At 60.2% G+C, this 42322-nt stretch carries 35 protein-coding genes, 1 tRNA gene, 10 pseudogenes and 1 riboswitch; of the genes and pseudogenes, 17 read left to right on the top strand and 29 right to left on the bottom strand.

Features of this window, described 5'->3' with window-relative positions; translation table 11 throughout:
* The 9 genes and pseudogenes from JCM25414_RS20810 to secA form a co-directional block, all read right to left on the bottom strand.
* Positions 1-192: pseudogene (locus tag JCM25414_RS20810) on the bottom strand (energy transducer TonB); the annotation flags it as partial.
* A 17-nt stretch (positions 193-209) separates the two neighbouring features.
* A complete protein-coding gene (tolR, locus tag JCM25414_RS14465; RefSeq protein ID WP_025842099.1) occupies positions 210-644 on the bottom strand; it encodes a protein TolR in 435 nt (144 codons plus the stop codon).
* Positions 645-649: 5 nt separating this feature from the next.
* Complete coding sequence (gene tolQ / locus JCM25414_RS14470) at positions 650-1318, bottom strand: protein TolQ (RefSeq protein WP_408734895.1); 669 nt, start codon at positions 1316-1318, stop codon at positions 650-652.
* Positions 1319-1464: 146 nt separating this feature from the next.
* Positions 1465-1878: a tol-pal system-associated acyl-CoA thioesterase gene (gene ybgC, locus JCM25414_RS14475; protein WP_025842101.1), complete on the bottom strand. Its 414-nt coding sequence runs from the start codon at positions 1876-1878 to the stop codon at positions 1465-1467.
* Positions 1865-2923, bottom strand: a complete 1059-nt coding sequence (gene ruvB, locus JCM25414_RS14480; RefSeq protein ID WP_025842102.1) for a Holliday junction branch migration DNA helicase RuvB — start codon at positions 2921-2923, stop codon at positions 1865-1867. Before ruvB ends, ybgC begins: the two co-directional genes overlap by 14 nt.
* Positions 2924-2987: 64 nt before the next feature.
* Complete coding sequence (gene ruvA / locus JCM25414_RS14485; protein WP_025842103.1) at positions 2988-3593, bottom strand: Holliday junction branch migration protein RuvA; 606 nt, start codon at positions 3591-3593, stop codon at positions 2988-2990.
* Positions 3590-4096: a crossover junction endodeoxyribonuclease RuvC gene (gene ruvC, locus JCM25414_RS14490; RefSeq protein ID WP_025823960.1), complete on the bottom strand. Its 507-nt coding sequence runs from the start codon at positions 4094-4096 to the stop codon at positions 3590-3592. Before ruvC ends, ruvA begins: the two co-directional genes overlap by 4 nt.
* A pseudogene (locus JCM25414_RS20815) lies at positions 4093-4841 on the bottom strand (YebC/PmpR family DNA-binding transcriptional regulator). The gene ruvC and the pseudogene JCM25414_RS20815 overlap by 4 nt, the downstream one beginning before the upstream one ends.
* A 26-nt stretch (positions 4842-4867) precedes the next feature.
* Positions 4868-7593: pseudogene (gene secA, locus JCM25414_RS20820) on the bottom strand (preprotein translocase subunit SecA).
* A 361-nt stretch (positions 7594-7954) separates the two neighbouring features.
* Between secA and JCM25414_RS14505 the strand changes: the two are divergent.
* From JCM25414_RS14505 to JCM25414_RS20830, 5 genes and pseudogenes are all read left to right on the top strand, one after another.
* The gene (locus JCM25414_RS14505) at positions 7955-8881 is read left to right on the top strand and encodes a peptidylprolyl isomerase (protein ID WP_025842104.1); all 927 of its coding nucleotides are present in this window, start codon (positions 7955-7957) and stop codon (positions 8879-8881) included.
* Between the two features lie 121 nt (positions 8882-9002).
* The gene (argJ, locus tag JCM25414_RS14510) at positions 9003-10238 is read left to right on the top strand and encodes a bifunctional glutamate N-acetyltransferase/amino-acid acetyltransferase ArgJ (RefSeq protein WP_025842105.1); all 1236 of its coding nucleotides are present in this window, start codon (positions 9003-9005) and stop codon (positions 10236-10238) included.
* Between the two features lie 278 nt (positions 10239-10516).
* The gene (locus JCM25414_RS14520) at positions 10517-11752 is read left to right on the top strand and encodes an NAD(P)/FAD-dependent oxidoreductase (RefSeq protein WP_025842106.1); all 1236 of its coding nucleotides are present in this window, start codon (positions 10517-10519) and stop codon (positions 11750-11752) included.
* An 83-nt stretch (positions 11753-11835) separates the two neighbouring features.
* Positions 11836-12536, top strand: a pseudogene (locus JCM25414_RS20825) (2OG-Fe dioxygenase family protein).
* Positions 12537-12608: 72 nt separating this feature from the next.
* Positions 12609-13022, top strand: a complete 414-nt coding sequence (locus tag JCM25414_RS20830; RefSeq protein ID WP_242403625.1) for a hypothetical protein — start codon at positions 12609-12611, stop codon at positions 13020-13022.
* A gap of 173 nt (positions 13023-13195) precedes the next feature.
* On the opposite strand, the gene JCM25414_RS14535 is transcribed toward JCM25414_RS20830, so the two are convergent.
* A tRNA-Gly gene (locus tag JCM25414_RS14535) sits at positions 13196-13269 on the bottom strand.
* Between the two features lie 102 nt (positions 13270-13371).
* Positions 13372-13451: riboswitch (SAM riboswitch) on the top strand.
* 61 nt (positions 13452-13512) lie between these two features.
* Here JCM25414_RS14535 and metZ point away from each other — a divergent pair.
* Together metZ and apaG are read left to right on the top strand one after the other, a co-directional pair.
* Positions 13513-14699 (top strand): annotated as a pseudogene (metZ, locus tag JCM25414_RS20835) (O-succinylhomoserine sulfhydrylase).
* Between the two features lie 36 nt (positions 14700-14735).
* Entirely contained in the window at positions 14736-15209 is a 474-nt protein-coding gene (apaG, locus tag JCM25414_RS14545) for a Co2+/Mg2+ efflux protein ApaG (protein ID WP_025842107.1), read from the top strand.
* On the opposite strand, the gene JCM25414_RS14550 is transcribed toward apaG, so the two are convergent.
* The 3 genes from JCM25414_RS14550 to JCM25414_RS14560 all read right to left on the bottom strand — a co-directional run bounded on the left by JCM25414_RS14550 (position 15169) and on the right by JCM25414_RS14560 (position 18428).
* A complete protein-coding gene (locus tag JCM25414_RS14550) occupies positions 15169-16467 on the bottom strand; it encodes a ligand-binding sensor domain-containing diguanylate cyclase (protein ID WP_159101786.1) in 1299 nt (432 codons plus the stop codon). The two genes, apaG and JCM25414_RS14550, sit on opposite strands and share 41 nt — an antisense overlap.
* A 191-nt stretch (positions 16468-16658) precedes the next feature.
* Positions 16659-17963 (bottom strand): hypothetical protein, encoded by a 1305-nt coding sequence (locus tag JCM25414_RS14555; protein ID WP_025842109.1) that lies wholly within the window; start codon positions 17961-17963, stop codon positions 16659-16661.
* Positions 17964-18212: 249 nt separating this feature from the next.
* Positions 18213-18428, bottom strand: a complete 216-nt coding sequence (locus JCM25414_RS14560) for a hypothetical protein (protein ID WP_025842110.1) — start codon at positions 18426-18428, stop codon at positions 18213-18215.
* A 487-nt stretch (positions 18429-18915) separates the two neighbouring features.
* Here JCM25414_RS14560 and JCM25414_RS14565 point away from each other — a divergent pair, with 487 nt between their 5' ends.
* Together JCM25414_RS14565 and ispF are read left to right on the top strand one after the other, a co-directional pair.
* A complete protein-coding gene (locus JCM25414_RS14565) occupies positions 18916-20319 on the top strand; it encodes a sugar porter family MFS transporter (RefSeq protein WP_025842111.1) in 1404 nt (467 codons plus the stop codon).
* A gap of 103 nt (positions 20320-20422) precedes the next feature.
* Positions 20423-21585: pseudogene (gene ispF, locus JCM25414_RS25485) on the top strand (2-C-methyl-D-erythritol 2,4-cyclodiphosphate synthase).
* A gap of 145 nt (positions 21586-21730) precedes the next feature.
* On the opposite strand, the gene JCM25414_RS23465 reads toward ispF, so the two are convergent.
* From JCM25414_RS23465 to aat, 13 genes and pseudogenes are all read right to left on the bottom strand, one after another.
* Complete coding sequence (locus JCM25414_RS23465; protein ID WP_159101788.1) at positions 21731-21904, bottom strand: hypothetical protein; 174 nt, start codon at positions 21902-21904, stop codon at positions 21731-21733.
* 133 nt (positions 21905-22037) lie between these two features.
* The gene (locus tag JCM25414_RS14580) at positions 22038-22769 is read right to left on the bottom strand and encodes an ATP12 family protein (protein WP_025842112.1); all 732 of its coding nucleotides are present in this window, start codon (positions 22767-22769) and stop codon (positions 22038-22040) included.
* The gene (locus tag JCM25414_RS14585) at positions 22766-23047 is read right to left on the bottom strand and encodes a hypothetical protein (RefSeq protein WP_025842113.1); all 282 of its coding nucleotides are present in this window, start codon (positions 23045-23047) and stop codon (positions 22766-22768) included. The genes JCM25414_RS14580 and JCM25414_RS14585 overlap by 4 nt, the downstream gene beginning before the upstream one ends.
* Positions 23048-23076: 29 nt before the next feature.
* Positions 23077-25269 carry an AsmA family protein gene (locus JCM25414_RS14590; RefSeq protein WP_025842114.1) on the bottom strand — a complete coding sequence of 731 codons (2193 nt, stop codon included), beginning with the start codon at positions 25267-25269 and terminating at the stop codon, positions 23077-23079.
* Positions 25266-26259, bottom strand: a pseudogene (locus tag JCM25414_RS20845) (RluA family pseudouridine synthase). The gene JCM25414_RS14590 and the pseudogene JCM25414_RS20845 overlap by 4 nt, the downstream one beginning before the upstream one ends.
* A pseudogene (locus JCM25414_RS20850) lies at positions 26256-27645 on the bottom strand (replication-associated recombination protein A). Before JCM25414_RS20850 ends, JCM25414_RS20845 begins: the two co-directional pseudogenes overlap by 4 nt.
* Positions 27646-27730: 85 nt before the next feature.
* Complete coding sequence (locus JCM25414_RS14605; protein WP_148301123.1) at positions 27731-29428, bottom strand: AsmA-like C-terminal region-containing protein; 1698 nt, start codon at positions 29426-29428, stop codon at positions 27731-27733.
* A 62-nt stretch (positions 29429-29490) separates the two neighbouring features.
* Positions 29491-30927: a hypothetical protein gene (locus JCM25414_RS14610; protein WP_025842116.1), complete on the bottom strand. Its 1437-nt coding sequence runs from the start codon at positions 30925-30927 to the stop codon at positions 29491-29493.
* Positions 30928-30942: 15 nt separating this feature from the next.
* Positions 30943-31403: pseudogene (bcp, locus tag JCM25414_RS20855) on the bottom strand (thioredoxin-dependent thiol peroxidase).
* 21 nt (positions 31404-31424) lie between these two features.
* Positions 31425-31793, bottom strand: coding sequence for a hypothetical protein (locus JCM25414_RS14620; RefSeq protein WP_025842117.1), 369 nt, complete (start codon positions 31791-31793; stop codon positions 31425-31427).
* Between the two features lie 168 nt (positions 31794-31961).
* On the bottom strand, positions 31962-32558 hold the full coding sequence (locus tag JCM25414_RS14625; protein ID WP_035443629.1) for a hypothetical protein: 597 nt from the start codon (positions 32556-32558) through the stop codon (positions 31962-31964).
* A gap of 2 nt (positions 32559-32560) precedes the next feature.
* Positions 32561-33193 (bottom strand): DUF4412 domain-containing protein, encoded by a 633-nt coding sequence (locus JCM25414_RS14630; RefSeq protein WP_025842119.1) that lies wholly within the window; start codon positions 33191-33193, stop codon positions 32561-32563.
* A 5-nt stretch (positions 33194-33198) separates the two neighbouring features.
* The gene (gene aat, locus JCM25414_RS14635) at positions 33199-33879 is read right to left on the bottom strand and encodes a leucyl/phenylalanyl-tRNA--protein transferase (protein ID WP_025842120.1); all 681 of its coding nucleotides are present in this window, start codon (positions 33877-33879) and stop codon (positions 33199-33201) included.
* Here aat and JCM25414_RS20860 point away from each other — a divergent pair.
* On the top strand, positions 33878-34150 hold the full coding sequence (locus JCM25414_RS20860) for a hypothetical protein (protein WP_148301124.1): 273 nt from the start codon (positions 33878-33880) through the stop codon (positions 34148-34150). The genes aat and JCM25414_RS20860 overlap by 2 nt on opposite strands.
* Before the next feature lie 146 nt (positions 34151-34296).
* On the opposite strand, the gene JCM25414_RS14645 is transcribed toward JCM25414_RS20860, so the two are convergent.
* Positions 34297-35133 (bottom strand): EcsC family protein, encoded by an 837-nt coding sequence (locus JCM25414_RS14645; protein WP_025842121.1) that lies wholly within the window; start codon positions 35131-35133, stop codon positions 34297-34299.
* Positions 35134-35349: 216 nt separating this feature from the next.
* Here JCM25414_RS14645 and JCM25414_RS20865 point away from each other — a divergent pair, with 216 nt between their 5' ends.
* From JCM25414_RS20865 to JCM25414_RS14665, 5 genes and pseudogenes are all read left to right on the top strand, one after another.
* The gene (locus tag JCM25414_RS20865; RefSeq protein WP_025842122.1) at positions 35350-35832 is read left to right on the top strand and encodes a hypothetical protein; all 483 of its coding nucleotides are present in this window, start codon (positions 35350-35352) and stop codon (positions 35830-35832) included.
* 5 nt (positions 35833-35837) lie between these two features.
* Positions 35838-36110: a hypothetical protein gene (locus JCM25414_RS25490; protein WP_242403628.1), complete on the top strand. Its 273-nt coding sequence runs from the start codon at positions 35838-35840 to the stop codon at positions 36108-36110.
* A pseudogene (locus JCM25414_RS20870) lies at positions 36008-37218 on the top strand (aldehyde dehydrogenase family protein). The gene JCM25414_RS25490 and the pseudogene JCM25414_RS20870 overlap by 103 nt, the downstream one beginning before the upstream one ends.
* A 165-nt stretch (positions 37219-37383) precedes the next feature.
* Positions 37384-37995, top strand: coding sequence for a PadR family transcriptional regulator (locus JCM25414_RS14660; protein ID WP_035443623.1), 612 nt, complete (start codon positions 37384-37386; stop codon positions 37993-37995).
* The gene (locus JCM25414_RS14665; protein WP_025842124.1) at positions 37992-38789 is read left to right on the top strand and encodes a siderophore-interacting protein; all 798 of its coding nucleotides are present in this window, start codon (positions 37992-37994) and stop codon (positions 38787-38789) included. The genes JCM25414_RS14660 and JCM25414_RS14665 overlap by 4 nt, the downstream gene beginning before the upstream one ends.
* A gap of 61 nt (positions 38790-38850) precedes the next feature.
* Here JCM25414_RS14665 and JCM25414_RS14670 read toward each other — a convergent pair whose 3' ends face one another.
* Positions 38851-40047, bottom strand: coding sequence for a phytanoyl-CoA dioxygenase family protein (locus JCM25414_RS14670; RefSeq protein WP_025842125.1), 1197 nt, complete (start codon positions 40045-40047; stop codon positions 38851-38853).
* Positions 40048-40189: 142 nt separating this feature from the next.
* Between JCM25414_RS14670 and JCM25414_RS14675 the strand changes: the two genes are divergently transcribed.
* Positions 40190-41260, top strand: coding sequence for a LacI family DNA-binding transcriptional regulator (locus JCM25414_RS14675; RefSeq protein WP_025842126.1), 1071 nt, complete (start codon positions 40190-40192; stop codon positions 41258-41260).
* Between the two features lie 5 nt (positions 41261-41265).
* Here the strand turns inward: JCM25414_RS14675 and JCM25414_RS14680 are convergent, their stop codons facing one another.
* Complete coding sequence (locus JCM25414_RS14680) at positions 41266-41904, bottom strand: pyridoxamine 5'-phosphate oxidase family protein (RefSeq protein ID WP_025842127.1); 639 nt, start codon at positions 41902-41904, stop codon at positions 41266-41268.
* Positions 41905-42004: 100 nt separating this feature from the next.
* Between JCM25414_RS14680 and JCM25414_RS20875 the strand changes: the two genes are divergently transcribed.
* The coding region (locus tag JCM25414_RS20875; protein WP_035443624.1) for a GntR family transcriptional regulator at positions 42005-42322 on the top strand (318 nt) is incomplete at its 3' end.

Genomic DNA, 42322 nt, shown 5'->3' on the forward strand with positions numbered 1-42322 from the left:
CGCCTTGTGAGGTGTCGCTGGCGGACCAGAATCCTCGAAAGCCATCTCGATCGGCGGGGGTTCGGGGGGCTCGGGCGGCTTGCTCATCGGCAGCCGCACGAGAAGAAAGCCGATGAACAGCGCATGCGCTGCTACCGATGCTCCCAGAGCATAGCGGAAGCGCCGGACATCGGACCGACGGGGACGCAGCAAGGCTGCTTCTCCTCTGGTTACTGGCCCGCGGCGGGCTGCTGGGCAAGCAGCGCCACGTGCGTGAAGCCACCCGAGGTAATCTTCCCCATGATGTCCATCACCTGACCGTAATTGATATGAGCATCGGCACGAACGAAGATGCGATGCTCCTTGTCATTCTGTGCCGCCTGCTGAAGCTGCGCGACCAGTTGGTCGGCCGAGACAGGATCCTCGCCCAGAAAGATGCCGCCATCCGCCTTGATCGACACCGTGATCGGCTTCGTATCGGCGTTGAGCGGACTCGCATCGGTCTTGGGCAGATCCACATTGACGCCGCTCGTCATCATGGGGGCTGTCACCATGAAGATGATGAGCAGCACCAGCATGACGTCCACGAGCGGGGTCACATTGATTTCCGACGCGGGGCGTCGCCTGCGGCCGCGCGCGGGGCCGCCCCCTGCAGACATGCCCATCGGTCTTAGCTCCGCTCTTCCGACTGGCGCGACAGGATCGCGGCAAATTCAGTACCGAAGGCATCCATGCGCTCGGCAAAATGGTCGAGGGCACCGCTCGTCACGTTATAGGCGACATAGGCCGGGATAGCGGTGACGAGACCGATGGCCGTCGCGAAAAGTGCTTCGGAAATACCGGGGGCGACAACGGCCAGATTGGTGTTGTGCATGGCGGCAATCGACCCGAAGGCGTGCATGATACCCCAGACCGTGCCGAACAGCCCGACAAATGGGGCGACCGGGCCGATCGTGGCAAGCGCCACGACGCGGCGGCTGAGACGATCCATTTCGCGTGTCACGGTGATATTGATCGCGCGGTCCACGCGGTCACGCACGCCACCACGGGCCAGGTCGATGCCGGTGATGCGTGCCGAGCGGCGCCATTCGCCCATGGCAGCGCCGAAAACGGCGGCCATCGGATGCAGCGGCTTGGCCCCATCGGAGTCGTAGAGATCTTCCAGACTGCCACCGGACCAGAAACGGTCCTCGAATTCCGTTGCCTCGCGATTGACGCGGCGCATCAGAATAATCTTCTCGATGATCACGGCCCAGACAAAGGCGCTGCACAAGATCAGCCCCAGCATGACCAACTGCACCACAATGGACGCATGAAGGAACAAGTCCAACGGTGACAAACCAGAAGCGGCGGCCCCTAGGTCAGCCGCATTTACCGCTCGATCCAAAAAAACCTCCTGAGGCTTCGTTCTGCGTCACGCCTATACAGTGCAAGCGATACCGGCGCCTATACCGAATCGTTACGCGCAATCGTTCCCGCCGATCCTCAGCTCTGGTTCGATAACGTCATAAGGGAAGCACGCCATCGCGGCGGAATTCGGGCAGGCCGCCCGGAATTCTGCATGATGCACGCCAGCTCGACTGTCAGCGTGGCAGCCTGCATGTCGCCACACGTCACGACCTGACGCAACTGACAACGTGCTGCACCGACAGAATCAATTGTTGTTGTGATCTCGGCCCAGTCATCGAGCCGCAGGGGAGCGTGATACTCTATGCCCAGTTTCGTTACGACAAAGACCAGACCCGTTTCTTCCTGAAGCGCCGAAACGGGCGTTCCTGCCATGCGCAGAGCCTCGGTACGCGCCCGCTCGGCAAAGGCAAGGTAGCGCGCATGATAGACGATGCCGCCTGCATCAGTGTCTTCGTAATAGACGCGAAACCCGATCCTATGCGCCTTCATCGCTCTCTCTCAGCAAATCGAACTGGGCGGCGCTGGCCGAAGCTGGTGCCTTCATGCCCAGATGCGCCCAGCCGCGCTCGCCAAGCATACGCCCGCGCGACGTACGCAGCACCAGCCCCTCCTGAATCAGGTAGGGCTCGATCACGTCCTCAAGCGTGTCGCGCGCTTCGGCCAGCGCGGCAGCCAGGGTTTCCACGCCTACAGGGCCACCGTGATGATGCTCGGCAATACGCAGTAGATAGCGCCGATCCATCGCATCGAGTCCGACCGAATCGACCTCGAGACGTGAAAGCGCGGCGTCCGCCATGTGTCGGGTGATGGCCCGTCCCTCCGGGGCGCCCACAGCGGCAAAATCACGCACTCGTCTCAGCAGACGACCGGCAATACGCGGAGTGCCGCGTGAACGGCGGGCGATCTCCTCGGCCCCCTCTTCCGTCAGATTCATGCCAAGCTTGAGCGCGCCGCGAGAGACGATCGAGCGGAGCTCTTCTGGTGTGTAAAAGACGAGGCGAAGGGGAATACCAAAGCGATCACGCAGCGGCGTGGCAAGCAGCCCCGCGCGCGTCGTCGCGGCTACGAGGGTAAAAGGCGCAAGATCGATACGCACGGAGCGCGCTGCCGGTCCCTCACCGATGATTAAATCGAGCTGGAAATCCTCCATCGCGGGATAGAGCACCTCCTCAATGGCGGGCTGAAGGCGATGGATCTCATCGATGAACAGCACGTCGTTCGGCTGAAGATTGGTGAGAATCGCAGCCAGATCGCCTGCACGTTGAATGACCGGCCCCGAAGTCGCCCGAAACCCGACGCCAAGCTCGCGTGCCACGATCTGCGCGAGCGTGGTCTTGCCAAGTCCGGGCGGCCCATGAAGCAGCACATGGTCGAGCGCCTCGCCACGACTGCGTGCTGCCTGAATGAACACGGAAAGATTCTCACAACTTGCACGCTGGCCCGTGAAATCATCGAGCGTCTGCGGACGCAGGCCATGATCGCTGTCATCCATACGGCGCTCCGGATTGAGCGCGCCGCGATCTGTCTCGCTCATGAACCTGCTCCGTTCGCTTTCTGGCCCAGCGGTCCTCCAGCCCTTTCGAGACAGCGCACATGTCTCATCGCGCCAGATCCTTCAGAGCCAGGCGGATAATCTTGTCGAGTGTCGCGCCCTCATGCTCGACCAGAATCCGGCTCAGAACCGGCCATGCCTCAGCGCGGCGGAACCCGAGCCCTGCCAGAGCCTGAAGAGCATCCGCCTCGACGCTACCGACGGCGGAGCCGGCAATTTTGCCGAGCGGCGTCGCGCCACCGCCGGGCATCTTGCCCACCTTGTTCTTGAGTTCTGTCACGATGCGCTCGGCCAGACGCGCCCCAACGCCGGCCGCGCGGGTCAACATCGCCTTGTCACCGGCGCTGATCGACAGAACCAGATCACCCGGTGTCGAAACGGAGAGAATGGCCAGCGCGACCTTGGCACCCACACCTTGAACCGTCGTCAGCAGGCGGAACCACTCCTGCTCGTCAGAGGTCAGAAACCCGAAAAGCTGGATAGCATCTTCGCGCACCACTGTTTCGATCAGCAGGCGTGTTTTCTCCGGCGCTGCAGGCAGATTGGCCAGTGTCCGGCTTGAAGCGGAGACGAGATAACCCACACCATTCACATCCAGAATGCAGCGGTCTGTTTCCGTACTGACGATAATGCCGGTCAGGAGCCCGATCATGCCATGCGCTTTCCGGCCTGAACGAGGCGCGAGGTCTCACGATGATGCGCGTGACAGATCGCAACCGCGAGCGCGTCCGAGGCGTCAGCCTTGTGAATCACAGCGCCGGGCAGCAGGCGTTTGACCATCATCGTGACCTGCTCCTTTGTGGCAGCACCCGTGCCAACTACCGATTTCTTGACCATCATCGCCCCGTATTCCGCAACGGGAAGGCCCTCATAGGCCGGGGTCAGAAGGGCGACACCACGCGCATAACCCAGCTTGAGCGTCGAAGAGCCGTTTCGATTGACATAGGTTTCTTCAACAGCCGCTTCTGCGGGCTGGTAATCACGTATCAGCTTTTGCAGCGCGCCATGCAGCTCGCACAGACGCAAGGGCACCGATTCGGCCCCATCGGTCGCAATAACGCCCGAGGCCACATGCTGAAGGCGATTGCCTTCGACATCGATCAGACCCCAGCCCATAAATCGTAGGCCGGGGTCAATCCCGAGAAGTCGGATCAAGCAGCCAGTGCCTGGGCGACGTCGTCGGGGATATCGAAATTGGCATAGACGGCTTGGATGTCGTCATTGTCTTCGAGCACATCGATGAGCTTCAGCACCGAACGCGCCTTTTCCTCATCCAGCGTCACCGTATTTTCAGGGCGCCAGTCGAGCTTGGCCGAGCTGGGCTCACCGAAACGCGCCTCGAGCGCATCACGCACGGCGAACAGGCTCTCCATGGCGCAGGTGATTTCGTGCCCGTCTGCCGTCAGCTCGGCATTATCGGCACCCGCTTCGATAGCGGCTTCCAGCATGTCTTCCTCAGACGCTGCGGCGGTCGGGTAGGTCACGACACCGAGACGCTGAAACATGAATGACACCGAGTTGCTCTCGCCCATCGAACCGCCATGCTTGGAGAAGGCGGCGCGCACTTCGCTGGCGGTGCGGTTGCGGTTATCGGTCAGGCCCTCGACGATCACGGCAACGCCAGCCGGGCCATAGCCTCGTAGCGCACTTCGACGTAATCCTCGCCGCCGCCGGCGCCGCTGGCCTTTTTGATGGCACGTTCGACATTGTCTTTGGGCATATTGGCCTCGCGTGCGGCAATCATCGCCGCACGTAGACGAGGGTTCGAGGTGGGGTCAGGCAGGCCCGAGCGGGCCGCGACCGTGATTTCACGCAGGATCTTCGCAAACTGCTTGGCACGCTTGGCGTCCTGCGCACCTTTGCGGTGCATGATGTTCTTGAATTGCGAATGACCGGCCATCAGAGCCTCTCCTCAACCTTGCTTTCTCAGGCCAGACGGCCATGACAATGTTTGAACTTCTTGCCCGACCCGCAGGGGCAGAGCGCGTTGCGCGGCGTTTCCTGCGCATAGCCCTGAGCCTCGGGCACGTTCAGACCGTCGGCTGAAGGCGCCTGAAACAGGCCTGAGGCTGAATGCCGACCTGACGGGGTTCGAGCCCCGCTGCCGAAAACCCTTCGTCATTTGGCGCAAAGATCTGCTGCGCCTCGGTACCGGGGAAGGGGTCGGCTTGCTGCACCACCTCGATACGCGACATGGTGGTGGTCACACGCAGGCGCATGTCATCCAGCATGGCGGTGAAGAGCTGGAAAGCCTCGTGCTTGTATTCGTTCAGCGGGTCACGCTGGCCATAGGCGCGCAGGCCGATGCCCTGACGCAGCTGGTCGAGCGCATGAAGGTGCTCTTTCCACACGGCATCGAACGAGGTCAGCAGGACCTGCTTTTCGATATGACGCATGATGTTCGGGCCGATATTGGCTGAACGTGCCGCCTGTGCCTGACTTGCAGCTTCCTCAGCGCGCTGGATGACCAGAGCCGCATCCATGCCGTCTTCCTTCGACCAGTCACGGATCGGCAGGTTGAGGTTGAGAAGCGACAGCAGATCAGCTTCAAGCGCCTCGCTCTCCCACTGCTCTGCAAAAGCTTTCTCGGGGATGCGTGCATGAACTGCTTCCTCGATGCTCTGCTCACGCAGCTCATGAATGATATCTGACACATCTTCCATCGCCATGTATTCGCGGCGCTGGGCGTAAACTTCCTTACGCTGGTCATTCATCACGTCATCATATTTGAGGACGTTCTTGCGCATGTCGAAATTGCGCGCTTCGACCTTTTTCTGCGCGCGCTCAAGGGCCTTGTTCAGCCAGGGATGGACGATCGCCTCGCCTTCCTTCATACCAAGCTTGGTCCAGAAAGCGCCCATGCGTTCGCCGCCATAGATACGCATCAGATCGTCTTCAAGCGACAGGAAGAAGCGCGAGGCGCCCGGATCGCCCTGACGGCCCGAACGGCCACGCAGCTGGTTGTCGATGCGACGGCTCTCATGACGCTCGGTGCCGATCACGTAAAGGCCGCCGAGTTCCTTGACCTTGCCATGATTGACCGCAATTTCCTCACGCAGACGCAGAATCTCTGCCTCATGGGCCGATTCATCCTCGATTTTTTCGAGGCTCTGGCGGATCAGCATATCGAGATTGCCGCCCAGCTTGATGTCGGTACCGCGTCCGGCCATGTTGGTCGCAATCGTGATGGCGCCCGGCGCACCGGCCTGCGCGACGATCTGCGATTCCATCTCGTGGAAGCGCGCATTCAGCACGCTGTGCGGGACGTTCTTGGCCTTGAGCTGGTTCGAGAGATATTCGCTCTTCTCGATGGAGGTCGTGCCGACCAGAACCGGCTGGCCCGATTTCGAGACTTCCTGGATCAGGTTGGCGACGGCGTCGAATTTCTCGCGTGCCGTGATATAGACCTCGTCATCCGTATCCTTGCGCGCGACAGGGAGATTAGTCGGAATCTCGACCACATCGAGCTTGTAGATTTCGGCAAACTCGTCGGCTTCAGTCATGGCCGTGCCGGTCATGCCAGAGAGCTTGGGGTAAAGGCGGAAATAATTCTGGAAGGTGATCGAGGCCAAAGTCTGGTTTTCAGGCTGGATCTCGACATGTTCCTTTGCTTCGAGCGCCTGATGCAGACCGTCGGAATAGCGACGACCATCCATCATGCGCCCCGTGAACTCGTCGATGATGATGACCTTGCCGCCACGCACGATATATTCGACATCGCGGGCAAAAAGCGTATGGGCGCGCAACGATTGCTGCACATGATGCATGACGGCAATATTATGCACGTCATACAGGCCGCCTTCGTGCAGAACGCCCGCCTCGTGCAGCATCGCCTCGACCTGATCGGAGCCCTGCTCGGTCAGAATGACAGTGCGCAGCTTCTCGTCGCGCTCGAAGGCTTCTTTCGTCTTTACCAGCTCGATTACGACGTCATCGACGGCGCGATACAGATCGGAGCTGTCATCGGCGGGACCGGAAATGATGAGCGGCGTGCGCGCTTCATCGATCAGGATCGAATCCACCTCATCGACGATTGCATGATAGAACGGACGCTGGACCATTTCTTCCAGCGTGTATTTCATGTTGTCGCGCAGATAATCGAAGCCGAACTCGTTATTCGTGCCGTAGGTGATGTCAGAGCCATAGGCTGCACGACGTTCATCATCCGACAGATTGGGCACGATCACGCCGGTGGTCAGGCCGAGGAAGCTGTAAAGCCTGCTCATTTCCTCGGCGTCACGCTTCGCCAGATAGTCATTGACCGTGACGACATGCACGCCCTTGCCCGCCAGCGCACTCAGATAGACGGCCAGGGTCGCGACGAGAGTCTTGCCCTCACCCGTGCGCATTTCGGCGATACGACCGGAATGCAGCACCATGCCGCCCACGAGCTGCACATCGAAATGCCGCATGCCAAGCACGCGTCGCGACGCCTCGCGACAGACGGCAAAGGCCTCAGGCATGATCTTGTCGAGGCTCTCGCCCCCGGCAATACGCCCCTTGAATTCCCGTGTCTTTGCGCGCAGCGCCTCATCGTCGAGCGCCTTGGCGGCAGGCTCAAGCGCGTTGATTTCAGGCAGGCGCTTCTGATAGCCCTTCAGCGAGCGATCATTGGCGGTGCCGAACACGGCGCGGGCGATACGAGCGAACATGACTGTCCTTCTGGCGACCAGGTCCGAAACAGGCGGACCGCAAACTGAGAGGCGGATTATCCCGACCCGCACGTACCGGGTTGTTCCGAAGCCGAAAGCGTCGGAAGCCGGAATACGGCGAAAGCGCAGCGCACCCGCAAAAGCAGGATCAGGATCGTCCACGCGGGAAATGAGATAAGGCGCCCCCATGCCCCGGTCAACCGAGCCCTCTGCCTTCTCGGCAACTGAAGGGGCCGCAATGCGCAATTTCTTCATGAAGCGTGCCATCAAAACACGGCATCTGTCCCCAAGCGGCTTGCCGCGAGGTAAAGCCTGCGCCATGCTGGTGTAAGTTCCACGAGTTTTTCGAGGTTATTTCTCCATGCGGCTTATCCGCCCGGCTCTTTTCTGCGCTGCTCTCCTCTCCGGCACGACTTTGGTGGCCCCGTCCTTTGCGGCCCCTGCTCCTGCTGCTCCGGCGAATGCGGCCCCGGCCGCCGCTCCGGCTGCCCCTGCCGACGCCAACCCGCTGATCGCTTCGGTCAACGGCCAGAAGATCTATCTGGATGACGTCAAGAAGGCGGCAGCAGGCTTGCCGCCTCAGGCACGCCAGCTGCCGCCGAACACGCTGGTCAATATCCTGCTGAACCAGATTGTCAGCCAGAAGGCCATCCAGATCGACGCGCTGAAGGAAGGCCTCGACAAGAAGCCCGACGTAAAGGCCCAGATGCAGGAAGCTGCCGATAACGCGCTGCAGAATGCCTATCTGCAGGAGAAGGTCGCACCGCTGGTGACGGAAGACGCCATCAAGCAGGCCTATCAGGCAAACTACGCTTCCAAGAAAGGTGAGCAGGAAATTCATGCCCGCCACATCCTGGTTGCCGACGAAGCCACGGCCAAGGACGTCATCAAGCAGCTGAACCACGGCGCGAAGTTTGAAGACCTCGCCAAGAAGCTCTCGACCGACAAGGGCTCGGGCGCGAGCGGTGGTGATCTCGGCTGGTTCAAGAAAGACGACATGCTGCCGGAATTCTCCAAGGCCGCTTTCGCCATGAAGCCGAACACGATCAGCCAGACCCCGGTCAAGACCCAGTATGGCTGGCATGTCATTCAGGTTCTGGCTACGCGCGAGGCACCTGTGCCGCCGCTCGAGCAGGTTCATGACGAAATCCGTCAGCAGCTGATCCGCGACAACGTGCGCGATATCGTCAAGGCTGCTCAGGACAAGGTCAAGATCGTTCGTTACGACGCACAGGGCAAGCCGCTTCCCGACGCGCCCGCAGCCCCTGCTATTGCTCCCAAGAAGTAAGCGCTAACGCTCACTTTTTACTCAGAAATCCGGTCTTTTCGCCTCATTGCGGGGCGAGGGGCTGGACCTGAGCCCCGAGCCGTGCATCCTCCTTCCGACGTTCCCAGTTCGGAGGCAGATCATGGCCAAAGCCCTTCCCATCTCCCCCCTCGCCCAGCCTTTGCCGCGCCTCGAGCCGGTTGCAGGCGTGCGGCTTGGCGCTGTCGCCGCGCAGATCCGCTACAAGGATCGAACCGATCTCATGATGATGGAGTTCGAGCCCGGCACAACGGCAGCAGGCGTTTTCACACGCAGTAAATGCCCCGGTGCGCCAATCGACTGGAGCCGCGCCGCTCTGGCCCAGGGCACCGCTCGCGCCTTGGTCGTCAATTCCGGCAATGCCAATGTCTTCACAGGTCGCGCTGGCGTTCTGGCCACGCAGATCTCTGCTGCCGCTGCTGCACGCACGGTCCATTGTGCCGCCACGGAGGTCTTTCTCGCCTCGACGGGGGTGATTGGTGAGCCGCTCGATGCCGAACGCATCAGCGATGCCATGCCCGGGCTGTATGACGTCCTCGCCCCTGACGGGTGGGAAGATGCTGCACGCGCCATCATGACCACGGACACCTTCCCGAAGGCCGCGACACGCAAGGTCGAAATTGCCGGCAACGCCGTGACCATCCAGGGCATTGCCAAGGGCAGCGGCATGATTGCCCCCGACATGGCCACCATGCTCGGTTTTGTCGTGACCGATGCCGCCATCTCGCATGACGTGCTTCAAGCCATGCTGCACGTCGGCACGGACCACAGCTTCAACGCCATTACCGTCGACTCCGACACGTCGACATCTGACATGGTGCTGGTCTTCGCGACGGGCAAAGCGGGCAATCCGCCGGTCACCTCGCTGGCCGACCCTGCTCTCGTTGCCTTCCGTGAAGCCCTTGAGTCGCTACTGCTCGAACTCGCCCTGATGGTGGTTCGTGACGGCGAGGGCGCCTCGAAGCTCTTTACGGTGCGCGTCAACGGTGCTGTCTCCGACGAATCCGCCAAGAAGATCGCTCTCGCCATAGGCAACTCGCCCTTGGTGAAGACAGCTATCGCAGGCGAAGATGCCAATTGGGGCCGCGTCGTGATGGCTGTTGGCAAAAGCGGCGAACCCGCCAACCGTGACACGCTTTCGGTCGCCATCGGCGGCACATGGATCGCGAGACAGGGTACGGTGGTCGAAGGCTATGACGAGGCACCGGTCGTCGCTCATATGAAAGGTCAGGAAATCGAGATCCAGATCGATCTGGGCCTCGCGAATGGCCACGCGCAGATCTGGAGCTGTGACCTCACCCACGGCTATATCGACATCAACGGCTCCTACCGGAGCTGATGGCTCCCATGACCGGCCTTCACGGGCCGGTCGCCCGTCCCTTTTGCAGGGCACGCCCCCTTCTCGATAATAGTTTTCTCCTGCCTGACCATACCTTGCACCCGGGCGCATTCAGATTTAGTACCCTGCTCGTCCATTATTGATCGTCAGAGCGCTATCAGCGTCTGGACGGACGCCGCGATTGCACCCACATTATGTCGATAGCTCTCGCAGCTACTGCAAAACGCAATCAGATCAGCATCGTATACGCGCCCGAACGACGCTGAGGAGGAACAGGCATGGCAAATGCATTTCGCGTGGTCATCATTGGTGGCGGCGTTGCTGGTATGGAAACGGCAATGACCCTCGGTCGTGGGCGTCATCGCCTGATCGAAACCACGCTGATCGACAAAGGTGCCGTGCATTACTGGAAACCCATGCTGCATGAATTTGCTGCGGGCACCGGCCAGGAATCGCGGGATTGTACGACCTTCCTCGAAGCGAGTCGTCGTTTCGGTTTCCGGTTCATCCAGAGTTCGCTGAGCAGCGTCGATCGCGAGAAGCATGAGATCCGCCTCGCGAATGATGAGATCGTTCCCTACGACATGCTGATCGTGTCGCTCGGCTCGCGGTCCAATGATTTCGGCATCGAAGGCGTGATGGCCAATTGCACCTTCATCGACTCCCTGCCCGATGCCAGCATTTTCCATGAGAAGTTCCGCGCTGCTTTCCGTGATGCTGCTGCGGCCAATCGCAAACTCGATGTCGGTATTGTCGGTGGCGGCGCCACAGGCACACAATTGGCCGCCGAATTGTGCAGCGCCATCGACCTCGCCCCCGGCTATGGCAAGGAAGCCAGAAAGAACGTTCTCAGCCTCTCTCTGATCGAGACCGGAAAGCGCATCCTGCCCGCCTTCCCCGAGCGCGTTTCCAATGACGCCCGCAAGCAGCTCGAGGCCCTCGGCGTCAGCGTTCTGACTGAGGCGATGGTGACCTCGGTGGACGGAGAAGGCTTCCACCTCAAGGATGGCCGCGTCGTCCCCGCCGAATTGCGGGTCTGGGCCGCGGGCGTGCGGGCCAGTGCCGCGACCGAACTGTTCGACGGGCTCGACATCGCCCGCGGCGGACAAATCGTGGTCAATCATCACATGCAATCGACTCGCGACACCTCGATTTTCGCCCTCGGTGATTGCGCCCGCATCAATGACGCCCCTCTGCCTGCCACGGCGCAGGTGGCCAGACAGCAGGGCATTTATCTTGGCCGCGCCATTCCGGTTATCGCCCAGGGGCGCGAGCCCTCGACATTTGTTTACCGCGACCGTGGTGCCGTAGTCTCGCTGGGTGATTATAATGGCTGGGGCATGGTCGGCTCCTCGACGAGTTTTGGAGGCGGTCTTCTGCGTGGGCTTGCACCGCGATGGCTGCATGATCTGATCTTCCGTCAACATCAGATCGGCGTCATGGGTCTCGCACGTGGAACGGCGGCTTTCCTCAAGGCGCATCTGATGCCGACCCGCCCACGTCTGGACCAGTAACCTTCGATCAGCGATAGCCGAGCATCATGCCCCTGCAGCGTTCTCAAGCCCTCCCCCCAGCCGAATCGGCGCGCCTCGACACCATGGTCGCCACGCTTCAGGATAAAGGGTTCGCCTTTGAGCGCAGCAAGGAAATGCGCTCTTTCCTCGAAGCCTTCGGGTTTCAGGATTGGGAGAATTTTGCGGAGAGCTGGAACCGCCTCGGATTGGATCGCTACATGGCCGATGGCGGGCGATACCGTAAGAGGCGTTACGCCACCTACGCGCTGACGGGTGGACGCATCGAACGCAAACGCCACCAGCCGCATTACCAGAGCCGCGATTACAATCTTCTCAATGGCGGGATCGAACGCTGGTTCGGCCCTATAGAAGATGCCATCGCCACGCATCCCGTCATGTTGTCCATCCTCAACGCCGCGCATCTTCTGGCGCTACGCATGACCCCAGCCTCGACCCAGCCCGATAGCTGGCATGCAGAAATCCATCAGTTTCGTATCGAGCGCAGGCCGGTAATAACGGGCGCCCCACCCCTGAAGGCATGCATCGCGACGGGGTCGATTGGGTGTTCGTGCTGATGGTCAATCGCGAGAACGTGGCTTCGGGCGTGACGTCGATTCATAACGATCATCGTGAAGAAATTGGTGCTTTTACCCTCGAATCCCCGCTCGATACCGCACTCGTCGATGATCATCGCGTCTATCATGGCGTGACGCCTGTCGAGCCGATCGATCCTGCACGTCCCGCCTATCGTGACGTACTGGTCGTCACGCTGCGACATGCCTAAAAGAGCGCAAGAGGCGACTCGATCACGAGTCGCCCGAAGAGCGCGCCAATCCTGAAAGTGAAAGAAATCCTGATGCGTTTTGGTCTTGCTGTGGCGGGTATCGCGCTCATGGGGCTCGTCGCACCCGCGAGCCTCGCCAGAACGCATCGCGCTGCGACGGATACCGCGCAGGCAAAGGACGAATCGGGACCGCGCCCCGTCGTGCTGAGCGCGCAACCCGGTACCAATCTCGATCAGGTCGCCCGGCAGCTCAACAGCGCGGACCTGGCCGATGCCGCCAAGCACAACGACAATCCGGTTGTTCTCGTCGCCTCTGCGCCACTTTCTTCCGATCGCAGTGACATGGCCCTATTCGTACAGCTACAATCAGCGCGGCTCTGCGGCTCCGCAGCTGCTCGAGCTCGGTTTATCTGCGCCATAAGGTGGATGGAAGCTGGTTCTGGATTCAGTCAGCGGGGCTATCTCGGTCTTGCCGAGCCGCCATAACGGCATGCATGATCTGTTGATCGACAAGAATGATCGTTGGACCTGGAACGGCGCGAGCTATCAGGACGGCGCTCCAGCCCCCGCAGCTTCTTCCGCTCCGAAAAAGAAAGCGCCCGCAGCGCCCAAGAAGAACCTTCTTCGCGGCTGACCGATTTCACGTTTTCGAGGGACTTTGGAGCGGGTGAAGGGAATCGAACCCTCGTATGCAGCTTGGGAAGCTGCCGTTCTACCATTGAACTACACCCGCACGACAGTTCTTCTATCGCAGCTTGTGCCACGATGCAATCACGGGGCTTCGGTTGACGAAGCGGGCTGGCTTTGCGCATAGTTCTGCCGTCACTACTCGTAAGAGAGTGTCCCTCGCGATTTGAAAGGCCGGATTGCGGCGAGGCTAAACAACAGCGCTAAAGAGGCCCGGGATGTCCTGCATCCCAGGTTTTCCACGGCCAGAATCGCACCGCTCATACAGGTGCATTTTGGAGCGTTTTCCATGACAGACACATCTTACGGCCCGTCGACCAAGCTGCTGCATCAGGATGTCAGCCGCACCGAACACGGCGAGACGAGCGAGGCGATCTTTCTGACCTCAGGCTTCGTCTATGACAGCGCAGAGCAGGCAGCCGCCACCTTCACGGGCGATGTCGCGCATTATCAATATTCACGTTTCGGCAACCCTACTACCGATGCCCTGCAAAACCGACTGGCCCTGCTTGAAGGGGCTGAAGCCTGCATCGTGACGGCGAGTGGTATGGGCGCGGTTTCCTCGGCGCTGCTCGCCCATCTCAAACAGGGCGATCGCGTCGTCGCATCCCGCGCCTGTTCGGCTCCTGCTACTGGATCGTGACAACCCTCCTGCCGAAATACGGCATCGAGACCGTTCTGGTCGATGGCGATGACTGGGCGGGCTGGGAAGCCGCCCTCTCCCAGCCGACTGGCGCTGTGCTGATCGAGAGCCCCTCCAACCCGATGCTCGATATTCTCGACATCGAGCGCATTGCCACTCTGGCGCACAAGGCCGGCGCATTACTGATGGTCGATAACGTTTTTGCTTCGCCCGTCGGCCAGAAGCCGCTCGCGCTAGGCGCTGACGTGGTGCTTTATTCCTGCACGAAGCATATCGACGGTCAGGGCCGCGTGCTCGGCGGGGCTGTGCTCGGTCGCAAACAGTGGATTGAGGAAACGCTTCAGCCCTACACCCGCAATACCGGCAATGCACTCTCGCCTTTCAACGCCTGGGTATTGCTCAAGGGAATCGAAACCCTGCCTTTGCGGGTCAACGCTATGGCCGGAAATGCGAGTGCGGTAGCGCATTTCCTCGAAAACGCGTCTGGTATTGCCCGCGTCTCCTACCCGGGTCTGGCCTCGCACCCGCAACGCGCCATCGTCGAGAAACAGATGAGCAATGGCGGCTCGCTCGTGGCCTTCGAGGTAGAGGGCGGCAAGGAAGCGGCTTTCCGTTTCCTGAACGCGTTCAAGCTGATCGCCATTTCTAACAATCTCGGTGACGCGCGTTCTCTGGCGACACATCCGGCAACGACGACGCACTCCAAGGTCGACGCGGAGGAACGCGCGCGGCTCGGAATCACAGATGGCGCCATTCGCCTATCAGTCGGACTTGAAGACAGCGAGGATCTGATTGCCGATCTCGCGCGAGGCCTTGCAGCGCTCAAAGGCTGATTGCTTTTAGCGTCTTCATAAGCCTACAAGGCGGGCATGTCGCATAAGCCCGCCCCTCCCCGCCTTGTAGCAGACCCGGAAACGAGTCTTGCCGAAGCCATGGATGCCGCCCCCCGCTACGAAGCGGTAACCAAAGACATCACGATCTCCGTGCGCACGTTCTGGCTCGAGGATCAATCCCAGCCTGAAGACCATCATTATGCCTGGGCCTATCATATCCGCATCGAGAACGGCGGTGATGAGACGGTCCAGCTTCTGAGCCGTTCATGGGAGATTACAGACGGTCGCGGCAAGACAGACCATGTTCACGGCGAGGGCGTCGTCGGCGAACAGCCGATCCTAGTGGCAAACGAGGCCTTTGAATATACCTCTGGCGCCGCCCTGCCCACGCCTTGCGGCTTCATGCGTGGATTTTTTCACATGATTATCCCCGCAACGTCAGAACGTTTCGAGGCTACTGTCCCTGCTTTCAGTCTGGATAGTCCTCATCGTCTTGGTCTTGTGCACTGACGACGATACGCCCTCTTCCTTCGAGTTTCGCCTTGTAAAGAGCCTGATCGGCGCGCTCCAGCGCATCGGCCCAGACTTCATCCGCCCGTGTGCGGGCCACACCAGCACTGCACCCGATCGACAGCGGGCCGACCTTGGTCTCGAACGGCACATCGCTCAGCCCCGCCAGCAGGCTCGCAATACGTGCCTGCGCTTCGGCGAACTCTCCCTGCACGACAATCAGAAACTCCTCACCGCCATGACGGCCGATGATTTCTTCTTGCCGTTTCGCCTGTATGAGGCGTGCACCGATGCCTGCCAGAACCTCGTCACCTATCGCATGACCAAAACTGTCATTGATGGATTTGAAATAATCGACATCGAACAGCGCGAGGGTCGCCGAGCGCATGACTCCAGTATCATCGGGACGTGACAGTTTCTCGAGTAGCCGCGTAACGCTGGCCTCGGCTGTACGCCGATTCATGAGCTTCGTGAGGCCGTCCTGTCGGGCCTGCTGCTCGAGCGCCGACTGGGCTGCCCGCATTTCCGTCGTGCGCTCATCGACAAGGGCTTCAAGACGACGCTGACGTTTCATCAGATAGCGGAAGCGCAGCTTGTTAAGTATATAGGGCAGCAAAATGATCGACAGCGTATAAAGAAGGATAAACGGCCACGCGCTCCACCAGGGTCGCAGCATGCGTATTTCAAGTATAATAGGCTCGGAAACGAGATTCCGGTTGTCGTTCAAGGCCTGAACAATAAGTCTTGAATGTCCGGGCGGCACGAAATTGTACCGGATTTCGCCCGTTGTCGTCGTAATCCAGTTCTGATCCACCCCCTCGAGACGATAACGAAAATAGGTTGTAGAAGAGAGCGCCGTATTGAGCGAACCGAGTGTGACCATAAGAGGATCGCGCGTGTACGGCACCGCTTTTTCAGGCAGCATTTTTTCGCCCAGCATCACTTTCACGAAGGCTGGGCGGAGGTTCTGTTTCAGAAACAGATGCTCAGGGTGCATCAGATGTGAGACACCGCGGGACGTGGTGATCCAGATCGTCCCATCCCTGTCCTCGGATAGACCTTGCTGGTTAATATTGGCCGAGATTAAACCGTCGTCCTTGGTCACCCGGACCCATTGATGTCCGTCAAAACCCGCTAGACCATTTTCAGTTCCGACCCAGAGACGTTTCCCAGAGTCCCAAAGTAGGCTGAAAACAATTTGAGAACCAATAGAAAAGGAGGCGATTTGCTCTATCTTAGCAACGCGATTGCCATCCAATGTAAGGTGTAGAAGCCCGTTGCGCGCCCGTATTCCTCCGATCCACAAATCGCTCGGAGATGTAAAGGTCATAACTAGCGGGTTAAAATCAGCGGAATTCGGCCAATGCTCGACAACGGGGATCCATCGCCCTTCATCGGATTTTCGATATAGGATATTCGCTTCTACAGCCCAAGGAGTCCCATCCTCCCTCAAAGTAACCGCTGTGGAAGGCGAGGTGAGACGCTACCTAGCACATCTTCTGCGACGTGCGGCGGCGTCGCCACGCCTGAAGCTAGAGACAACAATCCGTCGTCCGACGCGATCCACAAGGTGTCCAATTGACGAGAAAAGGCGAGACCTGTCACGCGTTCGATCGGCAGACGTCGATCACATTTCAGTCTCGAAATTTCATATCTACAACGAAGCAACGTGGCGTCGTCGACCGGAGCCCAAAATGCTCCCTGTCCGTCGCTTTGCCCAAAGAAGAAATTTCCGTCGCCGAGTTTCTCACCCAACTCGTACCCCGAAAGCGAGTATATACCCTGGCTTGTGAAAACGACATGACTGCTTCCTGTTGGAAGGACAGACCACACAGATCGAATGTCCTGCGGCTCGAGGTTCTCCCAGTCGCCCCAGCCTATCAGCTTGTCCAACTCGACAAGATCCTGCGCAGTCCAAAGCTGCTTGTCCATATCTACGAACGCGAAGGTAATTTCCTGCTCACGGCTTAGCTCATGATTCAGGAAGCTCCAATGATCACCGTCAAAGGAACGCAGCCAATTTCCATCAAAGAAAACCGTTGCGTCTGCAGAGCCCGTTGCGAAAATTGATCGCTCTCCACGATCTGCGACGCTGAAAGCCCAATCCATTCTAGACTGAGAGAGGTTCCCTTGATTATCAGTAGAAATCAAACGCTTCTCAAGGAGAATGCACAAGTTCCGTACCGTACCTCGATTAGGGCAAATCGAGAAGATTTTTGACTGCTTGGCGAAGAAAACTACATTTCCTGTCAAATCTTGGATAACCGGCGCGTTCTTCGGAATAATGAGGACACGATCACGAGCCTGATAGATCGTTGCGTTCTGTGTGCCAGGAACAACTTGCACGGCGCATGAGAGGCTGGAAACTAAAAGTTCACATTTACGCAGTCCAGAACGATCCTGAATAAAAACCTGCCCATTATCTACAAATATTCCTAATATTCTACCTGAATGGTCCAGAGAGAAAATATTAAAAGACAAGGTTGTCGGAGAGCGACGTGCAGATGTAGCAGCGGTCGCGAGGCCCAAATTATACCCATCCGAGATAAGCATTCTGCCATCAGGCATCAGCCTCATCATCACTACACCGTTGTCGGCAGAGAATACGCCGTCAAGGTGCAGGCGATAAAATCGGGCCCCTGAGAAAAAGTACACGCCTCTCATCGTAGAGAGATAGATATATCCTTGGCTGTCCTGAGAGAGGTCAAAGACATACGAGTTATCTATGCCGTTCCGCAGGGTAAAATGCTCCATTCCCAAAGCGAGGTCGTTCGACCAAGCAGGAAGAGCAGTTCTAACGGCCGTTACAAGCACAGCGGTGCCAATAAGGCATGCAACACACAGGGCATGACAAAGGGAAGCCAGCACGCCAGTAACGCTGACACCCTTGTCATCAATGTCGACGGCTTGAGATATCAGGGCCTAATCCTCGTCACACCGATGTTGCGAGCCAAGGAGCACTCTACGTTACCTCATCTCCATGGTCGTTAAAATCCTACCATATTAACCAATTTGCGCGATGCAGTTACCAGCAATACCGCAAGGATCGACATTCGAGCCCTTGGCTGGACGGGGGCCAGTGAGAGCGATACGTCCTTCATCGTTCTTCACGCCATGGACCGAGGCTGCGTTGGCGGGGACTACCTGGCTGGCGGCGGCAACGGAGCCGGCGAAGACGAGAACAGAAAGTGCGCGTGAAACAACTGTGAAAATGCCCATGGTAACGTTCCTCTTGTGAAAGCAAGCGTTAGTGCTTGAACAAGAAATGAAACATTATTGTACTTGTGTCTCGCATAGTTATCGAATGACGCCATGTAAGAGCCATGGCGATTGTCGCGATAATATATTTCATAAATATTAGATATTATTTTTGGTATTTCTTTATTTACGATTATGATATTGAATATTTTGTAAAATGTTATATTTTCTTGTGGTTATATTATTGTTAAATCTCGTTACTGTTTGCATTTAATGATAAATTAACTGACTACTCAGACATCTTCAGGCAGAGCCCTCCTCCGGTCAGGCAAGGCTCTGCGCCGTATTGGCTACACCAATCCGCCCACGTTATGGGTCACAACGAATTTGGTTTGAAATAACGTCTCGAATGCTAGAATGTCACATTCATCCTGGGACTTCTCGTGTTGTGCAGCAAAGAGGCTTCACGCGAAACACGCCCGGGCTTTCTGGTCTAAGGTCTTCCCACATGAGTCATGGTTCTCCTTCCGCTCCAGGCGACGCGAAAGTTCCGCTGGTAGGAAAAATGATGCTCGCCGCGATTCTGGCCGCTGTGGCCGGATTGATGTTCGGGCTCGATATCGGTGTGATTTCTGGCGCACTCGGCTTCATAACGAAGGAATTCAACGCGAGCGTTCCCGCTCAGGAATGGATCGTCTCCTCAATGATGGTGGGCGCTGCCATCGGCGCACTCTGCGCCGGGCGGCTGTCCTATTCGATTGGCCGCAAACGCGCGCTAGTTCTCAGCGCGGCGCTTTTCATGATTGGCGCCCTGTGCTGCGTTGGCGCCAGTTCGGCTACGATGCTCATCGTCGCTCGTGCCATTCTCGGCCTGGCTATCGGCATCGCGAGCTTCGTGGCACCGCTCTATATTTCCGAAGTGGCAGACGAACAGCATCGCGGAAGCCTGATCTCGGTCTATCAGCTCATGATCACGATCGGCATTCTTCTGGCTTTCGTGTCGGACGCCATTTTTGCCTATCGTGGCGCTTGGCGCTGGATGCTCGGCATCGTCGCCGTTCCTGGCGCCTTCTTCCTGATCGGGTCGCTCTTTCTGCCTGACAGCCCACGCTGGCTGATGCTGCGCGGCCGTCACGACGAAGCGCTAGAAACGCTGACCGCTCTGCGTCCGTCGCGCGAAGAAGCCGTGCGCGAGATCGGAGATATTCAGGAGGGCCTGAAGCAGAAGCAGCGCGGCTTCTCGATGTTCCTCGAAAATCCGAACTTCCGCCGCTCGGTAATGCTGGGCATCGGTCTCCAGATCGTGCAGCAGCTCACCGGCATCAACGTCGTCATGTATTACGCTCCGCGCATTTTCGAAGTCGCCGGGTTCGGTCAGGACGGCCAGATGTGGGGTACGGCCATCGTCGGCCTCGTCAACATGCTCGCCACCTTCATTGCCATAGGCTTTGTCGATCGCTGGGGCCGTCGCCCGATGTTGATCGCCGGCTTCATCATCATGGCCATCGGCATGGGCGCTCTCGCGGTTCTGCTCTCGCTCGGACAGGATTCGAGCACGCTGATGCATTATCTCTCCGTGGCCGTGCTGCTGCTCTTCATCACCGGTTTCGCCTTCTCGGCTGGCCCGCTGATCTGGGTGCTCTGCGCCGAAGTTCAGCCGCTTCAGGGTCGCGATTTCGGCATCGCCTGCTCGACCTTCACCAACTGGATTGCCAATATGGCGGTCGGCTCGACCTTCCTAACACTTCTTGGTGCCCTTGGCCCCTCGCACACGTTCTGGCTTTATGCCGCACTGAACGCCGTGTTCATTCTGGTAACGCTTGCCTTCGTGCCCGAGACGCGCGGCGTTACGCTTGAATCGCTCGAGCACAAGCTCAACCAGGGTGTCAGGCTTCGCGATATCGGCCGCTGACCGCCGACTGAAACGACCTGTTTCAAAGTTGAGGCCCCGCAGTTTCTGCGGGGCTTTTTCTTCGCTTGACGTTCAGGTGACAAATCCGCATTCCCTGAACACCATGCGTATTGCTGCCATCCTCCTCGCCGCCGGTTCCGGTCGCCGCTTCGCTGATGCCAGCGCCGCCGCCACTGCCGGCCTCGCCGCCATGCCGAAGCAGTATATGCTGCTCGGTGGCAAGACCGTCATTCGTCACGCTGCCGAGGCGCTGCGCGACCATGTGACCCTCATCCAGCCGGTCGGAGACGATCCTCTGCTCCTGCAGGCGCTCGACGGACTGTATACCCTCCCGCCTGTTACTGGCGGCCGGGAACGTCAGGACAGCGTCCGTGCCGGGCTGGAAGCCCTGGCCCGCCTCCCCGAGCCACCCGATCTGGTGCTGGTGCATGACGGGGCCCGCCCCTATGTCCCTGCAGCGGTCGTGCGCAACGTCCTGAAGGCTCTCGAGCAGCACCCCGGAGCCATTCCGGCTGTAGCTGTCGCTGACACACTCAAGCGCGGCCGTGACGGTCTGGTGGACACAACGGTTTGTCGCGAATCGCTTTGGCGTGCGCAGACGCCGCAAGGCTTCCATTTCCCGCTTCTGCTGGATCTGCATCGCACCCATCAAGGCCGGTGACGGATGATGCTGCCCTGCTCGAAGCAGCGGGCCACCCCGTCGCTTTGGTTCAGGGTGCCGAAGACAATATCAAACTGACCCTACCGGAGGATCTCGTGCGTCTGGAACGACTGCTCGGCTCAACCCCACTCCCGCGCACCGGACTGGGCTATGACGTTCACGCCTTCGAGGCGGGTCGCCCGCTGATCCTCTGTGGCATCACCATTCCCCATGATCGCGGCCTCGCCGGGCATTCGGACGCCGATGTCGGCATTCATACGCTATGCGACGCAATCTATGGCGCACTGGCGGAAGGCGATATCGGACGCCATTTTCCGCCAACCGATAACGAGTGGAAAGATATGGATTCGGCCCGTTTCCTGATCCACGCTGGCGAGCGTATCCGTCAGCGCGGCGGCATGCTGATCAACGCCGATGTGACGCTCATCTGCGAGCGCCCGAAGATCGGCCCTCATGCACAAGCCATGCGCGAACGCCTTGCCGTCCTGCTTCAGGTCGACGTCGAACGGATTTCGGTCAAGGCCACCACGTCTGAGCGTCTGGGCTTTACCGGGCGTGAAGAAGGTATTGCAGCGACTGCGGTAGCGACTGTTCTTGTGCCCTGAAAAAGACGTTCCGCAGGATCGCCGGAATATAAAAAAAGCCCGGCTTTCACCGGGCTTTTTTAATCTCTGCCATGTGCATGAAACAGGCAATCGGAGCCGCCCCCAGGCATCGCCAGAGTCTGACGGGACACCGATCTGACCGGCCTCAGCCCCTGATAGCGCAGATCACAACGATCACTGGTGTTGCCGCGAGCAGGAGCCAGACATTCTGAACGCAGCGCGCCACGAAATGCGCCGAGCGCACTTTGAAGGGAATGCGGCGGATGAGAGATTCTGCCGAGATATTGTCTTCGATTACGGAATGAATACGAGACGACATTGGCTACCCTTACACGATTTCTTCTGATTACCAGACCAGATTTAAGACCACCACAGTGGTCGGTCCAGTAACCAATAGTCACCTAATGTGATGACTGGATCGATTGCCGATCTAGGCCGCAATCATGGCGAAATCATGCCTCGTTTGACGCTTTTTCATGCGCAAGGGTAACAAAGTCCAGAGCAGCGCCTATGTCGCTGGCGTTGCGTTCCATCTCCTGGATAAGCGCGTCGTCCTCACCCCACTGGGCCATCTGATGACGCTCCTCGACACTCGCCATGGCGCAGGCCGATACGAGGTCGATCCAGCCTTCAGCCAGACCGATCGCCAGAATGAGACTCCCGGTTGCCGGGGCGCAGACCGCCACACAGGTCAGGGCAGCGTCATCGAGCCTGCCGAGCGCAGCAGCATAGGCGTCCTGCACCTCGATCCCTGCGTTATGTGGCAGGAGACTTCTCGTGATCGGGGGCCGTACTCCATGGTGGGCCTCGAACAGGTCGAGAGCCGGATCGAAGAGTACATCCTGCTCGCGTCCGAGCGCGCCCGTCGCGCGATAACAGAGCAGGTCGCTCTCTCCATAGGCCATAAGCCCGCCGATGATCTGCTCCCGATCAGGGGCGATCCGTTCGATCTGTGTGCCTGCCATCTGCGTCAGGGGAAGATCGCTGGTCCTGAAGGCCGCACCGGGCGTAATGGCGCGCCACTCCTCCGCGATGCGCTCGGCCAGCGCCCTCGACGGCACGATCAGCGGATTTCCTCCCGGCAGACGGAAGGAGCGCCCGTCCAGGCGTACCTCGTGACCCGATGGCACGTCACTCGGCACGACATGGACCTCTTTCCAGAAGCGTTTGATCGTCTGGCTCAATGCAGCAATCCCAGCCCATGAAGGAGTTCGGCAGCCTTGTTGTGCTTCTTGCGTTCGGGCGCGGCCTCACCCGCCAGATTCTCGCGCGCGGCCTCAAGCACGCTCGGGCAGGCATCGGGCTCGCTGCCGCCGATTGTCACCTCGAAGCGACCACCGGAATTCGCCTCCTGCTGAGCCTTGGGCGCCTCGAGCGTTCCGGTCACCAGAACAGAAGTAGAAGCCCCGGTGCCAGCGATGCCGATGCGCGGCAGAAGATGCAGATTGAGGGTCTGATTCACCAGCCCGTAGCTGCCATGACCCGAAAGGCTCAGGCACCGGCTTCCATACCGAGCGTGTCGAACTGCGCACGGCCATCGGCGAAACTGGCGTGAAGCCCCAGGCAACGAACCGACAGATCGCCACGTGGCAGCAATGCCCTTGCAGAATCTCCGAGATAGGGACCGAGAGGCCCGGTCGCGATGGCGCCACCGACCATCGAAAGACCCAGATGTCCATTCAGCGAGGCCATCAGCGCCTCTCTGGTGTCACCATGCGCTTCGAGCTGCCCCACGAGCATCAACGGCCCTTTGAAGAAATTCGGCATGGCGAGCAGGTTCTGAGCCAATGTCGCCGGAAACAGAAGCGGTGTCAGAGACAATGTCAGCGACGCAGGCTTCTCGCTCATATCATAAACGGCACGGCCCGAGAGAGTCATGCCGTTCCCGCTACCGTTGACCGAATCGAGCGTCAGTCGACCTGCATCGAGACGTGCCTGAGCGGAAATTCCGGTGTAGTCGGCGGCATTGAAACGCACCGTCTCGGCCGAAACATCCAGCATGCCGCGCCCTTCCGACACGAGTCTCGACCAGAAGAGGCCGCCACTTGCGGGAATCGTCTTGTCAGTGACCTGCCCTGCCGAATTGTCTGACGGGCCCCCGGTCTGGGACACATTTCCGCCTGAGGATGACGCCTGCTTCTGCACGGTCAGGGCTGAAACGGGATTGGGCAGTATCGGCTGGAGCGGTGCGGTTGTCTGCGTGGCTTTCGGCTTGGCCCAGAGTGCGGCCAACGCATCGAGATCGAGATGCTGGAAATGCAGCTTGCCCTCGATCTCGGGCTGAGCGGCATTCTGAACTGTCGCATCGAGTACTGCGACGGCTTCATGGCTGTTCAGGGTCAGTGCCTTGACAAGGATCTTGCCTGAGCCATCACGTTCGAACCCGCCCTTGAGCGTGACCTCATGCAGGGCTGACTGACGCAGCGGCAGGGTATCGGCGCCACCATCGAGTGACAGCGTCGACTGTGCTGCCCCGATCATGCCCGAGAGATGGCCATGAAGACCCTCGGCCTTGCCCAGACGAGCTGCCTCGCGCAGATCGACCGAGACCGCCAGAGGCATCTCGAAGGCGGTCTGCCAGGAGGTTCCTGCCTGAGCCAGCGTGCCGAACGCACCCTGCATGGCGAGGGCTGGCATCGCCCCCTGGAGCCTGGCGGTAACGGTAAGAGCGGAAGAGAGCGTCTCTGCATCCGCATGAAGAGCCAACGCAGATACGCCGTGCCAAGACGGCGCGGAGTCGAGATGAAGATGCAGATGATTCACGCCCAGTCGCGACAGATCGAGCTTGCGGTTATCGTCCTGCGGGTCTGCATCGAAAATCCCGATCTCGCCACCGAACCCCGTAACGGCAGGCAGGTTGGCGTTGGGGAACAGCGCCTCGACATCCTTGAGCGACGCCATTTCGCCACGCAGCACGCCGGAAAACCCACGCATATGGCGCATATCGCTGACCTGACCGTCAAAATTCAGCCAGTCCTGCTGCTTGCCCTCCTTGCCGAGCGTAGCGCCCAGACTGAGTGCCCATGGAGGATTGGCGCCCTGAAACAGGGAGAGCGGACCGATATGACCATTCACACGAAAAGGCGTCTCGCCACGCGTGCCGTGGATATCGAGATAAGGCGCGCTTGAAGCAAGACCGTCGAATTCCGCATGGTCGATCGATACGGAACCACCATGATGGGCAAAACGGTCGTCGAGCGAAAACGCCATACGATCGAGCTTCGCCGAGCCAATCCTGAGGCTCCAACGCGCCGCCGGGTGCGAAGACTTGGCTGGAGCTGTCGCCTTGTCTTCCGACTGGGCGTGGAAGTCCCAGTTCGCCTGACCAGCTTCATCACGATGAAGCATGACAGCACCGCGTTGCAGAGTGAGATTTTCAAGACGGATTTCCCGCCACAAAAGCGGGACAAGCGCGATGGAGGCGCGGATGTCACGCGCCTGAAGCATGGGCGTATTCGATTCCCCGCTGATATCGGAGAAAGCAACCTCATGCGCGCTCACACTCGGCCAGGGCAGAAAACCAACCGAGAATCGCGCCATGGTCAGATCGCGCCCTGTCTGACGCTTGACCGCAGCAATGACGTCGGATTTCAGATTCGAACGATCGATCAGGAAATCGGCCGAAACGGCCAGACCTGTCGCCAGCACGAGAAGGACGATCAGTACCGCAGCCAGACGCCTCATTTTTTGACTCCCTTGAAGCCGACACGCTCAGGCCTGGGTGTATCGCCCGAGCTGAAGCCAAGATCCTTGAATGTCGTGCGCATATGCGGCGGCAAGGGCGCCGCCACACGCAGGCGCCCGCCCGCCGGATGCGGGAACTCGAGAGAACGGGCATGAAGATGCAGCCTGTCGGTAAACCCCTCCATATGCGCAGCCTTACCGCCATATTTCGGATCGCCGAGAATAGGTGTACCAAGTGTCTCACAATGCACGCGCAGCTGATGCGTACGTCCGGTCAGGGGTTTAAGCGCCAGCCAGGACAATCTCTTGCCTGCAGCATCGACGACTTCATAATCGGTCTTGGCGACCATGGCGTCTTCGTCTTCGCGCGTTGCGGCGATCATCAGTGAGCCATTACCCGCGCCCAGCTTGGCCAGAGGCTGATCGATCACGCCTGAGCCCGGCATGGGGCGTCCGACGACGATCGCCCAATAGGTCTTGTCGACATCGCGCCCGCGAAAGGCAGCCGCGAGCTTGGCCGCAACACCCGGCGTGCGAGCCAGCAGCAGCAACCCTGACGTGTCACGGTCGATACGATGCACCAGCCGGGGCCGGTCATGCAGCTCACCACGCAGCCCGTCGAGCATCATGTCGATATGTTTGGTGATGCCCGGACCGCCCTGGGTCGCCAGACCAGAGGGCTTGTCGAGCACGATCACATGGTCGTCGCGATAGAGCACCATGCGCTCGATTTCACGCGCCAGCTGCGGATCGAGAGGCGCGGGCCGGTCGGACTGGGGCGCTGTCGGCGCTGGCAACGGCGGGATGCGCAGGCTCTGTCCGGGGGCGAGACGGCTGGCGCCGGTCACGCGCTTGCCATCGAGGCGCACCTGCGGTGCGACACAGCTTTTGCAGCGCGCCTTGGGTAAGATCGGGGAAATGGCGGCGAAACCAGCGATCAAGGCGCATATCGGCCTCATCTTCACTGACAATACGGGTCGTGACACTCATGGCCGACGGCTTGCCCGTATTGCGGCCTGCCTGTCCAGATTTTTTCTGATCTCCCGCTCCTGCCCGCGGTCGGTCGGCTGGTAAAGCGCCACGCGTTCCATCTCGTCTGGAAAGTAATTCTGGCCCGAAAACCCGTCTTCCGTATCGTGATCATACTCGTAGCCCTTGCCGTAGCCGATGCTCTTCATCAGCTTGGTGGACGCGTTGCGGATATGATGCGGCGGCCCGAGACTTCCCGTCTCACGGGCCAGTTTGCGGGCCTGGTTATAGGCCCGATAAACGGCGTTCGATTTCGGCGCCGTGGCGAGATGCACCACGAGCTGGGCCAGAGCCAGCTCTCCTTCAGGGCTGCCAAGACGTTCATAGGTCTCCCACGCTGCGACTGCCGAGGGGCAATGCCGAGGGATCGGCCATGCCGACATCCTCAGCCGCAAAACGTGTCAGGCGCCGGGCGATATAACGGGCGTCTTCTCCCCCTTCGAGCATACGGGCGAACCAGTAGAGACCGGCATCGGGGTCTGAACCGCGCAACGATTTATGGAGCGCCGAAATGAGATTGTAATGCTCTTCGCGGTCCTTGTCATAGAGAACCGCCCTGCGCGCCACCACGGTAGCCAGACCTGCCGTATTTAGGTTCTCGTCCTCAGGCAGGGCCTGTATCTGCTCGACCAAATTGAGCAGATAACGCCCATCGCCATCGGCCATGGCCCTGAGCGAAGCACGCCCGTCTTCGGTCAGCGGCAACGCCCTGTCTGCCTCCTGCTCGGCGCGCTGCAGAAGTTTCTCCAGCCCGGCATCATCCAGACGGTTGAGCACGAGAACCTGACAGCGCGAGAGCAAGGCACCGTTGAGCGCAAAAGACGGATTCTCCGTTGTCGCCCCGATCAGAATGACTGTGCCACGCTCGACATAAGGCAGAAACCCGTCCTGCTGGGCCCGATTGAAACGGTGAATCTCATCGACGAAAAGCAGCGTGCCGCGCCCTGTCTCCTGCTGGAAGCGCGACGCTGTCTCAAAGGCCTTCTTCAGATCGGCGACACCGGAAAAAACGGCTGAAATCTGCTCGAAACGCAGCTTTGCCTCACGCGCCAGCAAGCGCGCGATGGTTGTCTTTCCGCATCCCGGCCCTCCCCAGAGAATCAGGCTCGGCAGCGTTTTGCGCCTCAGCATCTGGCTGAGCATACCTGACGGCCCCAGCAGATGATCCTGCCCCACAACCTCAGCGAGTTGCCTTGGGCGCAGACGATCGGCCAGAGGCTGGGTCTGAGGCGCCATTTCCGACGCGAGTGGCGCAGCAGGGGGGCGAGAGGTCGCAGCAGGTGGCGCCCCCCTGCTCACATGGGGGGGCGGTGCGCCGAACAGGTCTGCATTGCTGTCATCGCGCATGGCGCCTCTCCCTTGTTGCCGTCCCCAAGCAGGACGAAACGCATTCGGCCCAAGCAGGGGCCTGTGCCCGCTACCCGCTCGCCTATTATTTGGCGAGCTGGCGCATTACCCCGGGTAATAGCATGGCAAAGGGATTGACCGAGAGTGTCGGATTGCCCGCCGTGCCCGTCACCGTGAAAGTCGCGGCGAGAAAGCCCCCGCCCTTCTCCGGCGAGAACAGCTTGCCGACATTGGGCAGACGTCCCGGTGCCGCGTTGATGCCGAAAACCGGCACCACCGTGCCCTGGAGGTCAAGCTTGCCCTGATCGAGTCCGATTTTTCCCTCAAGCGTCGCACCGAGCGCCGGATTGCCGAGATGCCCTTCACGGATCGTCATGACATCGTTGGTGATCTTCACCGGTAGTCGCAGATGCTGCACCTCGAAACGCTCGTCACTGGCCTGAGACCAGTTGAACACGGAAAGATGGGTAGCCGCCGTCAAGGCTGCTGGTGGCTGCATGAACGTGAAGGGAGAGACGGAAATGATACCGTCGAATGGCGGCAACTGACCGGTACCACCATCGCCGACATGTCCGGCAATCCGGGCCTTGCCGCCTTCGAGCCGAGCCGTCATGCCGGTTTGGCTCAGCAGCGTGCCCAGATTCTCGACATCAAGCTGCAAATAGCGCCCCGTGCCCCGAGGGATGAGCTGCATTTGCACCGCAACGGGCTGTCGTGCGGAAAAACGACCAGTTTCCAGGCGGTGGTTCCGATGCTCGAGATGAGCCACCACCCCACCGAATGAACCGGTCGGGCTGTAAAACAGGCGGTCAGTGGCAAGATCGACATTCCACCTCATTTCCGGCGCCGGTTTTGCGGTAAGCTTCTCTATCGGGTGAGCCGGCTTTCTGGCTGTCTTTTCTTTCGTGTCATCGCCATGAAGCAAGGGAGCCAGATCGAGATCATGCGCGTGGACATGCACATTGACCGGTGCCCCCTCGAAGCTGGGCAATTCGATCACGGCATCGCCATTCGATCGGCCGATGACGAAATTATCGAGGGCCAGACTCCGTACCTGCCCCTGGGCAACCTGGCCGCGCCCCTCAACATGCAATCCCGGCCCCTCCGCCGAGATCTGGTCAAGCGCCGCGATATGCCCCTCTTTCAAGCCGATATGAGCCGAGGCCGTCGCCTCATCGCCCTGTATCTTGCGCCAGACCGGGATGGCCAGCGCGGCATCGCCAAGATTCAGGGAGAGCAGCAGATCGGCTTGCCCGTCGAAACGCGCCTTGTAATCGGCCACAAGCTGCGCCCGGCCCTTGAACAGACTTTGGCTACCGATATGCGAATGCTCGAGCGCCGCCTCGTCGAACACTGAAACGGCGTGGACCTGCTCACGCAGCCCCCCATCGCGGCTCAGAAAATTTTCTTCGAGTTGGGCGGTGGTCGGCACATTGTCGAGCAGACCACTGCCGCTCAGGGTAAGGCGACGCTCTGTCGCCTTCATCGTGCCGGAAGCACAGGTCAGATCGCGCCCGAGCACCACATTACCCAGAGCGACGTTCTTGAAACGTGCCTCCGCATCCACATGAATCTGGTCGTTTTCGATATGGGACGACAAGGGCAGGCTGATCTTCCCTGTGACGGTCACCGGGCCGGAAGGATGGGTAAACGGCAGCGGGTGACGCGACAGCAGATGCAGTCTCGGCTGCGCCAATAGCCCAAGATGCGCGGCCAGATCGCCAGAGAGAACGAGACTGATCGTGCCCATCTGGTCGCGCGCCAGCAGATCGCTGATCAGCATGCTCCCGCCATCGAGATGCAGACTGGGCGCATTTCCGGCATCGCTGCTGGGCTGCGTGCCGCTCAGAAATCGATTTTCAGTGTGTCCGGTCCGTCGAAACTGAATCGCGCCGAGACATTCTGAGCAGGCGGGATCGGCCGCAGCCAATGCACCGTAGTGTCATCCACCTCGAGGGCCGCCGCAGTCTGGATTGGGCGCAGGTGACCCCAACCAGTCTCGCTGCGCAGAGTGGCTGCAATCGAAAGCCCCTTGCCCGTGCCTTGCGTAAGATTGCGCGTTACCCAGCGGCGCGCGCCTTTCATGACGATACGCGGCCAGATGGCTGCAAGATGCGGCACATCGAGCGTGGTGGCGGAAGCGGAAATCCGACCATCGATCTGCCTTGCACGCGCGAACGAATCGACGTTCAGCGTGCCGCTCGCTGCAAAATGCGTGGGGTGACCGAGATCGTCGATCAGCGTGATTCCTGCGTGCGCATCATCGATGAAGGCTTTCCCGCCTTGCAGGGAAAGATGAGCGGAGACACTGCCATCGGATAGCTGAAGCGGCTGATCGTCCTTCTGATCGATCGTGCCCTTGCCGAAAGCGAGTGAGAGCCAGACTTCAGAAATCGGTAGCGCGCTCCTGGCTACCGGCGTTGACGGCATAAGCTGCAAACGAGCCTTCAGTGTTACCGGGAGATGCCAGGCCTGACCATGCGGCAAAAGCCCCGCAAAAAGGGTTGGCGTCACAGGGCCGAGCATCATCTGCCATGAGGCGCCAACTCCCTCCCCCGCAAGGCCACGAGCCGTGAAAGGCATCGTCGGGTCGGCCGCAGGGCCGAATGCCCCGTCCATCCGCCCGAGCCAGCCGTATAAGTCGGTGCCAGGGGGGCGGTCGAGTGAAGCCAGACCTACATGCAGCGCGAGATCGCCAGTCCCCCGATCATGGCCCGGCAGTGCGTCATGAAGCGTGGTCGTCACGTCATGCAGCGTGACCGCGCGCAGGAAAGCCACCGAAAACCCGCCGGAACGGGAGGGCCGATGCACAGCGCCAGACCAGTCGAGATCGACACTGCCATCAGGCGCACGCCGCAGGATGATCCGTGCCGTGTCGATGTCGAGACGCGTCGGTTCGAAAGAGCCGCGCAGGAGCGGTGCCATTCTGAGCGCCATGCGGGCATCACGGGCAGCAAGGGTCGCGCTGCCATCCTGCCGGAGGATGCGCAGGCCCTTCGCTTCGACGATCAGAAGGGGATGAACATGTTTCAGCCCCGGTTGCCAGCTCAGCAGGACCCTGTCCCAGACCAGGCGACCGGCAGGATGACCAGCCTGCTGCCCGGCCTGTATCGCGACGGGGGCGAAATGCCGGGCAATCGACGTGACATCGAGCGGCCCGGCAGAGAGACGCCATAAAAAAGCCGCGCCTGCCACCAGCACAAGGGCCAATGGCAGGGTCAGTACTAGCGCCCCGAGACGGAACGCCCGCCAGGACGCACGATGAAAAAAATCGTGCGGCACTACTCTTACGAAAACCTACAGTTCAGAAGCGGCTTCGGTCACAAGCGCGACATGCTCGGCAGGCTTCACCTTGCGCCAGATGGCACGGATAACGCCATCCGCATCGACCAGAAACGAACTACGCTCCATGCCGAAATAGGTTTTGCCGTAGTTGGTCTTCTCGACCAGGTGCCGTAGCGCTCGGCCAGTTCATGCTCGGCATCGCTCGCGAGCATGAAATCTAGCCCGTATTTCTTGGCAAAACGCTCCAGCTTCTCGACCGGGTCGGGGCTGATACCGATCACCTTCAACCCCAGAGTGCCGAGTGTCTGCTTCTGGTCACGCAAGTCGCAGGCCTGGGTCGTGCATCCCGGCGTGTCCGCCTTGGGATAGAAATAAACCAGATAGGGCTGCCCCTTGAGAGCCTCGCTGTCGATGGTCTGGCCACCGCAAGCAGGAAGGGAAAAAGCGGGCGCCCTATCGCCAATAGCTACCATGATGAAATCGAGACCTCGTGCTCAATATGCGGGATATACCGGGTAGGAGGGATAGACCGCAACCGGCGGGGGGTAAACCACCCGTGGCGGCGGCTGATAAACGACTGGCGGGGGCGGTGCATAAATGACCGGCGGCGGAGGCGGAGCAACATAGGGACGAGCGATCGCACCAATCACCGCACCACCGACAAGACCGCCTACCAGACCGCCAACAAACGCGTTGCCGCCCCCGCCACGATGCCAGCCACGACCGCCACGCCAACCGGGGCCACCCCCGTGCCAACCTGGTCCGCCACCCCAGCCATAGGGATGAGCCTGAGCCAGGGGAGCGCCTCCCAGAAGGCCTGCAAGAGGCAGAGCCGCGAGGCCAATTTTCAGGATATGACGCATTTGGAAACCTCCTCGACAGATCGGGCCAAACAGAGCGGCCGATCCGACATGAACGTTATACCCTCGATATGGTGTCGAATTTTGGACGGAACAGGACGAAAAACGGGCAGAAATGTAACATAATCGCGCAAAACGACCCGTTGCACATTGCGAAGCGCCTGAAACGCCCTAATGGGCCAGCTTCAACGCATCGATTTCGTGAAAGCCTTCCGGCTCCTTGAAAATCTCAGGGCCTTGTGCGGTCTCGGCATAGGTGACGGCGCGAACAAGTGGCGTGCCGTCATGCGTCGCCGAAAGCAGCACGCCATTATCGGCGTAGCAGAAATCGGCACTCCGCCCGTCGGTGTCAGTCGTCGTCCAGTGGGTGCAGTTCTGATTCGCCACGTGATCTGCCGCCCCCCTGACCCATTGGCCTGAAGCGCGCTGTCCGGGTGGCGCGAATTGCGAATCCGGCGCGCCAGAGACCGTGTAGGTCTTCGCGCGTGTATCGACCACAGACAGACGATGGGCGCGATAATCGGTCAGCATGATCAGCCCGGTCGTCGTCATATCGAGACGCTGCTGCCAATGAGCGGCATTCCAGCGCATCCGCTGAGGATAGACCTGGCCGTCAGGCCCGGTCGCCTCATAGGTGACATCCACGTCGATCTGTGGCGTCACATAAGGCGTGGCTGCTGATATCGGCGCGTCCTCAGCGGCCAAAGCCGTCGAGAACACGGGGGAAAGCGCGGCCAGAGCGAGGCCACCAAGAGCGAGACGCTTCATGATCACGGCTTGGCAGAGCTCTGCGGCCCGGCACCATGCGGGATCGGCATCTGGGCGGTGATCTGCTGATAATCGGCGGGCGGCACGAACAACGTATCGGCAATCGGTCCGTAGGTGACCTTCTGCGCTTCGAGCTTGCCATGTAGCCCGTCGGCATCCACGCCCTCCTCGCTCAGGATAACCCCGTCTTCCGTAACGCAGGCGCTCGCCCTGCCGTGGGTGGACGTAATCGTCCATTTGTTACAGGCAAGACCGGCTATCGTTCCGGCGCCGTCGGGGGCGTATTGCATCGACATGTCGAGCATGAACGGATTGCGCAGGCCATGCTTGGGCGCAAAGCTCGTATAGACGCGCTGCTTGTGCATGATCAGCGTCACGCGCTGGGCGGGTCGGTCCAGAATGGTCGACCCTGCATGATCCGGCGCGTCGATGCGGAGCTTGTCGCCTTCAGCCTTGAACTGGACAACGGCCTCGACAGGCTTGGGCATTTTTTCAGGCTGAACCGAATAAACCACCGTGACGTCGCGAGAGGGCGAAAGTCGCGGATGCTGCTGGGCCAGAGCTGTACCAGCCCCACCCGTCACGAGGGCGGCCAAAGAAAGCGCCGCAGCGCCCTTTACTTGGAACATCGACATTTCATTCACTCCAATACGCCCTGACGGGCGTCGATACCGTCACGAAGACGGATGATCTCCTGCCGGAGCCTGCCCAGCGTGACATCTTCTTCCCACGATGCCTCAATCCCGACTGCTCGGTCCAGCATCAACCGATAGGCTGCGTCAGGAACGGTGAGACAACCGAAGGTTTCCAGATGCGCGGTCGGAAACTGCGTATCAAGCAGCGCGAATCCGGAACAGCGCAGCGATGCCACCAGGTGGATCAGTGCCGCCTTCGAGGCATCCGTGCATCGTGAGAACATGCTCTCGCCGAAAAATGCCCCCCCCAGCCTGACGCCATAGAGCCCGCCAACCAGCTCTCCGTCAGCCCAGGTTTCGATCGAATGCGCGTGGCCGAGCCTATGCAGGAGACTGTATCGAGCCTGAAGCCCAAGGCTGATCCAGGTACCGCCTCGCCCCGGCGTCTCTGCACAACACCGGATCACCTCGTCGAAACATCGGTTGCTCGTGACCTCAAAACGTCCCTGAAGCAGCGTGCGTGCCAGTCTACGTGAAAGATGGAAACGCGAGTCGAGGGGGAGAATTCCGCGCTCCTGCGGGCGATGCCAGCTGATCTCTTCCGAATCGCGCCCTTCGGACATCGGAAAGATACCCAGTCGATAGGCGCCAAGCAGGTGGTCGGGGGTGAGCGGGTCAGGCTGCATGACACGCTCCCCGTGGAAAGCGCGTCAACCCCCGCGGTTTTCCATGGGCATCGATCTGCTCACCGTGGTAGGGGGGCAGCCTCCCACCGCGAGATGGAAATCCCGAATGCCCCTGACTTTCGTTTATCTGATCGGCATCGCTCTCAGCGCCGCGCTCGCGTTTTTCGCACCGCACTATCAGGTGCTGGCTTTCGTCATGACGGCGCTTTTCTCTATCCAGCTTGTTCCAGTCGGATTGCTCGAAGCCTTTTACACACCGAAATCGAAATAGGGTTGTCGTCGCTGCCCGGGTAATACGCCCGACGAGGACGATCCAGGACGAACACGCTGCTGGGCGGTGCATTCCGCAATAGCCCGTCGCCGCAGCGTCTAGTCCAGACCGGGAGACCTTTTGCAAAAAGGTCCCGCAGCAAACCATCATGACGTCGCGTCGGCTGGCCCAGTCTGCCGCATGTACTGAGCGGTATCGCGCACGATCGGCCCGTGCTGGCGTTCGAGGCGCCTGATGGTGAATTGTGCCCGTGCCACGGCGCGATAATGCGACAAAAAGGCCGCGTTGAGCGAGGCGCCGCAAAGCGCCCCTGCCACAGGCACCATCTGCAGCGCGAATTTGCGCGACAGGCCAATGCCGTAATGCGAGGCGACTTCAGCGATCAGCAGCACGATGGGCTTGCCGCGCATCAGCGCCCTCGCCGAGAAAAATCCGAGTTCACTCTCGTCACCAGACTGACCGGCCAGAAAACCTTTCAATGCAAAGACTTCCAGACAGGCGCGGCGGGTGTCCTCATCGCTGAGATCCTCCCCCTCTTCACGTGCGACACGCGCAATTTCGCGCATGATCGTGAGGGTCGTGAACCCGATATCGGGCATCAGCCCAACAACCCCGCCGAAACCACCGAGCGCGCCCGATACCGCCACAGCCGCCTGAGCGGCCGGGTCACGCCATTTCGGTGCCCTGATCGACGATTCCTGCGCCATACCCAAAATCGCAACATCGAATGCCCGCGTGATCGACGCCTCGGCGAGACCTTGCAGCTTGGCCTGTATGTTGGGCGCCATGCCCAGCCCCTGCATGCCAAGGCGGGTTGCCTGACCAACGGCCCCGCCCATCAGATCGGCCAGGCGCACCAGCACGCCGCGCCCATGTTCGACCTTGGCTAGCGCAGACTGAAGCTGCGCCAGAGACTCGCTATCGAGGGAAAGTGGGGCGATCTCGCCGATTCCTGGGATCGTCGATCCTGTCGCTGAAGCCATGAATTCTGTTCTCCCTGAACTGAGCGCGCCTGCAAGAAGGGGCCTGGCACGGGTCTATGGACATTGGGTCCTTTGGCATCGAACGCAACGCCCGACCCGACCGGCAGTCACCAAAGTTTGTGGCAAAGCCGCTTTTTTTTCATCCTACAACGTCGCGAGAGAACGAAACAGCCGCCCCCCTGTTAGGACGATATATAACGTAAGCAGGAGCCCCCAATGCCCAGGACATTCCCTTTTTTCCGGTTCGGCCTCGGCATCGCAACGCTGGCCGCCCCTCTCCTTCTCAGTCCCGATCGCGCTGCAGCCGATCCGGCGTCGCAACTCCACGCCATGGAGCGTCCGCTCACCCCTGTCGAAAAGGTTGCCCTGCCCGATGGCGGCGCCCCCCCGCCACCCCATGGCTATGTCGTGACCGATGATTTTGACAATTCGCTGCGGGGCTACTCCTATACCGTTCGATCCCATCAGGCACTTGGCCTGCCAGGGTCGGAAGCGCATCAATCCACGCAAGTTCCGAATGACGCGCCGTCGCATTTCTCGTTTCTGGGCTGGCCGGTAAAATTCAATGCTCCGGTACGCCCGCCTTACGAAAACTCGGCGTATCACAATTATGCCGGCTCACCGGGTAACGGCCAGACAGACGTGGTCGCTCAATCGGACGCAGCAGGCACGGCTTTATGGACCAACAACCAGAGGTAGAGATCATGACCAGCCCGCATCCCGGCGACGGTGTCTCAACAGTCAATCCGGCCAATGGCGAAACCCTGGCCCATTATCCGTTTCTGACGGATGCGGCTGTGCAGGACATGCTGCGACGCGCCGAACGCGGCTTCGAGGCTGGCGGGCCAAATCGCTCGGCGCGCGACTCGACCTGCTGCACCGCTTCGCCACCAGACTGCGTGAGCGCAAGGAAGAGCTGGCGTATCTGGCGACGCTCGAAATGGGCAAAACCGTCTCCTCCGCGCGTGCGGAAGTAGAGAAATGCGCTGCGGTAATCGACTGGTACGGCAAGCACGCCCCGGCGTTGCTGCGCGACAAGCCTATGCCCGTGCCCATGGGCGAGGCCCATCTCAGCTATGCGCCGACCGGCATCGTTCTGGCCGTGATGCCCTGGAATTTCCCCTACTGGCAGATCATCAGGCCGCCGTCCCGATTCTGGTGGGAGGCAACGGCTTCATCGTCAAGCCGGCTGAAAACACACTGGGCTGCGGCCTGCTGCTCAACGAGATCGCCCGCGACTGCGACCTCGACGATGTCTTCATGAGCGTCAATCTCTCTCGTGAGCAGACCGCCCATGTCATCGCCGACTCGCGCATCAGCGGCGTTACGGTCACGGGCAGCGTGCGCGCAGGACGCATTCTGGCGGGAATTGCCGGACAACACGGCAAGAAGTCCCTGCTCGAACTTGGCGGGTCGGACCCGTTCATCGTCCTCGCCGATGCCGATCTCGACAAGGCGGTCGATGCGGCCGTGACGGCACGCTTTGCCAATTGCGGCCAGGTCTGTATCGCAGCCAAGCGCATCATTCTCGAAGCGCCGATTGCCGAGGCTTTCAGCGAGAGATTCCTCGCCAGGGTGCGCGGGCTGTCTCTGAACGACCCGCTGGATGACGACGCGTTTATTGGCCCCATGGCCCGTGCCGATTTGCGCGACGGTCTGCATGAGCAGGTGCGCCGCAGCGTCGCCGAAGGCGCCCAGCTCGTCATCGGTGGCGAGCCGATCGACCGCCCCGGTGCCTGGTACGAGCCGACCGTGCTCACCGGCGTCACCCGTCACATGACGGCCTTCAAGGAAGAGCTTTTCGGCCCTGTGGCCTGCCTGATCGAGGCCCGTGACATCGATCACGCCATCGCCCTTGCCAATGACAGCGCCTATGGGCTGGGCGCCAGCCTCTGGACACAAAATGCCGCTCTCGGTCAGGCACTGTCGCAGCGCATAGAAGCTGGTGGCGTGTTCATCAATCGCATCACCGCCTCAGACCCCGCTCTTCCCATCGGGGGTGTCAAGGCCAGCGGCTACGGGCGCGAGCTGACCGAACTCGGTCTGTATGAATTCATGAACATCAAGACTGTCTGGGCCTGCTGAAGTAACCGCCCGGGTTGGGGCCACCCGCCTCCTGAAGATTACTCAGGAGGCGGGCCGCTCACTCGCTTGCGACAAGCCGCCTTTTTGCCAACGACATCTCTGCGCAAAAGCTTCTTGCGTTATATCTTAAGATAGTACAATCTTAAGATATAACAGGAGATACAAATGCCTTTTCGTCATCATCTACGCCACGTTTTCAGCCGTCATGACGGCTTTGGCGGTGGGTCGGGTCATCGGTTCGGCGGTCGGTTCGGGCGCCATCGCGGCGGCGAGGTTCCGAGCGGACGCAAGCTCAGCGCAGAGGAACTGCAACTCGTGATCCTTGCCCTGCTGCAGGAGAGCCCGGCCCATGGCTATGAGATCATCCGCAGGCTCGAAGAGCGTTCGAACGGCTTTTACAAGCCAAGCCCAGGCATGGTTTACCCGGCCCTGACCTATCTGGAGGAAATCGGCCAGGCCGCCGTGACCCAGGAGGGAACGCGCAAGCTCTACACGATCACCGAGCCCGGCAGCGCCCATCTGACGGCTAACAAGGCCGAAGCCGATCGCATTCTCGACATTCTCGAGCGCATCGGCGCCCGCATGAGCGAAGTGCGTGAGGCGTTTGCCGGTCTGCACGATCTCGACCCGGAAGCCGCCGACGGCCTCCACAAGGCGCGCCATCTTCTCAAGACCGCGCTTTATGCAAGACGCGGATGCAGTCCCGTCGAGGCGCGGCGCATTGCGGCCATACTGACGCGGGCGGCTGCCGACATTGCTGAAGGGGAGAATTCATGACGCAAGCCGACGTCACCCCAACCAAGATCCGTCATCCGCTCCGGCTCAGGCGCATTACGGTGGCGCAGGTCATCCCGCTTTCCGACACGATGCGTCGTATCGTCTTCACAGGTGAGGATCTGCATGATTTCGTGACTGCTGGCGTCGATGATCACGTCAAACTGTTCTTTCCCGAACCAGGTAGTGACGAGCCTGTGCTGCCCGATCTGAACGCAGACCGCAGCGCAGCGCGCGACCCGCGCATCATCGCCCGCGACTACACGCCACGGCGCTTCGATGAGGAGCAACGCGAACTCATCATCGACTTCGTGCTGCATGAGGAAGGCCCCGCAACGCAATGGGCAGCGCGGGCAAAACCGGGCCTGAGTCTCGGCATGGGCGGACCTAAAGCCTCTCACATCGCCCCCGAAGCACTGACCACACATCTGCTGATCGGCGACGACACGGCCTTGCCCGCCATCGCCCGTACACTCGAGACACTGGCGCCGAACCATCGCGCCATCGTCTTGCTGGATACGCGTGAAAGCGAGAAGGCCTATCCGCTGATCAGCCATGCCTGGATCGAGGTGCATCGCTGCGAAAAGGGAGGCGACGAGACTCTTCCGGATCTCCTGCGCCATGTCGTCCTGCCCTCGGTCAAGAAGCTTTCTGTCTGGATTGCCGCCGAGATCGACGTGGTGCGCACGCTGCGCGAGCATCTGGTCAATGAGGAAGCGGTGCCCCGCACACAGATACGCGCCGCCGGTTATTGGCGGCACGGCTATTCTGCGGGGGGCGCCAAAATCGCGGATTAAGGAACAAAAAAACGGTCGGGCAAGAACGTGGGGAAGACCCGACCGACTTTCTAGGGGCGTGTCAGCTCCGCGTGCTTTCGACACGGGCGGCAAGCGCTGCGGCGAAACGCGCTTCATCCCAGTTCTCGTCCAGCGCCTGACGACACAGATCCTGCTGGCTTTGCGGCGCCAGCCCCCCGATAGGCGGGTCACGGTCGAGATTGGTCGGAAAGGCATAGCCCTCGGCGCTCGCTGCAATAATGCGGTGGGCCGCTGCCTCACTCAGTGCCGCGTCATGCAGGTTGCGTTGCAGCACCGGGTAGAGCGCGCGCGCCATGCGTGCGCGGTCCATGCTTTCCATCGCCCGTCCGAAAGGAGAGGAAACCTGCAAGAGATTGGCCATGCGGCGTATCGATTTGGAGCGATTGCTTCCGGCAGCGTGGAAAAGCGCCGGACTGAAAAACACGGCATCTCCCTTCTGCAAGGGAAGTTGCAGATGATGGGCATCAAACCAGTTGCGGATTTCCTGGGTCTGCGTGGCCAGATAGCCGGGACCGTATTTCTGGGTGAAAGGCATATAGAGCGTCGGCCCGCTCTCAAGCGGCATGTCGCAATGAGCCACTGCCCCCTGAAGAGTGAGAAAGGGCGAAAACCCATGGACATGAACCGGGTAGCGGCTCACCTGTGCCGGGGACTGGAACCCGAGATGATAATCGCGATGCACGCATTGGGCCGCACCGCCCGGATTGACCACATTCACCTGTGAGGTGATCTGGTAGGCTGGCCCAAGCCAGGCCTCGCTGACAAGCGCAATCATGTCATTGGCGTAGTAGCGGGCGAAACCATCGGGATCGAGAAGACACAGCTTTTCGAGCGCATTCCAGACGCGATCATTGGCTCCGCTTTTCGCAAAATGATCGCCCGTCTCCATGCCGTTGCGCTTTTCACTGGCAATCAGCTTCTCGAACTGGACCGTGGCATGATCGAGCGCGTCAAGATCGTCGAAAGCCTGTTTGAGCACGATGATGCCGGGACCATCCTTCAGGACCCCGACCCATTCGGCCATGATCAGCTTCCTGCCCGCGTCCTCGGTTGCGAGACGACGCAGGGCAGCGCAATCGTAGAGCGGCACCTGCCCCCCACCTATATCGGCAGCGAGGGGATAATCCTCCAGTCTGACACGCTGCTTCGTCAGGGATGTCAGATCGTCCAGCGTCGCTGAATCCGGCGTATACCAGTTATGCATTACCCGGTTTTCGGAAAGGGAATGATGTTTCACTTCGAAGGCTCCGGTCCTGCCCCGCTCTCTCCGCCCTGAGCCCCTTGCCCAACGGTCCTGACGGGACGACAGAGGGAGATTACTTTTTGGTAATTGCCTGCTACAGCCCATAAACACCTCAAAATCACCTCAGGAGGCAGACATGGGCGACGGGCATCCGCTGAAGGAAATCGCCAGACAGGCCGGAGTCGGACTCGCCACCGTTGATCGAGTGATTCACGGACGCTCCGGCGTACGCGCCAGCACGAAGCGCCGCGTGGCTCAGGCAATCGAGGAGCTTTCGCGTCAAACCCTCGAAACATCCCTTCAAGGCCGCCGCCTGTCGATCGATCTGGTCATGGCGGCGCCTGACCGCTTCTCGTCAGCGGTACGCAATGCACTGGAAGCCCAGCTGCCGCAGCTCATGCCAATTGCCATGCGTGTGCGCGCCCATCTGGGAGAGACCGCCACGCATGAAGAGATCGCGGCCATATTGACGCGCATACGCAAGAGAGGGTCGAACGGGATCCTGCTGAAAGCCCCGGATCACCCTGCAATCCGCGATGAGATCGACGCCTGTGCGCGAGCGCGCATTCCTGTCATCACACTCGTGACCGATCTGCAGGAATGCAACAGGCTCGCCTATGTCGGTCTCGACAATCATGCGGCCGGTCAGACCGCTGCCTGGCTGATTGCCGGGTGGATGCCGCCCCCTACCTGCACGGGGCTGTCGGTTCTGGTCGTGATTTCAAGCGCACGTTTCAAGGGCGAGGAAGAGCGGGAACGAGGCTTTCGGGATTATCTGGCCCGGCACGCGCCCCATCTGCGGATTCATTTTCTGGGAGAGGGCAACGGCCTGGACTGGCAGACGCTCGGTCTTGTCGAACATGCGCTCGTCACCCATCCGGAAATCAAAGCAATCTATTCAATAGGTGGCGGCAATCGCGCCATTGCGACAGCGCTGAACCGTTGCAAGCGTGTGCCACGCATTTTCATCGGTCATGACCTCGACCGGGACAACCTTTCGTTGCTTGCCGACCACGTCTTGACCGCTGTGCTCCATCACGATCTGAACGCCGATATGCTGCTGGCCTGTCAGCTGCTCATCGAAGCCAACCGCCTGCGCCCGACCAAAACAGAAATCCGCCCTAGCCCGGCACAAATCATCACCCCATTGAACCTGCCCGGTTTCTGCGCCCCGTCTTTGCCGAGCAGGGCGCAGAAACCGGAATAGGCTTGTCAGGCAATGAATTTCGCCTGCGCCTTTCGCAGCGACTCAGGCGGCAATGTCCCTTCAGGCGTGTGGGCATCCTGAACACCCGTACCGAGGGCGGTTACGACAGGCACGACACCGCCCCAGAGTGTCGAGGGCAGATCGGCCGGATCCTCCACCGGGGGGCCGGTGCGTATCTTGGCGCTGGCAGCCTCGATATCGAGCGCGATCACGCCCGTCGCCTTGAGTTCCTGCGTTGTCATGGGCCGCAGCTCCGTGCTGCGACCGGGCAGGATGTGGTCGGTTATCGCATCGAGTGCGCGGGCATGTTCTTCACCCGTGATCTTCCGCGCCTGCCCATGCACCACGGCGCAACGGTAATTGACCGAGTGATGAAAAGTCGAGCGCGCCGCCACGATGCCGGTCAGGTGCGTAACGGTTACGCAGAGCTTCTGCCCGTCCAGCCCCATAAGCCGTGTCTTCGAGGCACCGTGCAGATAGAGCGTGTCGCCACATCGCGCATACGCCATGGGCATGACCATGGGCCTGCCATCAGCCACGAAGCCCACATGGCCTACGAGCCCGGTATCGAGAATGGCGTGAATGGTCGCCTCGTCATACCGCGCACGTTTGCCCTGGCGGGCCTTTGCATAATCGGGAACCATTCTCGCCTCCTGTCTCTCACATCGCCAGTCATCGCTTGACCGAAACAGGCCTAGCGCGCCAACTGGACCGATTCGAGATCCGGTTTATCAAGATTCTCTCATGCCAGTTTTCTTGCCTGCCTTTTTCCAGCCCGACACAACACGTGCCGACCCGCTGCCCGTACAGCTCTTCGCCGCGCTGGGCGTCGCCATACGCAACGGAAAGATTGCCGATAGGGCGAAGCTGCCCTCGACGCGCCATGCGGCACAGATGCTCGGTGTCTCTCGCAGTTCGATCACAACGGCCTACGATCTGCTTCGCGCAGAAGGCATTATCGAGATGCGGCCCGGTAGCCGCCCGCGGGCACGTCTGCCCGCCTCCCCCGCCGCCGATCGCTTCGAAAGCGTCGCACCTGCCCTGTCGGCGCGCGGCCAGCGC

It is taken from the genome of Asaia platycodi JCM 25414, from assembly GCF_000614545.1.
Taxonomy (GTDB): Bacteria; Pseudomonadota; Alphaproteobacteria; order Acetobacterales; family Acetobacteraceae; genus Asaia; species Asaia platycodi.

Bases quoted from the DNA above. Each gene is read 5' to 3' on its own strand.
- JCM25414_RS14665 (WP_025842124.1), top strand. From the start codon at position 37,992: ATGACGCAAGCCGACGTCACCCCAACCAAGATCCGTCATCCGCTCCGG.
- JCM25414_RS14605 (WP_148301123.1), bottom strand. From the start codon at position 29,428: ATGCTGATCAGCGATCTGCTGGCGCGCGACCAGATGGGCACGATCAGT.
- JCM25414_RS14625 (WP_035443629.1), bottom strand. From the start codon at position 32,558: ATGAAGCGTCTCGCTCTTGGTGGCCTCGCTCTGGCCGCGCTTTCCCCC.
- JCM25414_RS23465 (WP_159101788.1), bottom strand. From the start codon at position 21,904: ATGTCGTCTCGTATTCATTCCGTAATCGAAGACAATATCTCGGCAGAA.
- tolR (WP_025842099.1), bottom strand. From the start codon at position 644: ATGGGCATGTCTGCAGGGGGCGGCCCCGCGCGCGGCCGCAGGCGACGC.
- JCM25414_RS14520 (WP_025842106.1), top strand. From the start codon at position 10,517: ATGGCAAATGCATTTCGCGTGGTCATCATTGGTGGCGGCGTTGCTGGT.
- JCM25414_RS14560 (WP_025842110.1), bottom strand. From the start codon at position 18,428: ATGGGCATTTTCACAGTTGTTTCACGCGCACTTTCTGTTCTCGTCTTC.
- JCM25414_RS14630 (WP_025842119.1), bottom strand. From the start codon at position 33,193: ATGTCGATGTTCCAAGTAAAGGGCGCTGCGGCGCTTTCTTTGGCCGCC.
- JCM25414_RS14675 (WP_025842126.1), top strand. From the start codon at position 40,190: ATGGGCGACGGGCATCCGCTGAAGGAAATCGCCAGACAGGCCGGAGTC.
- JCM25414_RS25490 (WP_242403628.1), top strand. From the start codon at position 35,838: ATGACCAGCCCGCATCCCGGCGACGGTGTCTCAACAGTCAATCCGGCC.
- aat (WP_025842120.1), bottom strand. From the start codon at position 33,879: ATGCAGCCTGACCCGCTCACCCCCGACCACCTGCTTGGCGCCTATCGA.
- JCM25414_RS20830 (WP_242403625.1), top strand. From the start codon at position 12,609: ATGCGTTTTGGTCTTGCTGTGGCGGGTATCGCGCTCATGGGGCTCGTC.
- ruvA (WP_025842103.1), bottom strand. From the start codon at position 3,593: ATGATCGGGCTCCTGACCGGCATTATCGTCAGTACGGAAACAGACCGC.
- JCM25414_RS20860 (WP_148301124.1), top strand. From the start codon at position 33,878: ATGACACGCTCCCCGTGGAAAGCGCGTCAACCCCCGCGGTTTTCCATG.
- JCM25414_RS14505 (WP_025842104.1), top strand. From the start codon at position 7,955: ATGCGGCTTATCCGCCCGGCTCTTTTCTGCGCTGCTCTCCTCTCCGGC.
- JCM25414_RS14620 (WP_025842117.1), bottom strand. From the start codon at position 31,793: ATGCGTCATATCCTGAAAATTGGCCTCGCGGCTCTGCCTCTTGCAGGC.
- JCM25414_RS14590 (WP_025842114.1), bottom strand. From the start codon at position 25,269: ATGAGGCGTCTGGCTGCGGTACTGATCGTCCTTCTCGTGCTGGCGACA.
- ruvB (WP_025842102.1), bottom strand. From the start codon at position 2,923: ATGAGCGAGACAGATCGCGGCGCGCTCAATCCGGAGCGCCGTATGGAT.
- JCM25414_RS14660 (WP_035443623.1), top strand. From the start codon at position 37,384: ATGCCTTTTCGTCATCATCTACGCCACGTTTTCAGCCGTCATGACGGC.
- JCM25414_RS14565 (WP_025842111.1), top strand. From the start codon at position 18,916: ATGAGTCATGGTTCTCCTTCCGCTCCAGGCGACGCGAAAGTTCCGCTG.
- argJ (WP_025842105.1), top strand. From the start codon at position 9,003: ATGGCCAAAGCCCTTCCCATCTCCCCCCTCGCCCAGCCTTTGCCGCGC.
- ybgC (WP_025842101.1), bottom strand. From the start codon at position 1,878: ATGAAGGCGCATAGGATCGGGTTTCGCGTCTATTACGAAGACACTGAT.
- JCM25414_RS20865 (WP_025842122.1), top strand. From the start codon at position 35,350: ATGCCCAGGACATTCCCTTTTTTCCGGTTCGGCCTCGGCATCGCAACG.
- JCM25414_RS14680 (WP_025842127.1), bottom strand. From the start codon at position 41,904: ATGGTTCCCGATTATGCAAAGGCCCGCCAGGGCAAACGTGCGCGGTAT.
- apaG (WP_025842107.1), top strand. From the start codon at position 14,736: ATGTCGCATAAGCCCGCCCCTCCCCGCCTTGTAGCAGACCCGGAAACG.
- JCM25414_RS14555 (WP_025842109.1), bottom strand. From the start codon at position 17,963: ATGGAGCATTTTACCCTGCGGAACGGCATAGATAACTCGTATGTCTTT.
- JCM25414_RS14645 (WP_025842121.1), bottom strand. From the start codon at position 35,133: ATGGCTTCAGCGACAGGATCGACGATCCCAGGAATCGGCGAGATCGCC.